Source organism: Caballeronia eucalypticola (assembly GCF_047608185.1).
GTDB lineage: Bacteria > Pseudomonadota > Gammaproteobacteria > Burkholderiales > Burkholderiaceae > Caballeronia.
Window position 1 is genome coordinate 1 of the sequence record NZ_JBLKRU010000055.1, and the last position, 48,932, is coordinate 48,932.

The 48,932-nt window shown below is 58.8% G+C and carries 42 protein-coding genes and 2 pseudogenes; 23 read left to right on the forward strand and 21 right to left on the reverse strand.

All coding sequences use genetic code 11. The features are described from left to right. Positions 1-494, forward strand: a 494-nt coding sequence (locus ACMX25_RS35325) for a Crp/Fnr family transcriptional regulator (RefSeq protein ID WP_414950491.1), incomplete at its 5' end; no start/stop codon positions are given. Between the two features lie 1,321 nt (positions 495-1,815). On the opposite strand, the gene ACMX25_RS35330 is transcribed toward ACMX25_RS35325, so the two are convergent. Next, positions 1,816-2,007 carry a hypothetical protein gene (locus ACMX25_RS35330; RefSeq protein WP_414954564.1) on the reverse strand — a complete coding sequence of 64 codons (192 nt, stop codon included), beginning with the start codon at positions 2,005-2,007 and terminating at the stop codon, positions 1,816-1,818. Between ACMX25_RS35330 and ACMX25_RS35335 the strand changes: the two are divergent. Beyond that, positions 1,969-3,098 (forward strand): annotated as a pseudogene (locus ACMX25_RS35335) (porin). The gene ACMX25_RS35330 and the pseudogene ACMX25_RS35335 sit on opposite strands and share 39 nt — an antisense overlap. Positions 3,099-3,271: 173 nt before the next feature. On the opposite strand, the gene ACMX25_RS35340 reads toward ACMX25_RS35335, so the two are convergent. Beyond that, positions 3,272-4,183, reverse strand: coding sequence for a CHAD domain-containing protein (locus ACMX25_RS35340; RefSeq protein ID WP_414954562.1), 912 nt, complete (start codon positions 4,181-4,183; stop codon positions 3,272-3,274). 251 nt (positions 4,184-4,434) lie between these two features. Between ACMX25_RS35340 and ACMX25_RS35345 the strand changes: the two genes are divergently transcribed. Further along, positions 4,435-4,803 carry an NUDIX hydrolase gene (locus tag ACMX25_RS35345; protein ID WP_414954563.1) on the forward strand — a complete coding sequence of 123 codons (369 nt, stop codon included), beginning with the start codon at positions 4,435-4,437 and terminating at the stop codon, positions 4,801-4,803. Between the two features lie 210 nt (positions 4,804-5,013). Here ACMX25_RS35345 and ACMX25_RS35350 read toward each other — a convergent pair. Next, positions 5,014-5,602: pseudogene (locus ACMX25_RS35350) on the reverse strand (flavin reductase family protein); the annotation flags it as partial. A gap of 402 nt (positions 5,603-6,004) precedes the next feature. On the opposite strand from ACMX25_RS35350, the gene ACMX25_RS35355 reads away from it, so the two are divergent. Next, positions 6,005-6,748: a bestrophin-like domain gene (locus ACMX25_RS35355; protein ID WP_414954525.1), complete on the forward strand. Its 744-nt coding sequence runs from the start codon at positions 6,005-6,007 to the stop codon at positions 6,746-6,748. Between the two features lie 62 nt (positions 6,749-6,810). Here the strand turns inward: ACMX25_RS35355 and ACMX25_RS35360 are convergent, their stop codons facing one another. From ACMX25_RS35360 to ACMX25_RS35370, 3 genes are read right to left on the reverse strand one after another with little or no spacing between them, the layout of a single operon-like run. Next, positions 6,811-8,058, reverse strand: coding sequence for an arsenic transporter (locus ACMX25_RS35360; protein WP_414954526.1), 1,248 nt, complete (start codon positions 8,056-8,058; stop codon positions 6,811-6,813). A gap of 33 nt (positions 8,059-8,091) precedes the next feature. Beyond that, positions 8,092-9,375, reverse strand: coding sequence for an MFS transporter (locus ACMX25_RS35365; RefSeq protein WP_414954527.1), 1,284 nt, complete (start codon positions 9,373-9,375; stop codon positions 8,092-8,094). Next, positions 9,372-9,947 (reverse strand): metallophosphoesterase family protein, encoded by a 576-nt coding sequence (locus tag ACMX25_RS35370; protein ID WP_414954528.1) that lies wholly within the window; start codon positions 9,945-9,947, stop codon positions 9,372-9,374. The genes ACMX25_RS35365 and ACMX25_RS35370 overlap by 4 nt, the downstream gene beginning before the upstream one ends. A gap of 316 nt (positions 9,948-10,263) precedes the next feature. On the opposite strand from ACMX25_RS35370, the gene ACMX25_RS35375 reads away from it, so the two are divergent. The 4 genes from ACMX25_RS35375 (at position 10,264) to ACMX25_RS35390 (ending at position 14,536) form a co-directional block, all read left to right on the forward strand. Beyond that, positions 10,264-11,757 carry a sensor histidine kinase gene (locus ACMX25_RS35375; protein ID WP_414954529.1) on the forward strand — a complete coding sequence of 498 codons (1,494 nt, stop codon included), beginning with the start codon at positions 10,264-10,266 and terminating at the stop codon, positions 11,755-11,757. Continuing rightward, positions 11,742-13,106 carry a sigma-54-dependent transcriptional regulator gene (locus tag ACMX25_RS35380; RefSeq protein ID WP_414954530.1) on the forward strand — a complete coding sequence of 455 codons (1,365 nt, stop codon included), beginning with the start codon at positions 11,742-11,744 and terminating at the stop codon, positions 13,104-13,106. The genes ACMX25_RS35375 and ACMX25_RS35380 overlap by 16 nt, the downstream gene beginning before the upstream one ends. Positions 13,107-13,251: 145 nt before the next feature. Then, positions 13,252-13,977, forward strand: coding sequence for a hypothetical protein (locus ACMX25_RS35385; protein WP_414954531.1), 726 nt, complete (start codon positions 13,252-13,254; stop codon positions 13,975-13,977). A 22-nt stretch (positions 13,978-13,999) separates the two neighbouring features. After that, positions 14,000-14,536, forward strand: a complete 537-nt coding sequence (locus tag ACMX25_RS35390; protein ID WP_414954532.1) for a hypothetical protein — start codon at positions 14,000-14,002, stop codon at positions 14,534-14,536. A 127-nt stretch (positions 14,537-14,663) separates the two neighbouring features. Here ACMX25_RS35390 and ACMX25_RS35395 read toward each other — a convergent pair whose 3' ends face one another. The 5 genes from ACMX25_RS35395 to ACMX25_RS35415 all read right to left on the reverse strand — a co-directional run bounded on the left by ACMX25_RS35395 (position 14,664) and on the right by ACMX25_RS35415 (position 19,341). After that, positions 14,664-15,455: a COG4705 family protein gene (locus tag ACMX25_RS35395; RefSeq protein ID WP_414954533.1), complete on the reverse strand. Its 792-nt coding sequence runs from the start codon at positions 15,453-15,455 to the stop codon at positions 14,664-14,666. A gap of 322 nt (positions 15,456-15,777) precedes the next feature. Next, a complete protein-coding gene (locus tag ACMX25_RS35400) occupies positions 15,778-17,184 on the reverse strand; it encodes an ATP-binding protein (protein ID WP_414954534.1) in 1,407 nt (468 codons plus the stop codon). Beyond that, complete coding sequence (locus tag ACMX25_RS35405) at positions 17,160-17,822, reverse strand: response regulator (RefSeq protein ID WP_414954535.1); 663 nt, start codon at positions 17,820-17,822, stop codon at positions 17,160-17,162. The genes ACMX25_RS35400 and ACMX25_RS35405 overlap by 25 nt, the downstream gene beginning before the upstream one ends. Next, a complete protein-coding gene (locus ACMX25_RS35410; RefSeq protein ID WP_414954536.1) occupies positions 17,819-18,358 on the reverse strand; it encodes a hypothetical protein in 540 nt (179 codons plus the stop codon). The genes ACMX25_RS35405 and ACMX25_RS35410 overlap by 4 nt, the downstream gene beginning before the upstream one ends. A 416-nt stretch (positions 18,359-18,774) precedes the next feature. After that, positions 18,775-19,341 (reverse strand): cytochrome b, encoded by a 567-nt coding sequence (locus ACMX25_RS35415; RefSeq protein WP_414954537.1) that lies wholly within the window; start codon positions 19,339-19,341, stop codon positions 18,775-18,777. 322 nt (positions 19,342-19,663) lie between these two features. Here ACMX25_RS35415 and hpnI (ACMX25_RS35420) point away from each other — a divergent pair, with 322 nt between their 5' ends. After that, positions 19,664-20,959 (forward strand): bacteriohopanetetrol glucosamine biosynthesis glycosyltransferase HpnI, encoded by a 1,296-nt coding sequence (gene hpnI, locus ACMX25_RS35420; protein WP_414954538.1) that lies wholly within the window; start codon positions 19,664-19,666, stop codon positions 20,957-20,959. Between the two features lies 1 nt (position 20,960). Continuing rightward, positions 20,961-21,827, forward strand: a complete 867-nt coding sequence (hpnK, locus tag ACMX25_RS35425; protein WP_414954539.1) for a hopanoid biosynthesis-associated protein HpnK — start codon at positions 20,961-20,963, stop codon at positions 21,825-21,827. Between the two features lie 12 nt (positions 21,828-21,839). On the opposite strand, the gene ACMX25_RS35430 is transcribed toward hpnK, so the two are convergent. From ACMX25_RS35430 to hpnJ, 3 genes are read right to left on the reverse strand one after another with little or no spacing between them, the layout of a single operon-like run. Continuing rightward, the gene (locus tag ACMX25_RS35430) at positions 21,840-22,850 is read right to left on the reverse strand and encodes a lysylphosphatidylglycerol synthase domain-containing protein (protein WP_414954540.1); all 1,011 of its coding nucleotides are present in this window, start codon (positions 22,848-22,850) and stop codon (positions 21,840-21,842) included. A 36-nt stretch (positions 22,851-22,886) separates the two neighbouring features. Next, positions 22,887-24,122, reverse strand: a complete 1,236-nt coding sequence (gene hpnI, locus ACMX25_RS35435) for a bacteriohopanetetrol glucosamine biosynthesis glycosyltransferase HpnI (protein WP_414954541.1) — start codon at positions 24,120-24,122, stop codon at positions 22,887-22,889. Between the two features lie 43 nt (positions 24,123-24,165). Continuing rightward, positions 24,166-25,587, reverse strand: a complete 1,422-nt coding sequence (gene hpnJ, locus ACMX25_RS35440) for a hopanoid biosynthesis associated radical SAM protein HpnJ (RefSeq protein ID WP_414954542.1) — start codon at positions 25,585-25,587, stop codon at positions 24,166-24,168. Positions 25,588-26,332: 745 nt separating this feature from the next. Between hpnJ and ACMX25_RS35445 the strand changes: the two genes are divergently transcribed. From ACMX25_RS35445 to ACMX25_RS35485, 9 genes are all read left to right on the forward strand, one after another. Further along, positions 26,333-27,748: a hypothetical protein gene (locus ACMX25_RS35445; protein WP_414954543.1), complete on the forward strand. Its 1,416-nt coding sequence runs from the start codon at positions 26,333-26,335 to the stop codon at positions 27,746-27,748. Between the two features lie 247 nt (positions 27,749-27,995). Continuing rightward, positions 27,996-30,326 (forward strand): bifunctional salicylyl-CoA 5-hydroxylase/oxidoreductase, encoded by a 2,331-nt coding sequence (locus tag ACMX25_RS35450; protein WP_414954544.1) that lies wholly within the window; start codon positions 27,996-27,998, stop codon positions 30,324-30,326. Between the two features lie 8 nt (positions 30,327-30,334). Further along, the gene (locus tag ACMX25_RS35455) at positions 30,335-31,117 is read left to right on the forward strand and encodes an SDR family NAD(P)-dependent oxidoreductase (protein WP_414954545.1); all 783 of its coding nucleotides are present in this window, start codon (positions 30,335-30,337) and stop codon (positions 31,115-31,117) included. Continuing rightward, positions 31,114-31,653, forward strand: a complete 540-nt coding sequence (locus ACMX25_RS35460; RefSeq protein WP_414954546.1) for a MarR family winged helix-turn-helix transcriptional regulator — start codon at positions 31,114-31,116, stop codon at positions 31,651-31,653. The genes ACMX25_RS35455 and ACMX25_RS35460 overlap by 4 nt, the downstream gene beginning before the upstream one ends. A gap of 34 nt (positions 31,654-31,687) precedes the next feature. Then, entirely contained in the window at positions 31,688-32,551 is an 864-nt protein-coding gene (locus ACMX25_RS35465) for an enoyl-CoA hydratase family protein (protein WP_414954547.1), read from the forward strand. 1 nt (position 32,552) lies between these two features. Then, a complete protein-coding gene (locus ACMX25_RS35470) occupies positions 32,553-33,758 on the forward strand; it encodes an acyl-CoA dehydrogenase family protein (protein ID WP_414954548.1) in 1,206 nt (401 codons plus the stop codon). Beyond that, positions 33,758-34,234 (forward strand): acyl-CoA thioesterase, encoded by a 477-nt coding sequence (locus ACMX25_RS35475; RefSeq protein ID WP_414954549.1) that lies wholly within the window; start codon positions 33,758-33,760, stop codon positions 34,232-34,234. The genes ACMX25_RS35470 and ACMX25_RS35475 overlap by 1 nt, the downstream gene beginning before the upstream one ends. Then, on the forward strand, positions 34,231-34,626 hold the full coding sequence (locus ACMX25_RS35480; protein WP_414954550.1) for a RidA family protein: 396 nt from the start codon (positions 34,231-34,233) through the stop codon (positions 34,624-34,626). Before ACMX25_RS35475 ends, ACMX25_RS35480 begins: the two co-directional genes overlap by 4 nt. 60 nt (positions 34,627-34,686) lie before the next feature. Continuing rightward, positions 34,687-36,345, forward strand: a complete 1,659-nt coding sequence (locus tag ACMX25_RS35485; RefSeq protein WP_414954551.1) for an AMP-binding protein — start codon at positions 34,687-34,689, stop codon at positions 36,343-36,345. A 29-nt stretch (positions 36,346-36,374) separates the two neighbouring features. On the opposite strand, the gene ACMX25_RS35490 is transcribed toward ACMX25_RS35485, so the two are convergent. Further along, positions 36,375-37,025: an RES family NAD+ phosphorylase gene (locus ACMX25_RS35490; protein ID WP_414954552.1), complete on the reverse strand. Its 651-nt coding sequence runs from the start codon at positions 37,023-37,025 to the stop codon at positions 36,375-36,377. Beyond that, the gene (locus ACMX25_RS35495; protein WP_414954553.1) at positions 37,018-37,770 is read right to left on the reverse strand and encodes a hypothetical protein; all 753 of its coding nucleotides are present in this window, start codon (positions 37,768-37,770) and stop codon (positions 37,018-37,020) included. The genes ACMX25_RS35490 and ACMX25_RS35495 overlap by 8 nt, the downstream gene beginning before the upstream one ends. Before the next feature lie 562 nt (positions 37,771-38,332). Between ACMX25_RS35495 and ACMX25_RS35500 the strand changes: the two genes are divergently transcribed. Further along, positions 38,333-40,267, forward strand: coding sequence for an SMP-30/gluconolactonase/LRE family protein (locus tag ACMX25_RS35500; protein WP_414954554.1), 1,935 nt, complete (start codon positions 38,333-38,335; stop codon positions 40,265-40,267). A 41-nt stretch (positions 40,268-40,308) separates the two neighbouring features. On the opposite strand, the gene ACMX25_RS35505 is transcribed toward ACMX25_RS35500, so the two are convergent. Next, complete coding sequence (locus ACMX25_RS35505) at positions 40,309-41,442, reverse strand: MBL fold metallo-hydrolase (RefSeq protein WP_414954555.1); 1,134 nt, start codon at positions 41,440-41,442, stop codon at positions 40,309-40,311. Positions 41,443-41,535: 93 nt separating this feature from the next. On the opposite strand from ACMX25_RS35505, the gene ACMX25_RS35510 reads away from it, so the two are divergent. Next, positions 41,536-42,162, forward strand: coding sequence for a TetR/AcrR family transcriptional regulator (locus ACMX25_RS35510; protein WP_414954556.1), 627 nt, complete (start codon positions 41,536-41,538; stop codon positions 42,160-42,162). A gap of 165 nt (positions 42,163-42,327) precedes the next feature. Then, positions 42,328-42,546: a hypothetical protein gene (locus tag ACMX25_RS35515; protein WP_075583274.1), complete on the forward strand. Its 219-nt coding sequence runs from the start codon at positions 42,328-42,330 to the stop codon at positions 42,544-42,546. Positions 42,547-42,651: 105 nt separating this feature from the next. Here ACMX25_RS35515 and pstS read toward each other — a convergent pair whose 3' ends face one another. From pstS to ACMX25_RS35530, 3 genes are all read right to left on the reverse strand, one after another. Beyond that, the gene (pstS, locus tag ACMX25_RS35520) at positions 42,652-43,743 is read right to left on the reverse strand and encodes a phosphate ABC transporter substrate-binding protein PstS (RefSeq protein ID WP_414954557.1); all 1,092 of its coding nucleotides are present in this window, start codon (positions 43,741-43,743) and stop codon (positions 42,652-42,654) included. 84 nt (positions 43,744-43,827) lie between these two features. Continuing rightward, the gene (locus tag ACMX25_RS35525; RefSeq protein ID WP_414954558.1) at positions 43,828-45,315 is read right to left on the reverse strand and encodes an MFS transporter; all 1,488 of its coding nucleotides are present in this window, start codon (positions 45,313-45,315) and stop codon (positions 43,828-43,830) included. 477 nt (positions 45,316-45,792) lie between these two features. Continuing rightward, a complete protein-coding gene (locus tag ACMX25_RS35530; RefSeq protein WP_414954559.1) occupies positions 45,793-46,773 on the reverse strand; it encodes a Dyp-type peroxidase in 981 nt (326 codons plus the stop codon). 309 nt (positions 46,774-47,082) lie between these two features. Between ACMX25_RS35530 and ACMX25_RS35535 the strand changes: the two genes are divergently transcribed. Then, the gene (locus ACMX25_RS35535; RefSeq protein ID WP_414954560.1) at positions 47,083-47,943 is read left to right on the forward strand and encodes a helix-turn-helix transcriptional regulator; all 861 of its coding nucleotides are present in this window, start codon (positions 47,083-47,085) and stop codon (positions 47,941-47,943) included. Between the two features lie 102 nt (positions 47,944-48,045). On the opposite strand, the gene ACMX25_RS35540 is transcribed toward ACMX25_RS35535, so the two are convergent. After that, the gene (locus tag ACMX25_RS35540; RefSeq protein ID WP_414954561.1) at positions 48,046-48,372 is read right to left on the reverse strand and encodes a hypothetical protein; all 327 of its coding nucleotides are present in this window, start codon (positions 48,370-48,372) and stop codon (positions 48,046-48,048) included. Positions 48,373-48,932 lie beyond the last annotated feature (560 nt).

Consider the following 48,932-nt stretch of genomic DNA (forward strand, 5'->3'; position numbering starts at 1 on the left):
CCGGCGTTCCTATCCTGACCGGCGGCGACACCATGCCGACGCGCGTTCAGGTTCAATGCCCGGGCTTTGCGTATCGCATGAGCGCCTCCGCTTTGCGCGAGCAGTTCAATCGCTCGGATTTCCTGCGTCGCCTGATGATGCTGTACATGCAAGCGCTGCTGACGCAAATTGCGCAGACCGCTGCGTGCAACCGTCACCATTCGCTGAGCAAGCAGTTGTGCCGCTGGTTGCTGATTGAGATTGACCGTACGCCGTCCAACGAATTCCAGGTGACGCAACAGATGATCGCCGACATGTTGGGCGTGCGTCGCGAAGGGGTCACGGAAGCGGCAGGAAAGCTGCATGACGCGGGCCTGATCCATCACAGCCGTGGTTGTATCAAGGTGCTCGATCGCGCCGGCCTGGAAGCGCGTGCTTGCGAATGCTATGGCATCGTCAAGCGCGAGTTCGACCGGATGCTGCCGCGCGTGCGCCAGGCTGAAGAAGTCTGCTAAGCGTGGTCTTGCTGATGGGTTCAGCTCGCACAGACTTTAGGGCAAGCAGGAAGGGCGGGAGGAATTCGTCCTCTCATGCCAAAGAAGGATTGCCGCGTTTCGATCGGCCGCGCCAGTGTAGTCATCGCGTTAAGTGGGACAACGGTCGACGCAACGCGGTTTCTTGAGATCATCGATCGACGGGCACGCATCATCTGCATCGTCGGAAGCTAATTCTTACTTTCATCGAGTTCGCAAGCACCCGCGGCTTCAAACCGCGGTGAGCCGGTGCAATTGCCCTTCTCGGGGCGGATCTGCACCCGGCGGCTATGTCTGGTCCCTGTACGAAAAGTCGGCGGCCTGACTTTCAGAATGTCACGGCGTTGACAATTTGCGCCTGTAGCATCCGCGCGAAAATCAATGTACCTCATCAGCGACGTTCGCCTCGCTAGCGGCCAGTGCACTCCAACGGTCCCACATGCTGAAGTTCTTAGCCGCTCAACTGTCAGCTCACTCAAGAATGCTCAAAATCATCCGTTATATCAACGACGTGACGGCCTAATAGGCGGATGAAGTGAAGCAACCCGATGTTGCAGCAGGAGAGACGTCCAAGCAGTATTTCGATAGCCCCGCACCGCCAAACTCAAGGGTTCAGTGTCCCGCTGGACCTAGGTGCTGACCGTCCTTGCTGTCGTTTTCATACTTTCTGCCATCGGGCTGAACACCGCGCTGGCGATGCGCCAGACGCGAGAGCAGAACGAGGCGCTTGCCTCTGTGCAAGCATCGAGTAAGCTCAAACGCAATCTCGACGCACTCCAGCAATTACTGCTCGAAGAGCATGCGGAGCTCTATACGCGCGTTGGAACGCGCGCGTTTATACGCGGGCTCCTTACGTCTTTCCCTCGGACCAGATGACCGCGCGGGCCCGGGCAGCGAGGGAGGGGTGCAAGTCCCGGTCCAGTTGCACCGGTCACCTGGACGAACTGGACCGGATGGTCCATACCCTTTCGGAGCAAAGTGAGGCGGTCGCGACGCGGGTATCGCGTCATTTCGGCAGCATCAAGCTAAGCGATCCCGCGCTGGCAGAACTCGACGCGTTTTTTTATAGCGTCGTCGCGAAGGTTGTCGAAATACGCGTGGATGCCGATGATGCTGTCGACGCAACCGTAAGTCGCGCAACATTTGATACCAAGCGAACCTCGAGCGTGCTCTTAGGTTCGGCTCTGTCTGCGTCGCTGATTCTTGTCGCACTTCTCCTGCGACATTCGCGAAGTGCTCAGCGGCTCAGGCTTGCATGGCGCGTAGCTTTTAAAATAAGTCGCGCCCGGCAAGGACGACGCGATCAATGACGAGTGAATGAAAAATTGCTGCGGAGTGCAAAAAAAATAAAGTTCGGCTTAAGCGTTTCGGCAGGGTAGAAATCTTTAAAAAATAAGACTTTCACCCCTCCAACAAACTCCTTGAGCGCGCCATGAAAAGAACCCTGTAAGTATCTTTGGCTTCCCTCGGATTTGCCGCTGCTTCGGTAGCGCATGCACAAAGTTCCGTGACGCTATACGGCATCATCGACGCTGGTCTCATGTACACGAACAACGTATCGAAGAGCGGATCGGGCGGCTCGTTGTTCCAGGCTACAAGCGGAAATATCAACGGGAGCCGCTTTGGTTTTCGCGGCGCAGAGGATCTCGGTGCCGGCCTGAAGGCTATCTTCGTGCTCGAAAACGGTTTCAACATTCAGTCCGGCAAGCTCGGCCAGGACGGCCGCGAGTTCGGCGCCAAGCCTATGTTGGCCTGGCAAGCAGTCAGTATGGCGCGATCACGCTAGGTCGTCAGTATGACTCACTGGTTGATTTCGTTGCGCCATTGTCGGGCACAGCGGGTACGTTCGGCGATACAGGGTTCGCGCACCCGTTTGACAACGATAACCTGAACCATTCGGTGCGCATGAGCAACGCAATCAAGTATATGAGCACCGACTACGCGGGGTTCAAGTTCGGCACTCTTTACGCATTCTCCAATTCGACCAACTTCTCCCAGAATCGCGCGTACAGCTTCGGAGCAAGCTACGGCTTCGGTCCATTGAATGTCGCCGCGGGTTATTTGCAGACGAATGGCTCGAACAGCACGGCGAACACGGGTGGCGCGATCGACACGGCCGAGTCAACGGCGAACGGTACCGGCGGTTTTCAAGTTGGCTCCAGTCGAACTCGCGTGTTCGGCGGTGCCATGGACTATGCGTTCGGTCCGGCACTGGTCGGCTTCGTTTATACGCACAGCCAATATGTGGGCACTAACGCGTTCGGTTTGGCGAATGGGACGATGCGTTTCGATAATTTCGAATTGAACGGAAAATACGCGTTGACGCCGGCGCTGAGTGTCGGGGTCGCGGATACCTATACCGACGGGCACCTGTCCGGCACCACCACGTTTGGTGATGACCCGAAGTTCAATCAGATCAACGCCCAGGTTGTGTATTCGTTCTCGAAACGCACGGACGTGTATGCGGAGGCGATGTACCAACACGCGATCGGAAACCACTTTGTGGCGTTCATCAATACATCAGGTGGCGCTTCGTCGACAGCGAATCAAGTCGTTGGTACGGTCGGAATTCGCACCCGGTTCTAAGTTGATCGATGTGAGTGATTGCCGACTGCCGCTAGAATCGTGGATTCGCCAGAACATGGAACAGTCCGGCGGAAAGAGCCATTATGACGTTTTTGTTACAGCGATCGCGCGGGTCGGCGTGGAGAAAAAATTGGCGGGTCGAACTGCGCCGTGAGCAGTGAGTCCCGGCAGACTTAACTTGCGATGGCTCGAACACGCCGCGATGCTGCGCGCATTCTCCGGCACTTCTGCTTTTCAAGCCATTGCAGTGACTCTTGCACGACTTCGGGTGGAACGTCCTCGAATGACGCACCCCGGATCAAGGTCTCACTGGCGGCAATGTCGTTGAACTGCCCGAGTTTGTTCTGCACCGACGTCAACTCTTTAATGCTGCGGTCGTGTCCGTTCTTGATGACAGGTTCAAAAAACTCAAGCAGATATCTCAGCTTCTTCCCTGCCTTGCGGACATTGTGGAGGTCTTCTTCTTCGGCGGTTTCGTGACGCGTTGCATGCTTGCAGCGCTTCTTTAATGCGCGCTGCGCACGACGAACGCGATTCTCGGCGAACTCCCGAATGGGAAGGTCGTTGCAGCGAGACTCGAGGGTTGCTTGCGCGCGAAGCAGGACGTCATTCAAGAACGCCTCGACGTGGTCGCTTTTTATCATCGTCTGACTATGCGCGACTGCCTGTGCGCGCTTTTCCCTCGCGGCCGCCACTAGCAGTCCCATTGATGCGCGTGACGCTTGTGCAGCATTCAAAAGATCGCCGGCGACGTCCCAGTCGCGCGTTCCACCGGCTACCGCAGCGAGGCGCTTGAACTCTTCAGTGGCATGTGCGGTTGTTTCTTCGCCGAGGTATGGGGAATAAGCCCAGTACAAGGCACGCAGCTTTCTGAACGCGACGCGAAGCTGATGGAATCCTTCGGCATCGCAATTTATAGTCAGCTCTCGCGCCCGCCGCACAGCATCGGCGACAACGGGAGTCGCCAGTGATGAGAAAGTGCTTGCGATTGAACCTGTTCTTGATAACTCTGAATCAGCTGACCGCCGATCTTCCTTCAAGAGATTGATTGGCCGTGGTAAGGGCCAGTCAGCATCCATGTCCACCATTGAAGCCTCGCGTCGCGCAAAAAACTATTTTGCCCGACATTAGCACAATGATGTTTTTGAATTCACTTTTCGTGACGATTTGATGAAACGACTCTTAAAATTGTGGCGTGGAGACCGCTGTCACTAGAGACGCCGACGAGCATCTGCGATTCTGTATTAGCATGCTCATTTATATCAAGCATTGCCCGACAGGCTGGCGCGCCGAGCGCGCCTCGAAGACACCAAGAAGAGATAAGTGGGAGTTCAGTTTGAAGACACGCGCCACCGTTATTTGTCGCCGAGGTAAGCGAATCCTCCTGGTTGCACGTCGTCAGTCGAAGTGGGCTTTGCCCGGCGGGATCCTGAAGCGCGGAGAACAACTCCCGGACGCCGCCCTTCGGGAACTCAAGGAAGAGACGCGGCTTTCCGGGAAGTCAGCCAGATATCTCTTCGACGTTCGTGGCAAGCAAAAGCACCATCACGTGTTCTCTTGCGAAATCTCGAACCGGGCCAAGGCTCGCCCGAGCAATGAGATCTCCAAATGCCGTTGGGTGCACGTTGAAGACATCTCCCGCCTCTTAACGAGTGAGCCGACGATCGACATCGTGAAACTCATGGGTCAACGGCGTAAAAGATAGCTGCGCGGGGTTGGGGCGGGGTTGGCGCCGGGTTGGCGCAAGCAAGTATGAGGCGCTGATTTACTGAGTGCCCGTCAGCCTGAGGCCGGTGTCACGTTGGTCAATCGTAAGCTTGCGAACCACCGGGTTGAAATTGATTTTTCGACCCGTGAAAGTCAAGTCCTGCCGGATTGGGCCGAGCCGAACATGGCCGGCCCTGGCCGCAGAATGCTATGCGCACTGATCCGTCAGTTCCTGTTCCCACGCCCGGTCAATGTCCGGGCTTCGGTACGCCCTCTCCGGTATCTCTGCAAGTCGGGACGCATGCACTTGTCCGCTGAGCCCGTAGAACTTCTGGAAGTTCATGATCAATGGCGACCACTTGTCCGGATCGATACGATCGGCGTGACCTTCCATGAGCAAATCAGGATGGACGTGGACGCGCTGGATCCGCACTTCGATCAAGCCGATGAAGCCGCGCAGTTCGTCACTGTCTTCGCCAATGCCGTGAACTGCCGCAACGACAGCTTCGAGTTGAATTGGACATTCGAGTGCGCGCGGTGCCTTGACAGTATCGGACCCCACCCGCGCTCACCTCGTTGATCGACGGCAGGTTTAGCACACATTCACCGGTGCGAAGCAGATTGCGGGTGGTCTGCGATGCGGACGCAATGCCAAGCACGCCTCGCCAGCCCAGCCAGAACGCCGATGACATCGGTGCGAGGTTGTGCGTGCCGTCTTCGTTGACGGTGCTGATCAGAACAACGGGTGTGCCGAAATACAGTATGTTGGGTTCGGCTACAACGTGAGGCGCATTCATGAGTTTTTGCTCCGTGGGTAAGTGTTCCCATGGTGCGGCCGGTGCGCGCTTCATACCCTCTGATTCTTGCTTCGTTACTCTGCATCGCAACGATGTCTGCGAGCGGAGAACGCGTTGTTAAACGCGCGCCGGGCGGCGTGGATCGACCCCCTGCAGTTTGGTGCACGCTCATCCACGGAAGCTACGTATGCGAAATCGCGCGCTTACAACCATCCAATGCTGAGGGCTAGGGTTATTCGGTCATCACAGCGCAACGTGGTCGGGCGCACAGACTACCGATAGAGCTTCGTGGTCTGGTTGAGGGGATTTGGACTTCCCGACTATCAGGAATATTCAGTTCGGACTGCGCACGGCGCAACCACAATGATGAGTACATGGCTACATGAGCTGCCGTTATGGTTGATGGCACTTGTCACTTTCGGTGCGATATTTCTCGCGGGCGCGGCCGTCCATTTCTTCACCGGATGGCTTGCTGCCGGTCCACATGGGCGATCAATCAAGGCAATCTCGCCCGGTCTGCTTTCTCCACTCGGTATCATATTTGGCTTATTTATCGCCTTCACGGCCTCGCAGGTCTGGAGCGATACAGCGCGCGCCAATGTCGCGGTCGCCACTGAAGCCAGCGCGCTGCGATCGGTTATTGTGATGTCTGCCGTTTTGCCGAAGGACGCCCAGACCGAACTGCGAAGGATGGTCCGAGATTACATCCAGTACACGGCGACGACTGAATGGCCGCTCATGGCGAAGGGAGCCGTCACGCTTAGCGTGAGTCCTCCCACGCTGAACGACGCACTGAAGTTCACGCTATCCCTGCCAGTCGTTACGCCTGGACAGCAGACGGCGCAGCGCGAGGTCGCGGCGTCCCTGGAGCATGCTCTTGAAGTGCGTCGCGAACGCATCCTGATCAGTCGCAGCGAAGTGAACGGTGTCAAATGGTTGTGCCTGGCGTCTCTGGCGGCGTGCCTGCTGTTCGCCATCGCGTTCGTTCATTGCGACAACCGTCTGACATCTGCCGTGGCAATGGGCCTGTTTTCGGTGGCACTCGCCACCACCTTTTTGCTCATCCTCTCCCACGATCGGCCCTTTACAGGAGATGTCGCGCTGACGCCGGAACCGCTGTTGCAGGTGATGCCTGAGGACCGATGACCGTAGCCGGCAATAACGATCGGGTATATCCATAAGCGGTTCATGAGCATCTCCTTGACGCGCTAGATCAGAACCCGGGCACCAATTGCCAGTATCAGCGCGGGAAACATCACGACCGCACCGACTCTCAAGAACTTCATGAAACTGACGTCTTCGCCTTCGCGGCGTATCGCGTTCAGCCAAAGAATCGTCGCCAGCGATCCCGTGATCGACAAATTCGGTCCCAGATCCACGCCGATCAGCAACGCATCGATGACCCGCTCAGGACTGTGAGCCAGAGCGACAGTGGTACTTGCGATCAGGCCGGCAGGCAGGTTGTTCATGAAGTTACTGGCCACGGCGATTACAGCGCCCGCTGAAGCGGCGCTCGCCACTTCATCGCGGTGGGTTGCCGCCTGCACATAGTGCGCAAGGTGCGCGATCACTCCCGTTTGCTGAAGCATCTCGACCATCACGAACAGGCCAGCGACGAGAGGCAATATGCTCCACGAGATATCTTTCACCAGGGGCATCGGCGATGAACGTTCCTTGATGAGGACAATCGCCGCAGTCAACGCGCCGAGAATGGCGGTCGGAAGCCCAAGTTGGATATCGAACGCGGATACGATCAGCAGGACAGCTGCAGTCACACCAATGCCGCCCAGCGCGACCCGCCCGCTTGCGGACAATGCAACGCCCTTAAGGTCAGACTCACACGTCCCCTGCAGATCGCGTCGCTGCGACCAGCGCAGCATGATGTAGGTCGCGACGATCGACAGCACCGACGGCACGATAAAGCGCGCCATCCACGGGCCAAGCGCGGGGGTATGGTTGCCGTAGAGAACAAGATTCGCGGGGTTCGATATCGGGAGAACGAAGCTTGCCGCATTCGCGATGAATGCACAGACAAAGAGTAACGGCAACGGCTTCGAGCCTGCCTTCTTCGCTGCGGCAAAGACGGCCGGCGTGAGCACGACAGCGGCGGCATCGTTGGAGAGAAAGGTGGTAACCACTACGCCAACCAGATACACGAGCAGGAACAGGCGCTTGGGTGAGCCCTTGGCGTGGTTTACCGCAAGCACGGCGACCCAGTCGAAGAGGCCTTCGCGGCGGCCTACTTCCGACAGCACCATCATGCCGAACAGGAAGAGATAGACGTCGATCCCTTTGGCTACCGCCTGCAAGGCCTGTGTGACAGGCAGCAGTCCCAGCACAACGAGCAATAGCGCACCCGTCACCGCCCACACAGCTTCGGGCCATTTGAACGGACGCGTGATGACACCTGCAGTCGCCAACGCGGCAATTCCCCACGACATAAAAATAGGATTCACAAAAGCGACGTCTCAAAGAAGTAAAAGGGTTTGTTACGTTGTCGTCGATAAGGGGCCTACGCCGTGCTCGTGCGTTTGCGCGGCCTCACCTTCGGGGTCCCGGCATGCATGCCGGAGGCCTTTTCCAAATCCAAGCCAGAGCACAATTGATCCTGTCGATACCGCTCCAAGCACGAGAAATGCCGCCGGATATCCGAACCGGTGCGCGACCACACCGCCCATTGCCGGGCTCAGCGCCGCGCCTACAGACTGAACCGTCATGACAACGCCCTGGCCCACGTTCACCCGGCCCGTCCGGTCAAGCAGCTTCACCACGAGCGCGGGGACCGCCACACTCTGCAAACCGGCACCAATGCCATCGAGCGCTTGAACCGGCCACACGCCCCACGCATGCATCACGCTCGCTGCGGCCACTCCGCGCACCGGTAACGCGAAAAAGGTGATCAGAATCACCCACCAGTGACCGCGCCACTGGATCAGGCGACTTGCAAACAGGGAGACGATGACCATGACGAACTGCGCGATGACGATCGTCGCCGCGGTGAACGCGTTCGGGTCACCTTGCTTGGCCGCGACGATCGCAAGCCCGTACAACGGCAGCATGGCTGCGTTACCCAGGTGAAACATAGCCAGGGCCGCAGCAAGTACCAACAACGGCCTCGACTGGAGCAAGACGCGAAGGCCGCTGACTTCGCCCCCATCCCTGTCTTCCTCGTTCTTCGATTGGCCGGGTGAACCACTCTTTTCCAGGCCGCGCGCGTGATCATGATCGATAGCGTTCGCCGGAATCAGCAGTACGGCGATCACCGACAACACCCCGAATGCAGCGCTTAACGCGAAGATTGCCCCGAACCCGTAGCGCCAGCCGAGCCAGCCTGACAGTGCCGCGGCAGCCGTATTACCGGCATGATTCGCGACCTGGTTGCAGCCGAACTGCTTGTCAAAGCCTCGCTTGCTTACGATGCCGAGCGTGATCCCGGCGAGGGCAGGGCCGAGTGCCGCGCCCGTAATGGCGGTTGCCACTTGCGAGGCCGCGACCATCCAGAATCCATGCGATACCCAAAGCAGCAGCGACGCCAGCACCGTCATGATCCCTGCAACGATGATCACCCCGCGTTTGTGCCGGGTGGCATCGACCAGAGCACCGGCGGGCGAGGTCGCGAGCATCCCCGCGATTCCACCAATCGTCATCACCGTGCCTATCAGGTCGGTGCCCCATCCTCGCGCTTGGAGGAAGACGCCGAGAAATGGCCCGATCCCGGCCTGTACATCGGCCATGAAGAAATTCAGCGCTTCGAGCGGTCGAGTGGGTTTCACCACGCACGACCATTCTTGTTCGGCCCAAGCTGTGAGCCGAGCAGCCTGTGTTCACGCCATTCGCCGATCGTGTGCGCATCGGTGCCCGGTGGGGCATCCAGCAGTGAACGGTTCGACGCGTCCTGCCTCGTCAGCACCTGCAGCGCGTCGGACGCCGCCGCGCCATCACTTCCGGCAGCGGTTACGGTCAGCATGTAGTCGTCGACATTGACCGGGACCGGCAAGACGGCTTGCCACACGGCACGTTCACCCATGACCGGCTGCATGACCACGCGGTGCCCGTCAATCGATGCAATATGAAATGCCTGAAACGCCGTTAGCGTTCCCGGCTCGAAGTCGTGATCGCCGGGTATGGCGTGGGCCGGCAGGCGCAGGTCGCTTAATGCGGCGCGAATGCGCGCGTATTGTTCGGGCGTCCCATTGTTGGCGTTGTCGCCCGGAAGGTAGGCGAAATCGACGGCGTGGGCGACCTTCTCATTGACGACGCTCACCAGATGCTTGAGATGTGCAGCGCTCTCGTAATCATCGTCGTTCGTAACGTGCAGATCACCGAAATGAACCCAACTCAGCATGATTTCGCGACTCGCTCTTGAACCGAAAGGATCGGCGACGCGACGCTTTTCGCAAGGTGCATGCCATGCGCCGGAGCCTTGCCGGGCAGCTTCAGCGCGGTTGCCGGCGGTGCCGGATTGCCCGGTTGCTGGACACCCGTCGTCCAATGAATGGACACTCGGCCGGACAGTGCGTCGGGTGGGTCATCGGGTTCGCAGCCGAATCGGTGTCCTCAGACAACGTTTGCATGACGAAACAATATCGGGCCGTCACGGCAGGAGGTCTCAGGCGAGAATATTGCTATCCGTATCTTCTTGTCTTTTTAGCGATCGCGCCATGCGCACACCATCCCGGCATCTCTCGTTCGCCAGTCAGCTCGCCGTATTCTGGGCGCTGGTCGCCTTTATGTGTGCGGTGCTGATCAGCCTCGTCTGGTTCATAGCCGAGGCCAATGTGACCCGTCAGCTCGCCATCGCGCGCCAATCGAGCCTGACCGCTTGCGAAGCCGTGGCTTCGCGCTATGACCTGTCGACCGATTCGTCGCAGCCTGCATTGGCGCCCAACACGGAATTGATGCACGCGATCCTCGATGTTGTATTCGCGCAGATCAATGGCGTGGAGGGCGGCTTCTGGCGCGCGGACAAGACCAGTCCGTCATCTCGCGGCAGTTTCGAAGCTTACGCATTCCCGACATACCAGGGCAGCGGCATCAAGCGCGATATCCCCGAAGCCGAGACGCCGCTGATCCTGCGGACCTTGCGCGATGCCACCGCGGCCAAAAGCCCCACGGCTACTTCAGTCGCCGGACAGGCAGACGCAGTGGTGGTGGCCGCGTGTCCGGTCGCTCACCACGACGACCTGTTCGCCTGGACACTCACGCGCACGCATCCGCCGCTTGGCGCCGATGGCAGGACCCTCGTCGCCGTCCTCGTCGCGATGCTGACGCTGATCGTGGCGATTGCGGTCTGGCTGGGTTTCCTGCTGCGGCGCTGGCGTGCCAATCTCGCGCGTATCGAAGCAAGTCTGGTTGCACGCGACGACCGCTTTGTCCCGATGATTTCCACCGGGGAACCCGATCTCGACAAGATCGTCGCCGCCTTCAACGCCTACGGTGAACGCACGACGGCGTTGCAGGCGAAGGCTGGCACATTGAACGAACGGCTCGTCGCGGCTGAACGTTTTTCCGCGCTTGGCCGGCTCGCAGCGCAGGTTGCGCACGAGATCCGCAATCCGATCGGCGCAATGCGGTTGAAGGCAGAGAATGCGCTGGCGGGCGATATCAATAGAAAAGACCGTGCGCTCAAATCTATACTCGAACAGATCCAGCGCGTGGAAACGCAGCTTGGCGCGTTGCTCGCGCTGACGCAGCCGGTGCGGGTGCATATTGAATCGGTGCCATTGGCAGCGTGGTTGCAAGGGCAGGCAGAGTTGCACCGCGACGCGGCGCAGCGTGCGAACATTACGTTGAACCTGGAGCAGGAACTCTCCGGTCGAACCAGCTTCCCGATTGACGCCGATCAACTCGCACGTGCGGTCGACAATCTTCTGATCAACGCGCTGCGCCACGCACCGTCGAACGGACACGTCACCCTTCGCGCGGTCGTTGCGCCGAACACGCTGCGCCTGGAAGTTTTAGATGATGGTCCCGGCGTACCGCCTGAAGAACGAGAACGTGTATTTCAGCCGTTCGTCACGGGACACGCCGCCGGGTCGGGCCTTGGCCTGGCCGTCGTGCGCGAGATCGCGGCGGCTCACGGCGGCCGCGCCTTTTATGAAACGCGTCGTCAGGGCGCGTGTTTTGTCATCGAGATTCCATGTCAACCATCCTGATCGTCGACGATGACGACGCCTTCCGCGAAAGCCTCGCCGAGACCATCGCCGATCTCGGGCATTCAATCGTACAGGCCACAAGCGGCAAGGCCGCGCTCGCGCATCTGAAGCGCGATGAACCCGTCGATTGCCTGTTCCTGGATCTTCGCCTGCCCGACATGAACGGCATCGAGGTGCTCGAACAAGTGCGCACGATGACTAGCCGGCAAAACCTCGCGGTCGTCGTGCTCACCGGTTTTGCAACCAGCGACAACACCATCCACGCGATGCGGCTTGGCGCGTTCGATCATCTCACCAAGCCGGTCGGACGCAGTACGATCGCCGATTTGCTGCATAAGATCAGCGCGTCGGAGCGAACGGTGTCGACTGTTGCACCGCCCACGGACCATGTCGATGACCGCGTTCCCCGCCTGCTTGGGAATAGCGAAGCGTTGCGCGATGTGCAGAAGCAGATCGGACGGGCGGCGACAAGCGATTCGACGGTGCTCATCACCGGCGAAACCGGCACCGGCAAGGAGGTCGCGGCGCGGGTGCTGCACGATGCATCGAAGCGAAAAGACCGGCCTTTCGTTGCGATCAACTGCGCAGCTATTCCCGAAGATCTTCTGGAGAGCGAACTCTTCGGCCACGTGAAGGGCGCGTTCACGGGGGCGATATCGGACCGGCCCGGCCGCTTTATACAAGCAAACGGGGGCACTCTTTTTCTCGATGAAATCGGCGACTTGCCGCTCAGCATGCAGGCCAAATTGCTGCGCGCCATCCAGGAGCGCGTGGTGACACCCGTGGGCAGCGACAAACCCCTGCCCATCGATGTCAGGATCGTCGCCGCCACGCATCGCGATCTCGCACAGGAAGTCGTGCAGCGTACGTTTCGCGGAGACCTGTTTTACCGGCTGAACGTGATTCCCGTGATGTTGCCGCCACTGCGTGAGCGGCCGGCCGACATCATCCCGCTCGCATCTCATTTTTTGGCGATCACGGCGGCCGGCGGCGGCCCGTTGAAGAGCCTCAGCGCGAGTGCCGAAGCGCGGCTGTTGAGTCACGCGTGGCCTGGAAACGTGAGGGAACTGCGCAATGCGATGGAGCGCGTGGCGGCGCTGGCGCGGAGCGCGCAAGTCACTGATGACGATCTCGCGTTCCTGGTGAACGCTACGCCTGCGCTGTTGGCGTCGGATATGTCGGCGGGTTTGCTTGACCTGCCATTGCCTGAGGCGATCGAGCGGCTCGAGCGCGCTTCGATCGAGCGGGCGTTGACTCAAACGGCGGGTAATCGCGCGGAAGCGGCGCGCAAGCTGGGAATCAGCCGGCAGTCACTGTACACAAAGCTGGCGGCTTATAAGCTGGGCTGAGCGTCCAGTGATTGGACAGCCTGCGTCCAACGTATCGACAGTCTGCGTCAATGATTTCACTCGGAGCCTTGCGGGGTAAGCCACTCAGGCATGGCACGCGACTTGCGAAATCTGGCTACGACCATTCGACTCGATGGAGCCAACCATGAAAGGCCTTAACCTGAACCTCGCCACGACCATTTGCGCGGCGCTAATATTGACAGCGGCATCCGCAGCGTACGCTCAGATTGCGCAACCGCTTCACGCTGCGGGTCCGCAGGCAGGCGTGACAACGTCTCTTGTGTCTCCTCCGCCTCCGCCTCCGCTCGCAGCCAATCCGAATCTCGTGCAGGCCAACATCGCCGGGGTGGTCAAGCGTTATCTGATCAATCCCGACGGCGATGTCGACGGCATGATGCTCGCAGATAACACGCTTGTTATGGTCCCGCCGCATCTCGGTTCGCAAGTCGTCGCGTCAACGGCACCTGGCGAGCGGGTTCGCATTGTCGGCGAGACGACGCCCGGTGGCACCGTGCGAGCGCAACAGATCATCAACGATCGGACCGGCAAGTCTATTGCAGACCAGCCGCCGCCTCCGCGTTCGCCAGGGGAACGGCGCGGCACCGGACTCGTGAAGCTTGAAGCAAGCGGCAGCATCCTGCGCGTGACGACGGCGCCGCGCGGCGAGCCCGATGGCGTGTTGCTCGCCGACGGTACCGTTGTCAAACTGACGCCGCCGGTGGCGTCCCAATTCACCAGCCTTCTTCAACCCGGAACAGTCATCGCAGCGCAGGGCTATGGCACGCGCAATCGCTACGGCGAGTCGCTTCAAGCCACTGCCTTTGGCACCCCCGGAAACCTGACACCGCTCTACGACCCCCAACCTCAATAACCGATATCGAAGGAGCAAAAACATGCATTGGATCGATCCCGCTTGCCTGCCCGAAACACACGGCAAAGTCACCCGCTTCCTGATGAATCCGCACGGCGAACTGGACGGCGCGATTCTCGATGGCACGCTTCAAGTTCACTTTCCGCCGCATTTGTCGAAGCAAGTAGCGAAACACATTGCGCTCGGCGATCGGCTCCGCGTTCGTGGAGTGAAGCCTCGCGGAGCCGATGTGATTGCTGCCGTCAGCCTCAAGTCGCAGCAAGGGGTGGAGATCATTGACGAGGGGCCAGGGCATCATGAGCATCGGGTGAAACCGGAAGGCAAGTCGATGGATGTTCAAGGCGAAGTCGTACGATCGTTGTACGGTCCCAAGGGCGAATTGCGCGGTGCGTTGCTGGACGACGGTACATCGGTGCGCATGCCGCCGCACGCTGCCGCCGAACTGGCGAATTATCTTGCGCCGGGCACACATGTTCAGGCTTGGGGACGTGGCGTAAAGAACAAGTTCGGCAGTGTCATTGATGTGCACGACATTGCAGAGCTCGTTGACACCGATTGATGGGTTCGCTGGACACAGTCGTTTGATTTGTGCGCGTTGCCCACGCGCAATCGGCTAGCTTTGAAATGGTTCGCTCGTTCGTCCGGCGGGGAGGGTATCGCAAGGAACCGCGCGACACTCGCGACTCCTATCGGGGATTCGTCAAACGCGACGCCGGGCGCTGCTGAATCAGCACGATGCATAGCACGATAAAGCCAAGCAATATCAGCGACACGTACGAGCGACTGACATTGAGGCCGCCTTGTGCGAGGGGTTTGTCGAGCAGGTCGCCGAGCGTCGCGCCGAGCGGGCGGGTCAGGATGAAGGCGGCCCAGAAAAGCAGCGTGCGAGAGAGATTTGTCCAGAAGTACAGCACCATGACGACCACCAGTCCCCCGCCAAAGATCAGTGCTCCGTACTCGTAGCCGAGCCCGAGGCCGCCGAGATCCTTATCGGCGGCCCAGTCACCCAGCGCGGTTCCCAGCGTCTGCGAAAACAGGATGGTGATCCAGTAAAACCATTCGGCGCGAGGTGTCGACACACTCTCGACCGCGACAGACCCTTCCGTTTTGTACCAGACGGCTAGGCTTCCGAACAACAACGCCAGCACGATGGCCGAGCCGCCCGTGTATCCCATACCGATTGATCGATCGAAAAAATCGGCAAGTGTGGTCCCGAGGGTTGTGGTCGCGATGATCGTTGCCCAATACAGGAACGGACGGAACCGGTCGTTTTTGATTTGTGCGGAAACGAGTCCGATAAAAATCACTGCGAAAATTGCGGTGCCGGTCAGGTAGCCCAATTTGAGTGACATTGTCACCCAGTCGCCGCCTGTTTCTCCGAGTGTGGTCGCCGCGATCTTGATGATCCAGAAGCCCACCGTTACCTGGGGAACTTTGATGACCGCATGGTCGAGTAACGAATAGGCATCGCTTTTCATCTTGGGTCCTTGTGGCGGGCACGCCGGAAAATGGCCCCCAAGTATCACTGGCCGTTGCTTAAGAAAGCCTTATATGGGTGGCCGCCGGGGGCGAGTAATTGAAATTTGCAAACGGGGTAAACTCTCGATGTCATAAGGAATGCGTAGTATTGATCTTCTATATTGAAAGCCGAAAACGCGGCGATATGCATCGGGCCACGTCACAGTGCTGCCGAGAACGTCAGCTTGCATGCGGTGTCCGGCCGGTTTGTGCCGCGAATCAGCAAGCGCTAGTTACAAGCATTGGCGAGTATCGGCAGCGGGTGCACGGCCGTCGCCGGCTTCACGCAACAGGCTCGAACTTCATCGGGCGTTTGTGATCGGACTCGGCTGGCGCAGCAGGTTGGTCCATCTCTGGAAACGTCAGTGTGACGCGAAGTCCGCCGCGACCATCGCGCCAAGTCGCATCGCCTAGCGTAATGGACGCGCCGATACGGGTTGCAATTGTGTGGACAATCGACAGCCCGAGCCCAGAGCCGCTTTGGCCCGTCCCGAGCACGCGATAAAACCGGTCAAACACCCGGTCTCGCTCATCCGCAGGAATACCCGGTCCAGTGTCCTCGACTACGATCGACGTGCGGTTATCTGCGGTCTGTATCGACAGATCGACGCGGCCACCGGACGGCGTGTAGCGGATGGCGTTATCAACCAGGTTCTTCAGCATCGTGCCCAGATCTGCTTCGCTTGCGGGAACCCAGACGTCCGCCTCACCGCTGACTCCGATGTCGATCTCTCGCGCCTGCGCGATGGGAATCAGGTCTTCAAGCACCAGCCGAAAGGCTTGCGCGACCGGAGTCTGACATGCTTGAACACCGTTTGCTTCCTGCACATGCGCCAGCGTCAGCAACTGCTCAACCAACGCACGCGTGCGCATCAGGCCGGTGCGCAAACCCGTAAAGCGCTCGCGCGCCTGGCTCGACATCTCCGACAAATCAAGCCGCTCCGCCTGCAACAACAGCACGGTGAGCGGCGAGCGCAGTTCATGCGCGGCATCGGCTACGAACCGGCGTTGCAGTGCAACGGACTCAGCGACCCGCCCAAGCAAGCGGTTATTGGCGACGAGGAACGGAATGATCTCAGCAGGAAGCTTCGCATCCCCGGTCACGTCTATCTCGGACAGATCGTGATCCGGGCGCGCGTCGAGCTCAGAGGCGAGTCGCCTGAGGGGCTTGAACATGTGCCCGACCAGCAGAAACACCACGCCGATGAAAACGGGTGCCAGTACGACAAAGGGGATGAGCGTAGCGACAGCGCTGTTGCGGGCGATTTCGTTTCTGTCGGAAGTTTGCTGGCGAACGACCACGCGAACACCCGGCGCCAAGGTACGAACTACGATGCGCCATTCGTGGCCATTCAGGGTCAAGGTCTGGATGCCGTCGGGAAGCGCAGGCGGCAGGTCCGCCAACCCTTGGACGCTGCGATTGGACAGCCTCTGTACCACGACTTTCGCTTCTGCTTCGAAGTCTGGCACATAGTGCATGGAGCCTTCCTCCATGAGCTGAACATTGTTCGCCGTGACGAGCGCGGCCACTTCCTTGAGTTGCAGGTCCTGGATTTCGTTGGCTTCGTGGAACGCGGCCTTGAACGAGAACACACCGGCCGCGACGGCACTTAAAAGAACGGCGATTGCGAGCCATATGGACAGTCGCAACTGGAGCGATTGCCCTAACCGCCTTTTGACACCATCCATCCCACACCTCTGACGTTTTTGATCGTATCGCTGCCCAGCTTGCGACGCAGCGAGTGAATCAGGAATTCGACCGCGTTGCTTTCGACCTCCTCATTCCAGCCGTAGATGCGGTCCTCCAGTTCCGTACGCGACAGAATCGCGCCTGGACGGATCAGCAATGCGTGCAGCAACGCGAACTCGCGGGCGGAGAGCCGCACTGAAGTCTCGGGAGAGCGCGCTTCGTGCGTTGCGGGATCCAGCGATATGATGCCATTGGTCAGCACCGGTGCAGCGACGCCCGCGCGGCGACGCACAATAGCCCGCAAGCGCGCGAGCAGTTCGGACATTTCAAATGGCTTGAGGACGTAATCGTCGGCACCGCTGTCCAGGCCACGAATGCGGTCCGCGACCGCGTCACGGGCCGTAATGATCAATACGGGGATGGTGTTGTCGCTGACTCGGATGGCACTCAGCACGTCCATGCCATCAACCCGTGGCAAACCAAGGTCGAGCAAAACCGCTTCGTATGAACCAACGTTGACCGCGTTGAGCGCTTGCGAACCGTCGCGAACCCAGTCGACGGCGCACGCCGCATCCTTCAGGGCGTCTCTGACCACCTCGCCAATCATCAAGTCGTCTTCTACGAGCAGTACTTTCATCGGGGGTTCCAGCGCGCGCATATTGCGCCGATGGCGGACATGCCGACATGCCGCGTTTTCAGTGCACGGTCGCTTGCTACATGAAGCTCGCGCAGATCCCGGGTGAGGCGGTCCGACAAGCCATGCAGTGCTTGCGGCGTGGACTTAGCCAGATTTGCTGCGCTCAGGTTATCAAAGAAATCGCGCGTGCTGGCTCGCGCGCCTGACACCGCATTGACGAAAGCGGTCGCGCTTTTGGGGGCGGTGCCAATTGCTTCGTTTGCCGCTGTTTCCACGCGTTTGAGCACATGCTCGATGTACGAGCGGTTATAAGTCGTGGCAAAGTGAGTGCGTTCGGGTACGGGCCCGCACAACGCACATATCGCTTGCTGGGCAAGTGCATTTGCGGCATCAAACGCATCCGTGGTCGCCTGGATGCGCTCGGCCAGCAGCGCCCCGATTGCCTTGTGTGCGCGTATGGCTTCCTGGGCCGGGATCGCAATGCCGAGCAAAATCCCGGCGACCGTTCCCATACCGTCCAACCAACCGTTAGACATGACACCGTATCCTCGGACTCATGGAAGAACCCACGTTTCCGACACGGCATGGTGAGGCATGTCGGAAAGGGAAGTTGCGGGTTGGCCGGTCGCTGCCGGAACGGTTGTATGTGTGGTTCATTTGTTGGTCTCCTCAGTTTGGAGCCAACCCGCACCCCATGATAGATTCGGAAGGCGCAACGATAATTAGCAAGGGCTTACATAGTGTGTGAAATCGGCGTTTTTCGCGGATTTTATTCTTGCAAATTGTTTCAGCTGCTTCAGGACATCGATATGCCAAACAATCCTCCTACTCCAAACGTGAACCCTGCGGCAACCGTGCCGATCAAGACCTGCCTTAGCGTTGAATACACGGAACTGCTTCGACCGCGACCAACTGCGAATAAAACCGCTTCTCATGACTACTCCGCCAGCATTTACTTACGCACTGTCCGGCTAGCGGGAAGCATGCGTCGAAGGGTTGCATCGCGGAGAACGAAATGATGGAACAGCGCTGCAGTCGCATGCAATCCAATGAGCGCGAGCAGCACCCATGCGAAGACTTGATGCCAGTCACCGAGGGAGTGTCCGAAAGGCGATCCTTGCGATGACAACGGAGGCAAGGGCACCATTCCGCCCAAGAAGGTTCGCCAGCCTCTGGACGACGCATTAGCCCATCCCATCAACGGCAGCGCGATCAGCAGGAAATAAAGCAGCCAGTGCGTAAGGCGTGCAACACCCGCAAGGAAGCGGGGAATGCCTGGCAACTCGGGCGGCGCAGGATGCGTGATGCGCCAGATGACCCGCACGGCAACCAACAGCAGGATCAACATTCCCGCCGATAAATGCCACGCGATCAACTCTATGGGTTGCGTGTCGCGATGCACATCGGGCATGGTCCACGCGATCACATATTGCCCTGCGAGAAGCAACACGGTTGCCCAGTGGAAGAGGCGCGCGGGTCCGCTATAGGTTGATGGCGTGTTTAATTGGATCGGCCGCATCTTGCTTTGCCTCTATGGGTGTGGAGCCAGCAACCTGAACCCGAAGACTTAGGAAAGGCTTAGCGGCCCATGACGAATTTTGCAATCTGCACGCGCGGGCATCGCAATGTCATTTCACGCATCAGCGCTTCGCGATCGGATAGCTATGTAAGGCCACGCTAATTGTGTCCATTAAATCTGTATCTATGATCTGACGCAGCCGACTCACATCCTATGCTCAAAAGTCGTCTCACGGCTTGAACAAAACGCTGCGCGCACGCGTGTTCGTTTCCACAATTACGTTTGGCTTGCACCGCACTCAATATTTTTTACGGGGATTGCGATGACCTGGACGCCGCTGCTCGCGACGGAATGGATCCTGATTGCGCTGTGCTGTTTTTCGACTTGTTACATCACGCTGGTAGCGCTGGTTCGCCACGGCTCTCCGCCCCGGTACGCCAATGGCGTACGCGACGTCACGCCGCGACCAGTCAGCGTACTGAAACCTTTATGCGGGTTCGAGCCTCGTCTTTACGCGAACCTCGCAACCTTCTGCGACCAAACGCATCCCTGCTTTCAACTGATCTTCGGCGTCTCGTCCAATCTCGATCCAGCTGTCGCAGTGGTCGCGCGCTTGCACGCCGCTTATCCCCATGTAGACATCACTCTGGTAGTGGACCCGTCGCTCCACGGAACGAATCACAAGGTCAGCAACCTGATCAATATGGAGCAAAGTGCGCGCAATGAGGTGATCGTCGTGGCCGACAGTGACATTGCAGTCAAGCCGGACTACCTCGTGAACGTCATTGCACCGCTTGAACAAAAGGACGTCGGCATTGTGACGTGCCTGTATCGCGCCCGGAGGGTGGGAAATTTCTGGAGCCGCCTGGGCGCGCTCTTCATTGATGAGTGGTTCGCGCCTTCCGTGTATCTCGCGCACGCAACGGGATCGCAGCGCTTCGGTTTCGGTGCGACGCTCGCGATGCGGCGCGAGACGCTCGATAGCATCGGCGGCTTGACAGTAGTGAAAAATTGCATCGCCGACGACTACTCCATCGCGCACGAAGTCAGGAAACTGGGGCTAGGTACGTATCTATCGGAAGTTGTCGTTTCCACTGATGTAACCGAACGTGACTTTCGCTCGCTGTGGCAACGCGAGAAGCGGTGGTTGCGCACTATCCGCCTGGTTCATCCACTTGGCTTCGCATTTATCCTGATTTCGTTCGCGTCGCCGTGGCTCCTGGCGAGCTTTATCCTTGGCCTCGGTTACGACGAGAGCACGGGAACCCGCGCGGCATCAGTCGCAGATATGCTGCTAGATCTAAGTACGTCATTCGGCGTGAGCGCGCGCATCTTGCTGCACTGGCGTCGCGCACGCGACTGGCGCGTGTTCCTGCGCGATTTGCCGCTCATTCCCCTGCGGGATTTGCTCCTGTGGGCAGAGTGGGCCGTCGCGGCGTTCGGATCGCATGTGGTCTGGCGCGGCAGCCGGATTCGTATCGACGATGATCTTGAGGGCAAGACCCAGCCGGACGGTCCGGAAGCCTTCGATAGAACCTGGCATCCTGACGCAAGGTCATGCATGAAAACGCTGCGGCCGGATGCGCCCATTACTGGCGATGGCAACTTGCCCCACTAACATGAGTCGCATACGTGGATTGATCATCAACGCAGATGACTTCGGCGTGCATCCGCGCGTGAACGAAGCGGTCGAACGCGCCCATTGTGAAGGCTTGCTGACGTCGGCGAGCCTGATGGTCGGTGCTCGCGCAGCGGCGGATGCCATCGAGCGGGCGCAGCGGCTGCCCAGCCTGCGCGTAGGTTTGCATCTCGTGCTGGCGGATGGCTTCGCAACGCTGAATGCGTCCCGGATACCAGACCTCGTGAATCATGCGGGCCGCTTCGGCGACGCCATGGTGCGCGATGGCATCCGGTTCTTCTTTCTGCCACGTGTGCGTTCTCAGCTTGAGCAAGAGATTCGAGCCCAATTCGAAGCGTTCGCCGCAACGAGTCTGCCGCTTGATCACGTGAACACGCACAAGCACTTTCATCTTCATCCGACGATACTTTCGCTGATACTTAAAGTCGGGAGCGAGTTCGGCATGCGCGCCATGCGACTGCCGCTTGAATCGGGCGCACCAAGCGGTCTCAGGCCATGGACCACGCTGGTGAAAGCGAGGCTCGATCATCACGGCATAGTGCATAACGATCACGTCATCGGCATGACGCAAAGCGGCCGGATGGACGAAGCAGCGTGGATAAGCGCGCTGGAACATTTGCCCAATGGTGTCACCGAGATCTATTCACATCCGGCGATCGCCGGCAAGGGCGCGGAGCCTGTTACGCAATCCATGACCGGTTATCGTCCCGCCGATGAACTCGCTGCGCTGCTCTCACGGCGCGTAGCTGCGGCGATGCATGCCACGGGCGCAGTGCGTGGCGGATTCGCCGATATTTTTCCCGACGCGTTTCGATGCCCGCGACACATTGAAAGGCGAACTGATTAGTAACGCTTGCCCTCAAGGGCTGATGCTTGCGTCGCGGGAACGCAGAATGCCTCGGGACATTCCTGTCGATTCCGCGACTTGCCATGCGGCCAGACCCGGTAAAAAGACGATCAGGTCGCGGATGCGGCGCGAGCCGGCGAGGGCGAGACTCGTCGCCGGGTCAAGACCCAACGCGCCTCCGATAAGCACAAACCCGCCCTCCTGAACGCCAAGCGCGCCGGGCACAAAAAACGCGGCGCTGCTCACCGCCTGGATCAGCAGTTCCAGCACGATCGCTTTCTGGAAAGCGACCGTTACACCGAGAAAATACAGCGCGAGCCATAGCTCAAAAGCAGTCAGCACACACTGAGAAGGTTGCCAGAAGAAGACATATCGGAGAATGACACCGCGACGGCGCCAGATGAGTTTGATCGATTGATCGATGCGGCCCGACTGTCCCACGAGTGCTGCAAGCTGACCACCGCATAGGCTGTTTATCAGCCGGGCCATGCGCTCGAAAGGGCTGGCGTGCTGGACCAACGCGAACAGAATGAGAAAGGGTGCGAGGACGGCCGCACCAAGCCCAAGTTCGGCTGCAAGGCGCAGCAAGCTTGAGCTCGACTGTGCGACCAGATAGCCGATGCCACCCAATGTAAACACGAGCTGGCTGATGACCGTCAACTGCATATCGACAATAATGCTCGCCGCCGCTGTCGAGGGCCGCAAGCCGCTGCGTGTCATCAATCGGAACGACACCACCTCGCCGCCAATACGTGCTACGGGCAGCATGCTGTTGACGGACTCGCGGATCCATACAAGGTGCAGCATCCTGCCAAGCGAGGGCCGGTGGGCGCCGCGAACCAGCGTTTGCCAGTCGCGCGAATTCGCGATCATGGGCAGCACATGCGCGATCGCAACGAAGCTCAATCCCCAACCTGCCGTGCGCATGAGCGCAATTACAGCACCCGGGTTTTCATGGGCGACCAGCCACCCGGCTGTCATCAATCCGGATAGCGCCGCAGCGGCTCCTATATAGCGCTTCAAGTTGGCTCCATCGACATCATGATTTTCGCCGCTCTTTCATTTTTCGATGACCGGAATGAGCAAGCCATCTCGTCCCACCGTAAAGTTGAACCCACGCCAGACCACGTGTGATGAAAAGAAGCTCAACAAATAGACCGCGAACAACACGAGATCCCAGATCGGCAACAGCGCGACGCCTGCGGACGGATGCTTTAGCGCTCTATTCATCTGCACTTTCAGTGCGAATCGCGCGACGATCGCCGCGCCCACCGTGGTCCACGCCCAGACCTCACCGCCCGATACCACTACGCTCAGCAATGCAAACGCTAACGGATGCGTGAGTACGGAGCCAAGATGACCGGCAGGGTCGACGGTGCGAATCGTCCGGCTCCATCGCAGCTCGTGTGCTATGAATTCCGCTGCGCTTTTTTCCACGCACGCATGTGTCACCGCGAATGCGGGTACAACGACTTTTTCGCCCGCCAGTCGCACGGCTTCGCCAATGGCATGGTCTTCTGCCAAGTGATGCACGAACTGAGAGAATCCACCGATTTTTTCCAATGTCGTGCGGCGCATGGCGAGCGTCTGGCCGAAACAAGGACGCGCCATGCCTAACGCAAGACCGAGGACGACGCTGGGCAAAAACTGATAGTTGCTGGCATTCGCGGAAAGACCGCCCCAGAACCCTGAGTCCGGTTGCCCACGATACAAACATGTCACGAGGCCAACCCCGGGCTGATGCAACTCACCGATCACGCGCCGCAGGTAGTCGGGCTCAACTGCGACATCACTGTCCGCGAAAACGAGAATATCGTGACGCGCCTCGGGCAGCATGTTGAGGATATTGCTCATCTTCCGGTTCGGCCCATACAAGCGTGCGTCCGAAACCACGGTGATATCGGCATTGGGGAAAAGTGTGCGCACGCGGCGAACCACGTCGAGAGCGATATCGCGTGAGTCGTGCACGCCGAACAGAAACTGAATGGGACCGGAGTAATCCTGCTGACAGAACGAGATCAGGTTCTGCATCAACGCGAGTTCGGCGCCATGCAACGGCTTCACTATGGTCACCGCCGGGAACGCCGTTGTTTCAACGACAGGGCGCGCGAAGAAGCGCCGCACAAGCAACGTTGCTACTACGGTGTAGCTGATACCGAACGTTACGCATGAGGTGGTGATCCAGATCGCGGGACTTTGTACCCAATGCGCGAAGTCACCCGGCAAAAGAAACGCGAGCAATGCCGTGGACGAGAGAAGCGTGACCACGCAGGCGATCCAGATTTGATATTTCATCGCGCCAGCAATGGTCTTGCGCTGCTTTGATCCCCGCGCCTGCTCATGCTTTATGCGCTCTCAGGAAGCTGAAGAACTCGACACCTTCGCGCAAGCGCCGATGCATCATTTCCCAACTCACCAGCATTTCCCGCACGATTTCCCAGATCTTCGCGGGCCTGAAGTAGAAGCGCTTATAGAACTCTTCCACGCTGTGATAGATCTCTTCGCTCGACAGGTGAGGATAGCTAATTGCTGCAAGCTGAACGCCCGTGGAACTGACAAGGTTGATCACCTTGTTTTCCTTCATCCACCCGTTTTCTATCGCTTGCTTGTATAGCGTGGTCCCGGGATAGGGTGCGGCGAGCGACACTTGAATGGTGTGCGGATTAATCTCCTTCGCATATTCGATGGTCTTTTCAATCGTTTCGTGCGTTTCACCCGGCAGTCCCAGGATGAACGTGCCGTGGATCTTGATGTTGAGCTTGCGGCAATCCTCGCTGAATCGGCGTGCGATATCGGTTCGAAGGCCTTTTTTGATGTTCAGGAGAATCTGGTCGTCGCCGGACTCATAGCCGACCAACAGCAGTCGCAAACCATTCTCCTTCATGACCTTGAGCGTTGCATACGGGACGTTCGCTTTGGCGTTGCAGGACCAGGTCACACCCAGCTCGCCCATGCCGCGGGCAATCTCCTCGGCTCTCGGCTTGAAGTCGGTGAAGGTATCGTCGTCGAACATGATCTCCTTGACCTCGGGCATGTTGTCCCTGATCCACTTCACTTCCGCGAGCACATTGTCGACCGAGCGTGTGCGGTAGCGATGACCGCCAACGGTCTGCGGCCAGAGGCAGAACGTGCACTTCGATCGGCATCCACGTCCGGTGTAGATCGATACATACGGATGCTTGAGGTAGCCACTGAAATAGTTTTCGATCTTCAGATCGCGCTTGTAGACCGGCGCGACGAAAGGCAGCTCATCCATGTTTTCGAGGATGGGCCGCGCGTCGTTGTGCATGATCCCGCCATCGGGCAGGCGGTAGCTGAGGCCAGGAATGGATTCGAACGGCAAGCCTTGCGCGATATCCCGGCAGGTGAAGTCGAACTCTTCCCGGCACACAAAGTCGATCGCGTTGCTGGCGCCGAGCGAACCGTGCGGATCGACGGCGACCTTTGCACCGACCATTCCCACAAGAATCGCAGGCGTGCGTTGTTTCAGATGTTCGGCGAACAGGGCGTCGGTCGGGAACGAGGGTGTGCTCGTATGAATGACGACGAGCTCGTATTGTTCCGCGATGTCGAGCGTCGCCTCCACGGACAGGCCGTCCGCAGGAGCATCCAGTACGCGGCTATCTTCGATCAAGGCGGCAGGCTGGGCGAGCCAGGTGGGATACCAGAATGAACGGATTTCGCGCTTTGTCTGATAACGCGAACCTGCTCCGCCATCAAAGCCGTCGAATGAAGGTGCTTGAAGGAAAAGCGTTTTCATAAGTGCTCCGGGAGTTTGCCGGCGCAAGGCTGGCTCGTATCGCCCACGACCTGTCGCACGGGCGAGAATGCTTAGCATGGCTTGATGTTTGACGTGCGATCTTTGGGACTTTCTTGGGCGAGCTGGTTTCCCATGACACGACTGTTTGCAAGCGTAGTTGCATGCCGGAGGTCAGCATACTTGAACTATCTCGCCGATAACTTAGGGGCGTATTACGGTCCGCATCCAAACCGAAAGCCAAACGTCCGGCTGTTGTCACGTTGGCGTGAAAGCAAGGAATTCGGGATCAGCTTTTCCCGTGTGTATGTCAGATAGCTCATCATCAAAACTTGAGTTTGCCGACTGCCTTAAGCCCAAAAGCCGGTCGCATGTCGAGCCGAACCCACGGGTGTCGACGACAACATTAGTATCTTGGGTAGCCGCCGTGTCACGTCATTCGCCGAAGCACAAGGAATTGAAAACCCCGGTCGGGCACATCTGGCAAAGGCGCCGGAATGCGCTGGAGGCCAACGCTTCCCGGACCGGCGCATAGCGGCCATGACCGGCCGTTCGACGTCCGAGGCAAAATCGTCGACAATCGCCCAAGTGCAGTTGTCGCATCGCCGCGCCACTAGGTATGCATGAGGTTGACGTTTCCCCGGCGGCGCGAAACAAGCCCAACCGACACTGCAATCGAACTGAAAGCGCATAGCAGGCTGAGCCACGAGAGAAACCGTCATGACCGATCCCTTTAGAGGGGCTAGAAATGCAGCCGCTCCCCCCTTATGAGCAGCAGAAACTGGATGAGTTCTCGTTGCTGTACGCAACCGGCGTCGATGCCTACAAGCACACGAACTTCAGTTTTATTGCGATTGATGGGGCGGACGGTCTTGAGCTTGCTCAAGGCCACATCTATCATCGAGTTGGAAATCAATCGCTGCCGGAACTCGCTGTCAAAACACCATCCATATGCGGTTGTTCGTTACCCTTATCCAAACTCGGCATCGACTATCTGAGCTTGATCACGGCATTAAGAGGTGATGGCGTTGAGACGCCCATTGGTTGCCTACGATTTGGGCGCTACGCGCAACCTCACAGCAGTTTCTCGACCTATCTTGAGAAGTTTCCGCCGAATTTCTATACACCCGTCATCCATACATTGCGGCTGTCGATATCGACTGGCTCACACGTTTTCCAGAATCGTCTAACAGAATTCCAGAGCGATCTTCGCTCAGGAGCGATGCCATACGACTCAATCGTTGAGTTGGCGGGCGAATTGCATTTGTACCCTTTGAGGTGGGACGTTTGCTCTCTTGATGTCACGGCTGAAGGAGTCGTCGCCGTAGATCTGGGTCCGCGCGCGCGCATACAGAATGGTGTTGCCCATTTGGCTATTCGTGTTGCTAAAGACGTCGATCGTACGCAAGCAAGGCTCGGTTATCGAGTGCAAGCCCCAGTTGCGAAAGCGACAGAGCGAGGATCGTTCAATTCTAGCGATTTGACATGGTCAGATGACGGGGAGTATGTGGTCGTAGGCTCCGTCGATATCGAAGTGCCAAACGGATCAGTCATCCAGGGATTTGCGTCGTATAAAGGTCGTTGGATGCACCAGGGCTGGATTACCGACCCCGACAATACGGCGAATGTTCGTCGTTCGATGCATGAGGTATTCGATCCCGAGCTCGAGGGAACAAAGAAATCTTTATTTGATGCAAAATCACACAAGCAAGATGCTCGTGTGCTTGAAGCGGGTGTCGGCAACCTGATGTTCATGTACGGCTTCGCCGTCGATCCGCTCTCGAGCCATTTCACAACCGATGCTGCCGACCTACTTGCCGTCAGTCCAAATGGCAACATTGCGGTTATCGAATGCACAACAGGAGCGATCAATAACAATGGAAAGTTATCCAAGTTACTTGCCCGAGCGGCGGCTTTACTAGAAAAGCTAAAGCAGACAGGCAACCCCCATCTGAAAGTTCTGCCAGTCGTCGTTACAACAATGAAGCGCGAGGCTCTGACGGACGAAGAAATTGCATCTAGCAAGGGAATTTATGTTGTTACCTGCGAAGACCTTGAACGTTTAGCTAACGAAACCATCATTCCCAGAAACGCCGACCAGGCATTCGAGTCGCTGTGGTCCTTAGTTCACCCGCCTCAAGAACAGCTATTTCCCCGGCAATGACCGCTGCGCTTGAGTCCTGCGAACCCCCTTGAGGAGAACAGGGGCTTCGGGCGTGACCCCCCCAATGAAAATTGTAGCAACGGCCAACGTCCGTTTCGGGAAATTGAGAGAGACCGCTTCGCGTCGACTTCTGCTAGCCGCACCCAACCAGTTTCATCTGCCGCCCGCCCGCCAAATTTCACAAATTTACTTGACACCTAAACTATCGAGGCCTAAATTAAGCTGACCCTTCAGCCTGGAGCGCACAATGCGCATCGTTTGTATTGGTGGCGGCCCCGCGGGTCTGTACTTTGGCTTGCTGATGAAGAAGCAAAATCCCGCTCACGATGTGACGGTAGTGGAGCGAAATCGCCCCTACGACACCTTCGGCTGGGGCGTAGTGTTCTCCGACCAAACGCTCGGCAATCTGCAACGTGCGGACGAGGCGAGTGCGGCAGCCATTCTCGATGCATTCAATCACTGGGATGACATCGACATCCATATCAACGGCCGCACGCAGCGTTCCTCCGGACACGGTTTCTGCGGTATCGGCCGCAAGCGCCTGTTGAACATTCTTCAGGAGCGTGCCGAGGCGCTTGGCGTGAAGCTGGTGTTCGAAACGCAAGTGACTAGCGACGAAGCCTACGACGCCGACCTCATCATTGCGTGCGATGGCGCCAATAGCGTCGTACGCACCAAGTACGCGGCCACCTACAAACCCGACGTCGACTTGCGTGATTGCCGCTTCGTCTGGCTCGGTACTGACAAGCTCTTCGATGCCTTTACGTTCGCGTTCGAGAAGACCGAGTTCGGCTGGTTCCAGGCGCATGCGTATCGTTTCGACGACCACATGTCTACGTTTATCGTGGAAGCGCCCGAGCGGGTCTGGCGTGCAGCCGGCCTGGATGAAATGAGCAAGGAGGACGGCATCGCATTCTGCGAACGGCTCTTCGCCAGGTATCTCGATGGCCACGCGCTCAAGTCCAACGCGCAACATTTGCGCGGCTCATCACAATGGATCAGGTTTCCGCGCATCGTGAATGAAACGTGGGTGCATAACCGCACGAATGGCGATGGCAGCGTGACGCCCGTGGTCCTGATGGGCGATGCCGCGCACACGGCGCACTTCTCGATCGGCTCCGGCACCAAGCTCGCGCTTGAAGATGCAATCGAGCTGACGAACAGCATCGCGGCGCATCCGGGCGATCTTCCCGCCGCGCTCGAGCACTATACGGACGTACGCAGCGTCGGTGTCCTGCGCATCCAGAACGCCGCGCGCAATTCCACCGAATGGTTCGAAAACGTGGACCGTTATGCATCTTTCGAACCGGAGCAATTCGCTTATTCGTTGCTCACGCGCTCGCAGCGCATCTCTCATGAAAACCTGCGTTCACGCGATGCCGCGTATCTCGCCGAGTTTGAAAACTGGATCGCGCAGCGTTCGGGACTCGATATAGACAGCAGCAAGCGTTCCGTCCCGCCAATGTTTACACCCTTCACCGTGCGCGGCGTGACGTTGAAAAACCGCGTGGTGGTGTCTCCCATGGCCCAGTACTCGGCTGTCGATGGCATTGCGGGTGACTACCATTTGATGCATCTCGGCGCACGCGCCATGGGCGGTGCGGCACTGGTGATGACCGAGATGACCTGCGTCTCGCCGGAAGGCCGAATTACGCCGGGATGCCCTGGTTTGTACAACGACGCGCAACGTGACGCGTGGCGGCGTATTGTCGATTTCGTGCATCGTGAGAGCGATGCAAAGATCGGCATTCAGTTGGGTCATGCCGGCGCGAAGGCATCCACGCGCGTCAGTTGGGAAGGAATAGACAAGCCACTCGATGAGGGCAACTGGCCTGTCGTATCGGCATCCCGGCAACAGTATTTGAAAGGCATCAGCCAATGGTCGCGCGCTGCATCCACGGATGATCTGCAAGAGATCAAGGCGCAGTTCGTGCGCTCAACCGAGCTTGCGGTGAGCGCCGGTTTCGACTGGCTTGAACTGCACTGCGCTCACGGTTATCTGCTGTCCGGTTTTCTCTCTCCGCTTACCAATCAACGAGACGATGAATACGGTGGTTCGGCCGCAAACCGTCTGCGTTTTCCAATCGAAGTGTTCAACGCGATCCGTGCAGCGTGGCCCAAGGACAAGCCCATTTCGGTGCGTATCTCGGCGCACGATTGGGTGGAGGGCGGCATCACGCCGGACGACGCCGTGCTGATCGCACGAGCATTCAAGGAGGCAGGCGCGGACATGATCGATGTATCGTCGGGACAGGTGAGCAAGGCAGAGAAGCCGGTCTATGGCCGCATGTTCCAGACGCCTTTCTCGGATCGTGTGCGTAACGAAGCAGGCATTGCCACCATCGCGGTCGGGGCGATCTCGGAAGCGGACCACGTGAACAGCATCATCGCAGCGGGCCGCGCCGACCTTTGCGCGGTGGCGCGTCCGCATCTTGCCAATCCTTCGTGGACGCTCGATCAGGCCGCGAAGATTGGTTACGTCGATATCACCTGGCCCAAGCAATATTTCGCCGCAAAGTCGCAACTCGAGCGCGGTTATGAACGCGAGCGCGCGCAGCATGCGGAGGGCGAAGCATGAACCCGGGCATGAACACGAATACGAAACCACTCACAGGCGAGCACGCGGTGGTCACAGGCGGTGGCAGCGGTATTGGCGCTGCCGTAGCGCATGTGCTGGTGAGCGCGGGCGCGCAGGTCACGCTGATGGGCCGGGATGCGACCCGGCTCGCCTATCAGGCTGAAGTCCTGAGCGAAGCAGGAACCGTGCATGTGCAGAGCGTCGATGTCACGTCCGCCGATTCCGTCGCTGCTGCGTTTGCTGCTGCGCGCGAACATGGGTTTATCGACATCCTCGTCAATAACGCCGGACAAGCCGAAGCGGCGCCGTTCACAAAGACCGATCTGGCGCTGTGGAAACGCATGCTCGATGTGAATCTGACCGGCGTGTTTCTCTGCACGCAAGAAGTTCTACCGGCAATGCTTGAGCGTCGCAGCGGGCGCATTGTCAACGTAGCGAGTACGGCGGGTCAGGTCGGTTATGCGTACGTTGCCGCCTATTGTGCGGCCAAGCATGGCGTGATCGGGATGACGCGTTCGCTGGCGCTGGAAGTTGCCACGCGTGGTGTGACCGTCAACGCCGTGTGTCCCGGTTATACGGAAACAGGTCTGCTCGAACAGTCGATAGAAAAGATCGTTGCGCAGACCGGACGTAGCGAGAACGAGGCACGCGAAGCACTGCTGCGATCGAATCCGCAACGTCGCTTCGTGACGCCGGATGAAGTCGCCAGCTCCGCGTTATGGCTGTGCTTGCCGGAGTCACGATCGATTACCGGTCAGACCATTTCCATTTCAGGTGGAGAAGTAATGTGAACAAGCCCGCTGCCCGCACGGTTAAAACTGCCGCGCCCGAAAAGGCCAAGGCCGCCGGCAACGTCGTCGACCTTGAGATGAGCACCGGTGTCGACAGTCACATGGGACTGCGCTTATGGCTGCGCATGCTGACCACCACCAATCTTGTGCAGGCCGAACTGCGCCGCCGCCTGCGCGCCGAATTCGACACCACGCTGCCGCGCTTCGACATGATGGCGCAACTCGAGCGCCATCCTGAAGGCCTGAAGATGAACGAGCTGTCGCGACGTCTCATGGTCACCGGTGGCAACGTGACAGGTCTCACGGATCAGTTGGAAAAGGAAGGATTTGTCGTGCGCGATACCGATCCGAATGACCGCCGTTCGTTTGCCGTGCGCCTCACCGCGCGTGGCCGCGAGTCGTTCGATCGCATGGCGCGCGCACATGAACAATGGGTCGTCGAATTGTTCGGCGGCTTGCCGCTGGCGGACAAGGCACGCATGCATCAGAAGCTCGGCAAGCTCAAGCAGCACTTGCGCGAGCGCACGGATTCCTGAAGCCTGGCGACCCACACAAATACGGAGACGTTCGATGAACGGACAGTTGATGAACGACGGAACCACCGCGCTTTTTGCCGGTAACCGCACCACACTTGGCGACTATCGCGCGAAGCACTTTGGCTGGGCCGTAGAGCAAGGCGTTGGCACGATCACGCTTGATCGGCCCGAGCGCAAGAATCCGCTGACGTTCGAATCGTATGCGGAATTGCGCGACCTGTTCCGCCAGCTTGCTTACGCCACCGATGTTAAGAGCATCGTGATCCATGGTGCCGGAGGCAACTTCTGCTCAGGTGGCGACGTGCACGACATCATCGCACCGCTCGTCGATCTACCCATGCCCGAGCTGCTCATGTTCACGCGCATGACGGGCGACCTTGTCAAGGCGATGCGCCATTGCCCGCAACCGATTATTGCAGCCGTTGATGGCATCTGCGCGGGCGCGGGCGCGATCCTCGCGATGGCTTCGGACATGCGCCTGGGCACTGCGCGAAGCAAGCTCGCGTTCCTGTTCACTCGTGTGGGGCTGGCGGGTTGCGACATGGGCGCATGCGCGATCCTGCCGCGCATCATTGGTCAGGGAAGGGCGGCCGAACTGCTTTTCACCGGACGTTCCGCGAGTGGCGACGAAGGTTTAGCGTGGGGCTTTTATAACCGTCTATGCGAACCCCACGACGTTCTGCGCGAAGCGCAATCGCTCGCGTTCGATCTTGCATCGGGACCCACCTTCGCGCATGGCATCACGAAGAAGATGCTGCACCAGGAGTGGAGCATGAGCATTGACGACGCTATCGAATCCGAAGCGCAGGCTCAGGCAATCTGCATGGCGACGAATGATTTCGGGCGCGCGTATCGCGCATTCGCTGCGAAGACGCGGCCCGTGTTCGAGGGAGACTGAGTTGGCCAATCCTCAAACATCATCTCCCGCTTTCCACGATGCCCTCGCTTGGCCGTTCTTCGAAGAACGGCATCGTGAACTCGGCGCGCGTGTTGACGCGTGGGCATCGGAACATCTCGGTGATACGCATGCCAATCATTCGAACGTCGATGCAATCTGCCGTCGTCTTGTACGTGAACTCGGCGCGGCTGGCTGGTTGCGTTATGGCATTGGCGGCACGGCTTACGGCGGACACGGCGACACCATCGACGCGCGCGCCGTTTGCCTGCTGCGCGAAACGCTTGCACGCCACAGTGGTCTAGCGGACTTCGCGCTTGCGATGCAAGGACTTGGATCGGGCGCCATTTCGCTTGCCGGCAACGAAGCGCAAAAGCAGCGCTATTTACCGCGGGTGGCAAGCGGCGAGGCTATTGCGGCGTTTGCGTTGACGGAACCGGACGCCGGCTCTGACGTCGCGGCGCTCGCGCTCAGCGCGCGCGAGGACGGTGATTCTTATGTGCTCGACGGCGAGAAGACGTGGATCTCAAACGGTGGCATCGCGGACTTTTACGTGGTGTTTGCGCGTACCGGCGAGGCGGCGGGCTCACGTGGTATCAGTGCGTTTATCGTCGATGCCGATACCCCAGGACTGCGCATCGCCGAGCGCCTCGATGTGATCGCGCCGCATCCCTTAGCGCGCCTTTCGTTCGAAAACGCGCGTGTGCCGCGTACCGCTTTACTGGGAAATCGCGGCGAGGGTTTCAAGCTTGCAATGCGCACGCTCGACATCTTTCGGACGTCCGTTGCGGCGGCGTCGCTTGGCTTCGCGCGGCGAGCCATGAGCGAAGGGATCGAACGTGCCGCGTCGCGCAAGATGTTCGGGCAGACGCTCGGCGATTTTCAATTGACGCAGGCGAAGCTGGCGCACATGGCGCTCACTATTGACAGCTCCGCGTTGCTTGTTTATCGGGCCGCGTGGATGCGCGATTCCGGTAAATCGGTCACGCGTGAAGCTGCATTAGCGAAGTGGCATGCGAGCGAGGGCGCTCAGCAGGTTATCGATGCGGCCGTGCAATTGTGGGGCGGCAGCGGCGTGCAAAGCGGTGCGGTGGTCGAGCAACTGTATCGGGAGATCCGCGCGCTGCGCATCTATGAAGGCGCGACCGAAGTGCAGCAATTAATTGTCGGCCGCGATCTGCTCAAGGCGCATGCCGCGAGGAACGCGTGATGGAAACATCGACCCATTTCGAGCGGCCGGTGCGCATTCGTTTTTCGCATTGCGACCCCGCCGGCATCGTATTTTTCCCGCAGTACCTCGTAATGACCAATGCGCTTGTCGAGGACTGGTTCAACGAAGCACTCCACATCGACTACGCGGCGATGATTAGTAAGCGCCGCGTCGGCCTGCCGATCGTGAAGCTCGATTGCACGTTTTCAAGGCCAAGTCAGATGGGCGACACGCTCGTGCTGTCGCTGACGCTTGATCGGATTGGTGCTCGTTCTGTCGGCATTGTGATTGACGCACAGTCGCATGGCGAAACGCGCTTTCTTGCGCGTCAGGTGCTGGTGACAACGTCGCTTGAATCCGGGGTGTCGATCGATATTCCCGACGACATCCGTGCCGCGTTGACACGCTTCAACCCTTCGTCGCTTGCCGAAGTAAAAGACGAAGCTAAAGACGAACTCAAGGAAACGCGGTCATGAAAAAAGCATTGCTCCCAGCCGGCTGGGTCAAGCCGCGCGGATACGCAAATGGTGTTGCCGCGCGCGGCACGCAGGTCTTCATAGCAGGACAGATTGGCTGGGACGCACAAGGCCAGTTCCAGAGCAGGGACTTCGCAGCACAAGCGCGCCAGGCGCTGGCCAACATAGTCGCGGTGCTCGACTCGGCAGGCGGGCGTCCGGAACATCTTGTGCGTTTAACCTGGTACGTGATCGACAAGCGTGAATACGTCGCTGCGCTGAGGGACGTGGGCAGTGCGTTTCGGGAACTGATCGGCAATTACGACATTGCGATGAGCGCCGTGCAAGTGGTCGCGCTCATTGAAGACGAAGCGAAGGTGGAGATCGAAGCCACCGCCGTTATTCCGGATTGACTAACGCCGCTTGTCTTGTCGTTTAGCTAGTCGCTTACTTCGTTGTACTCGGAGCTCATCATGGAATCATCGGCTCACGTCGATACGTTTTCCCGCGACAACCTGCCGCCGTCCAGCGAGTGGCCGGAGTTTCTGCTCGACAACCCCGACGTCTCTTATCCGGCGCGCCTGAATTGCGCGGTCGAATTGCTCGACCGGATCATCGATGACCATCCGGAGCGCGAGCAGGGCGCGCGACCCGCGATATGGTCCGACGTCGACGGCGCTCCGTACGCGACCACGTATGGCGAATTGCGCACGCGCGTGAACCGGACCGCGCACGTGCTGACTGGAGCGATGGGACTGGTGCCGGGTAACCGAATCTTGCTGCGCGGACCGAACACGCTGCACATGGCGATCGCCTGGCTTGCGTCGTTGAAGGCGGGGCTCGTGGTGGTGCCCACCATGCCGCTTTTGCGTGCCAAGGAACTGAAGCAGATCATCGATAAAGCGCAGGTTTCGGCGGCGCTATGCGACGCGCGCCTGGTCGATGAGCTCAAGCAATGCAGTGATCCATCGAGCGCATACTTTTGCGAAAGCCTGCTGCAAACAAGGCTCTTTCACGACGATGGCCTCGATTCCGTCGATACTATCGCCGCGCTTCAACCTGCCGAATACACGGCGGTCGATACCGCTGCGGACGACGTCTGCCTGATCGCGTTCACCAGCGGCACAACAGGAATGCCGAAGGGCTGCATGCATTTTCATCGCGACGTGATGGCGATGTGCGACCTGTTTCCGCGCCATATCCTCAAGCCCACTGCCGACGACATATTCTGCGGCACGCCGCCGCTCGCGTTCACCTTTGGGCTGGGCGGCTTGTTGTGCTTTCCGTTACGCGCAGGCGCATCGACGGTATTGATCGAGAAGTTGGCGCCGGAGACGCTGTTGCAAGTGGTCGAGCGTTTTCGCGCAACCATCATGTTCACGGCGCCGACGTTTTATCGGCAAATGGCGGGACTTGTTTCGCGTTTTGATTTATCGACGCTCAGAAAAAGCGTCTCGGCGGGCGAGGCGTTGCCCGACGCCACACGCAAGCTTTGGCGGCAAGCCACGGGTTTGCAAATGATCGACGGCATTGGCAGCACTGAAATGATCCACATCTTTGTCTCGACCGCCGAAGCGCAGGCGCGCGACCGGGCGATCGGGCGCGCGGTGCCGGGCTACGTGGTGCAGGCCGTGGATGACAATATGCAGCCCGTTCCCGTTGGCGAGGTCGGCATGCTCGCGGTCAAAGGTCCGACCGGTTGCCATTATCTGAGTGATCCGCGGCAGGGTAGATTTGTCCGCGATGGATGGAATCTTCCGGGCGATTCAGTGTGTATCGATGCCGATGGTTACGTTTATTATCAGTCCCGGGCCGACGACATGATCATCTCGGCGGGCTATAACATTTCGGGGCCCGAAGTAGAAAGCGCGCTGCTGTTAAATGAAGCGGTGGCGGAGTGCGGCGTGGTTAGCGTGGCCGACGACGAGCGCGGACAAATTGCCAAGGCATTTGTTGTTCTTCGCGCAGGATTTGTAGCGAGTGACGCGCTGGTGGTCCAGTTGCAGACCTTCGTAAAGGAACAGATCGCACCGTATAAGTATCCGCGCGCGATCGAGTTTATTGACGCATTGCCTCGCACCGAGACGGGCAAGCTGAAGCGGTTTGCATTGCGGGCACTGGCGGCGTCCTGATGTGAGCGGGTGAGCGAACGCCGGGCACTCTACGCGGCCGGCGACACCGAAGCGTCCATCTCCACGAGCAGCTCGATGATCAAATCCTCGTGGTCTCTGATGTGCGACGAGCTATCCAGGTCTGCAATGGGCTCGCTCATCCGGTCACCAAACAACATGACCGCCTTCGACTGGTTATCCTGCTTCGATACCCAGACAAGACCTTGCGCGTCCGGATATTGCGCCCAGAACCACGCCGCCCATTCACGCGTGCGGGGGTAGTCCAGCTTGTCGTCATCGAACAGATCCGAATGCTTCAGACCGGCCGCCCGCAAACCGGTCGAGGTGAGGTTGACCAAACGGAGCTCCTGCACTTCGATCGAGCTCATGTGAAGGTTCGAGACGAGATCACGCTCAATATCGTGTATGTATCCTGACGCCGGAACCGGCACGTCGTGCAGGACGGTCTCCATGATGGCGCCGCGCTTTGTGCTAGCTGCGTAGATGGTAGGAATGACGTCACCTGAGTCCGGTCTTCTTAGCGGACTGAAGCGGGCATTTCCGCGCCCCGAGTCATTAAAGGCGGCGGCTGTGTATTTTCCTGTACGCGGGTCGAGATCATGGACGCGATACCAGATACCGGATGGCACACGGAGCAGTGGAAACGGCTTTTGCGGCGGAGGCTTCAGTCGGCTAACCATGCACCGGTCCCACAACCTGATCCCGGGCCGCTTCCACCACGGCTTTCGGGTCAGTCCCGAGAACCTCGCGAGGCCGCTTGCCACGCAGCATGCTGCTGGTCGACTCGAACCACGACGCGATCCTGAACGGGCGGTAGCCCTGGAAAATCTTCAACACCTCGGCCACTTCGGAAACCGGATTTCCGAATTCATCGAAGATGTACTTTGGGTACAGAGTCACGCCCTTGTGCTCGATGAAGAACACCTTGCCTTCCTTCTTCCAGCGACTGGCGACCGCATGCTGGTTCGTCGCGTCAGGATTCTGCCGCTGTCCGACTTCCTGCGCCGTGAGCCACTCGGTACCGGATAGCACGGCCTCAATGGCCTTGCGCTCGAGATCCGCTCTTGCCGGTGACAGACGGCGTACAGGCGTTGCATCGAAAAGGTCTTGCAGCGCGCTTCGCTCTTGCTCGTTGATGATCATACGGACGCGTTGAGCCAGCATGAACTCGGTCCACGAATCCCCCGCGTGCTCTGGTAATAAACCGATCCTGGGTCCGCCGGGCCGAGGTTCGCCGATCTGCTCAAGGATGATCCGCGCCGCGGCGCGCGTAGCGTCCAGCTTCAGGACAATGAGCTCCAGTTCGTGCAGATCGTTTTCAGGCAGCTCGCGCTGCGCGAAGGCAGATTGACGCGCTGTCGGCGTTTCGCGGTTTTTTTTGCCCGCCGTTGAAGGCTGACGATGCGCACCCTGGGCTCTTGCCATGATTCCTCCGCCGTTGTGGAGAATTGTGAGTAGGTAAATATACATCACAATTCTCACAACAGCAATCTGGCGGGACACGACGCTGCCGCTGCGCCGGGGATCTGCGATGTGTTTGACCTGCCGCCTGCTGAAGTGTTTTTAAGTAATCAATTGAATCGGTCAATTCTCTATGACTGGCATAAATCGGCGTTTGCCGTTCCGTCAATCACGTCGAATTAATTCACGCTTATGACGTCGAATCAGGATTGGGAATTTATTTTTGATTTTTTATCGATGCATTTTAGAATATTTCATCATACGATTAGGTATGGCGATATTTTTGCGGTATGCGCAAAGTAACTACCGGAGGGTTTCGGGATTCGAGCCTTATAGCGTAAGGATTACTTGGCATATGCCTTCTAGCACTACATTGACCGTGCCGATTCTCTTAATTCCATAAGTGCCCCGTTTAATTTTTACGTTTAACCCAATCAAGCGCCGACCCACGGGTCGCGGGGCTTAGGGGTGTTATCGCCTGCGCATTCTGCATCTGGATTAGGCGAACATTACGAGACCAATTTTCATGTTAAAAAAGCGCATTCGTGCGGTATTTGCCGCCGCTGTATTGATCGCGGCAATTGTGCCGGAGTGTCAGGCGCAATACACCACTGACTGGGTTGCGAACACATACGGAACGAATTCCACTTATGTCGGTAATGGCGCCCGCTCCATATGGGTTGCGCCCGAGGGGACTATTTATACCGCTTCCCTCTGGGACGAAAACGAAGGCGGCGTTGCTATCTACGGCAATCGCCAGAACATGGGGTCCATCGGAATTCATAACGAATTCCAGGGCAGCGCCATTACGGGTAACGCAACTTCGATTTTTGCCGCCTTGCAATATGACAGGACCAACGGCAGCGGCTGGGTAGGGCGATATAACCGAACCAGTAAAACACGCGAGCTTTCCATCCCCGTCAGTGCGACAACGACCCAGACGCGGGGTGATGTCGTGACCGGACTCGCGACATCGGGCTCCCTTCTTTATGCGAGCGACTTCCCTGGAAATCGCGTCCGCGTCTTTACCACCGACGGTGTCTGGCAAAGCGATATCAACGTGGCAGCGCCCGGAGCGCTCGCCGTGGACAGCGCCGGCAACGTCTGGGTCGCGCAGCAGAACGCCGGCACGATCGTCGAGTTCAGCGCGGCCGGCGCAGCGTTGAACACGATCCAGATGCCCGCCACGTCCCGCCCGAGCGCGTTGTATTTCGATCCAACGGCTGGACAGCTTCTGGTCGGCGACGAAGGGCCCGACATGAACATCAAGATCTATCAGACCGCGGCGAGCACGGGTCAGCCAACGCAGGTCGGCACGTTCGGCATTCAGGGCGGGTATCTGGACACGACTACGGGCATCAAGGGCCAGGTCGGGGACAAGCGCTTCACCCGCGTTGCCGGCATTGGCAAGGACGCCACCGGCAATCTGTATGTCCTCAACAACCCGTGGGGTGGAACGTGGGATCTTGGCCGCAACGGCACTACCGACATCCACGCCTACGACAGTTCAGGCACCTTGCAGTGGACGCTTCAGGCGTTAAACTTTGAAGGCAACGGCGCACCCGACCCCGCGACAGACGGCGCCAATTTCTACGGCGGCTTCAATATCTACACGGGCGGCGCGGGCGGAACGTTCGTGGCGAACACGGTCGATCCGATCGACTATCCGTCCGATCCACGCATCGATATGAGCGACACCCAGCGCGGCGAGCACTTCGCGCAAATTGCCACGGTCGGCGCAAACCGGATCATGGTGGCGGCCGGCCAGAATCCGGGAATTTTTTACTTCTTCCACTTCAACGCGGCCAATGGCTACATCGCCATCCCCGATGGATCTTTACCCGGCACGGCGTTCAATGCCACTGCATTGATCACGGGAGGATTTTGTCTCGACAGCAACGGAAACATCTGGGCCGGCCCGGACCGCACGAACCGCATTTACTACTATCCGTTGACCGGTTTTGACGCCGACGGCAAACCGAGCTGGGGAGCGGGCGTTGCATATGCCACGCCGAGGTCCATCTGGCCGATGACGCGGATCATCTACCTCCCGGAGAGCGACACCATGATCCTGGCGCAAGGCATAGTCGGAAGTACAGACTGGACCTCGATAGGAACACGGGTCGAGGTGTATCACGGCTGGCTTGCAGGTAACCAGCGCGCACCGAATCCGGTGATCAACCTGACCAGCCCCAATCCGAAATCGATCACGGCCGCCGGCAACTATCTGTTCGTCGGGTATGTAGGAACCGTGCCTAACATTGACGCCTTCAATCTCTCCACGGGTAACCTGGACACGACCTTCACCAATAGCAACCCCGCTGCCGTGGATGTAGGCAATAACGTCGATTCAATGTATGGCCTGAGGTCATATCTGCGGTCGACCGGCGAGTACGTGGTCACGAAGGACAACTACAACCAGTCCAATCTCATTGTTTATCGATGGACGCCGGGGTCGTAGCTGTATTTGACGGCGAGCTTCGTTGAATGATCAGTGAATGCTTAGCCCTGCGAATTTACTTCGCTTGCATTCCGGCATGAGAACCATCGCCGCGTTGTCCTCGGCTCTTGCGCGACGTCCGCTGTCTCGCGCCACCACCGCTGACCGCGGTGCGGCGCGGCCAGGTCAAGCCGCTCTCCCATGCGCGGCGTCGTGAGCAGAATGCCACTTGCGGCGGCGAGCCCCGTCACGCGCTCGAACGGATCCTGCCAGCGATGCATCGCGAGATCGAACGTGCCGTTGTGGATCGGCATCAGCCAGTCGCCGCGCAGATCGAGATGGGCCTGCACGGTTTGGTCAGGCTGCATGTGCACGTACGGCCATTGGGCGTCGTAGGCACCCGTCTCGATCATCGTTACGTTGAATGGACCCAGCCGTTCGCCGATCGTCCTGAAGCCGTCGAAGTAGCCTGTATCGCCGCTGAAGAACACGCGCAGATCGGCGTCGACGATAACCCACGATGCCCACAAGGTGCTGTTGCCATCGAAGAGGCTGCGGCCCGAGAAATGCTGCGAAGGCGTTGCCGTGAAAGTGATGCCGTCGATCTCAACGCCTTGCCACCAGTCGAACTGACGAACCTTCGACGCGTCGATGCCCCATTCGATGAGCCGATCGCCCACGCCGAGCGGCGTCAAAAAGATGCCCGTGGTGTTCGCGAGCGCAAGGACCGTCTCGCGGTCCAGATGGTCGTAATGGTCGTGGGACAGAATCACGCCACGCAGCGGCGGCAGGTCAGCGAGCGCAATGGGCGGGGCATGAAAGCGTTTTGGACCAAACCGTTTGAACGGCGACGCACGTTCGGCGAAGACCGGATCGGTCAGCCAGAATTGACCCCGCAGCTTGAGCAACATGGTTGAATGCCCGAGGCGAAACAAGCTGCGATCCGGCGCCGCGTCAAGCTGTTCGCGCGTCAGCGCATCGACAGGCAGAGGGCTTGATGGCACAGTACCGGCGGGTTTCTTGAACAACAGATTCCATGCAATGCCCAGGGTCTTTCCGATTCCTTCCACGGGACGAGGGCTGACATTACGGAAGCGCTCGCCATTGTGCTGCGTTGACGAGTCAAATGATTCGCGGCCGCGTTGCGCCGCTGTTAGCCCCAAGGCACGGCGGATAGAACCGGTGAACGATGTCATGTAATGGCGTCCCAATTTCGAAAGTAGGGAAAGTAGACTGCACAGTGTAGTTTATCGTAGAAAAAAGTAAACTACCTGGTGTAAAATTTATCGATGAATACGACTGCCGACTCCACCACCAACCTGCCACGTCTCACCGATCGCAAGCGCGCCGCTGTGATCGCTGCGGCTATTGAAGAATTTCTCGCCGCGGGTTTCGACGCCACCAGCATGGACCGCGTTGCAGCCCGCGCGGGCGTATCGAAGCGCACGGTCTACAACCATTTTCCAAGCAAGGAAGCGCTGTTCGCAGTCATCCTGCGGCAGTTGTGGGACTCGAGTGATACGGGCGAGGCGCCTGCTTATTCCAACTCGCAGCCGTTGCGCGCGCAGTTGCTGCAATTGCTGCTTAAAAAGCTGAGTCTTTTAAATAACGAGGCTTTCTTGTCGCTCGCGCGCGTCGCAATAGCGGCGGGCATTCATTCGCCGGAGCGTGCGCGCGACATGGTGGCGCGCATGGGTGAGCGCGAAGAAGACCTGACCGTATGGATTCGCGCAGCGACTGCCGATGGCCGGCTCAAGACATCGGACCCCGTGTTCGCTTCGCTGCAATTGCAGGCTCTCGTCAAGGCGTTTGCTTTCTGGCCGCAAGTGACAATGGGGCAGTCTCCGTTAAGCAAGCGTGAACAAAAGCAAGTAGCGGAATCCGCCGCTGACATGTTTCTTGCGCGCTATGCATGAGGTGCGCGATGAGCTTAGCGCTTGGTAAACGAGCCTCGTAAACTCCGGTTACGGCGCCTCAACAATTCCCCCATGGAGTTCACGCAAGTGACACCGCATTTAACTATCGTGGTGATGCTCATTCCTATTGTGGATTGAGCCCCGTTGCAAATACCGGAGACTTCCATGAGCGATCAACACGAAGTTCATCACCATCATCACGAAGCAGCCAAGCACCTCGATTCGGCCGCGAAGCATCATCGCGAAGCAGCCAAGCACGCCGAAGCAGGCGACCACGAGAGTGCAAGCCACCATGCTCACCTGGCGCATGGTCACGGGTTGCATGCGGGCGAGCACGCTGAACACGCAGCCAAGAAGGCAGCGCATTTGCACAGCGGCCACTGATTGATTTGGTTTGGATCAGATGTTTCGGACAACGCACGAGGTTCGAGTGCGTTGTCCGGATGCAGTCACTTGTCTACGATTAGTGATTGATGCTTGCATGCGCTGCTACTTGATTGATTGAACCTGTGCCTGACTCAACTCCCACGTGTGCGGTGGCAGCGGAATGAAGTGCACCGTATCGAGGTAGGCCTCATTGGTCTCGGACGGCACGATCGACCAGAGCAAGAACCTGCGCAGCGCGGCCGCAGTGGTGGCGTCAGGTTGCTTCGTCGAAACAACCGCGTACTCGTAATTGACGAGCGGATACGAGCCCGATGCCGGCGCGAACACCAGGCTCAAGCGTTCATCAGCCGGCGTGCGCGGACCCAGTGAAGCGGCGCCTGCCGTGATCGCGTCTTTGCTTGGCGTAACAAATTCGCCCGCTCCATTCTTGAGCGCGGTGGTGCCGAGATGCGCAGCGGTCAGCTTGTCAGTAAAACTAACGCCGACATAACCAATCGAATAAGGCGTTGTCTGCAGCGCCTGCAGCATGCCCGCGTTGCCCGTTGCAGTCGCACTACCCGGCACGCTCGGCCACGAGATCGACGTGCCATATCCCTGGTTGTTTTCCCAATTCGGCGTCGAGAATGACAGGAACTGGGTGAACACGAAGGTATCTCCGGAGCCCTCGGCGCGATGGATCGGCACGATCGGGTTATGCGGCAACGCTACGCCTGGATTGAGTGCGGCGATCGGCGGCGCATCCCAGTTGCGAATCTCGCCCGTGTAGATGCCGGCGAGCACCGGCCCGTCCATCTTGAGGTGCGTCGTGTTGAGACCGGGCACGTTGTAGTTGACCGTCTGCGCGGCAATGGCCAGCGGGACGTTGATGATCTGCGGGTGTTGCCGCATGTCGGCGTCGGTCATATAGGCGTCCGAAGCACCTATCTGGACCTTCCCAGCGAGCACTTGCTGGATGCCGGCCTCGGAGCCTGTCTCGCCCACCGTAATATGAACGCCGGGATGAGTCTTCGTGTACTCGGCCACCCATGTGATGAAGAGCGGATACATCAAGGTCGAGCCGGTTTCGCTCAATGTGAGGTCCTGTGCATTGGCCAATGCGCTCGTCATCAAGCCGAACGCAGCCATGCACAGCGGCAGGGCTGCGAACCGGTGCGGGCGCATCCGCCGTGCCGTGTTTTTATGTTGCTTAGTCATGCACGTCTCCGTCGCGATACGGGGAAACCATCTCTTGTGTGGGGAACATCGTGGCGGTCTGTGAGCGCGTGCCTGTTGTTAGATCTATCGTCCAATGTCGTCAAGGCTCACGCCGTTTGTCTCGATGCGGAAGATCCACGTCACCACGGCGCCGAGAATCGATGTGCCCACGAGAATGTAGAGAAGCGGACCGGTGCCAATGCCCGTGAGCAGAATGGGAAACAGGAACGCAGTCGCGACCGCGCCGATCTTGCCGACAGCCGCCGCGAACCCGGCTCCGGTGCCGCGTATGGCCGTTGGAAACACTTCGCCTGCGAGCAGATAGGTTTGTGCATTCGGGCCCAGGTTGGTCATGAAATTGAAGAGCATGAAGCCGGCGAAAATCACCACCGTCTTCGTCGATCCTTCAAATCCATCGGATAACGAAGCAATCAGGAGGCCTGCCGCGCAACCGATAAAACCAATCACTTGCAGCCAGATCCGTCCGACCTTGTCCGCGAGGATGACCGCGAAGATGATGCCGACAATCAGCAGCAGGGTAATGAGGGCTGAGCCCTTGGCCGCAAGTATGTCGTTCAGTATCAGGTCGCTGATGCTTCGGACATGGTCAGGTTTGCTGCCGAACGCTGCTGCGAGAATGGTCGGCGTGAAGATGCCGATGCCGTACGTGCCGAGATCCTGCAGGAACCACGGTACCGAGGCCAGGATGGTGGCGCGCAGGTTACGCCGCGCGAACAGCGCGGCAAAGCTCTTGTTGCCGCCGTGGCCTGTGGCGGCCATTTCCAGTTCGCGCGACAGCGCAATACTTGTCGGGTACTGCGGGCTGCGCACTAGCAATCGCTGCGCAGCGGCTTCCGCGCGGTCGACCGCGCCGCGAATATGCAGCCAGCTCGGGCTTTCCGTGATGTAGAAGCGGCCGATGGTTACCGCTAGCGCCGGGATGATCGCGGTGCCGTACATCCAGCGCCATGAATCGAGTGTCGGGATGGTCGAGAGCACCAGGAAGCCCACGGCCGTGCCGCCGAGCGCGCCCAACGCCTGGAAGCCGAACGCTGCCAGCACGAGCTTGCCCCGACTGCTGCTAGGGATGCTTTCGGAGATGATCATGTGCGCGGTCGGGTAATCACAACCGAGCGCCACGCCAAGTCCAAAAAGGCAGATCACGAGCGATGTGAAGTTGGTGCAAAGAACGAGCAGCACTAGGAACGCCACGAAGATGATCATCTCCACGATGAACATCCGTTTACGCCCGAAGTAGTCGGACATGCCCCCCAGTCCCACCGCTCCGACCAGGATGCCCATCAGGCTCGCGGCGCTGATGAAACCGTTCTGCGCCGCACTGATGCCGAACTCGCGCGAGATCAGCGGGAGTGCGACCCCCGTCATGAAAACGACGAACCCTTCGAAGAACTTTCCCGCTGCGGCCAGCGCCCAGATGCGCCATTGCATCGCGGTCATGGGCACCGATGGGAGGCGTGTCCCGTCGGGCCACATCGGATGTTCATCGATGTACTGCTGGACCGACTTCACACCGTTGCTCTGTAACCTGTCGGAATCTGCCACATCATGCATGTCTCGCTCCTGGTGCGATTGCGGCTATTGTTTTCGATGGCGATAAGACGCTGGAGAGTAGTTACTCGCGGGCGTAGTCGCTTAACTGAGGCTTAGTTGAGGCTTAGCACATGCACCATGTCGCCTTCGATGGTCGAAGCGAATCCTTCGCAGAGAATGTGCGATGCCAGATGGCCATCGTGACGGGGGCAGGTGTCGTGCAGATGACAAGAGCGGACCGGCAGCGGACCTATAGTTGACGGGGTTTGTAAGCTTGCTGCAGAGAAGAAGAAAGGCTGATGCGTTCGCATGCGGCTTTCATGGCGCTTGCTTACTTAAGTATTCCTGATTTCTTTCAATAAGCTTCTGATGCGGGAGTTTTGTCTAGGTAATCTGCTTGTATGGATTGCCCCGCAAGGGATCATTCTTGCGGGGCAAAATGCAGTGTCGACACACTCTGCAGGCGACGCACGCAACAAGCCGTTGCGTGGTCAGCGATCACCCAGCCGAGGGTGATTCTTCCTTCGAAGCCTGCGGATCGCGATCCGCGAGGTCTTCAAGCATGGACGCGGATGGAACAAAGAACAGGCCGCCCGTGACCGCGCGGCTGTAATCGAGAAGCCGGTCGTAATTGCCCGGAGGGCGTCCAACAAACATGTTCTCGAGCATCTGCTCGATGGGTTCAGGCGCACTCGCATAACCAATAAAGTACGTCCCGAACTCACCCGCGCCTGGACGGCCGAATGCCATGTTGTGACGCAGGATCTTCACTTCCTTGCCGTCCTTCTCGATGGTCGTTAGCGAGCTATGCGAAGACGAGGGTTTGACTCCATCGGCGAGCTCGACATCGGACAATTTCCTGCGGCCGATAATACGTTCCTGCGCCTCGACTGGCAGTGATTCCCAAGCCACCATGTCGTGCAGATACTTCTGCACCATCACATAGCTGCCACCCGCAAATGCCGGATCCTGATCGCTGATGAGGGCGAACTCGACTGCCTCGCGGCCGCTCGGGTTTTCCGTGCCATCGACAAAACCCACCATGTCGCGCAGGTCGAAATAGCGAAAGCCATGGACTTCATCGACGACCGAGACCGCGTCGCGCAGGCGCTCCATCAACAGGGAAGCGAGCTCAAAGCAGAGATCCATATGGTCCGCGCGGATGTGCAGCAGGATATCGCCCGGCGTCCCGATAGCGCTGCGCATGCCCTCGCCAAACTCGCGGAAGGCGTGAAGATTCGCAGGACGTGGCGCACCGAAAAGCGTGTCCCAGCCGTCTGAGCCAAAACCGCAGACGCACGAGAGGTTGGCCGTAGGCGCGCGAGTACCGACCGCACGAACCAGAGCGGCGACGTCAGCGCATAACGCGCGTACCGTGCTCGCGCTGTCGGGACCGGCTTTAAACGTGGCGACCAGGAAGATCGCGCTGCGGGAGATGGAATCGCAAACGGCTTGGGGCTCTGGAATGTCGGTGGGCATCGGATGAATATTCTCGATTTGTCAGGGAGTCCGGCAAGAGCGAGCGGGGGTGCTTTGCTAATGCCAAGACTCCGTTGCGGAATGTTTTGACAAGGTTAGTCAATTCTCGGGATCGACGCGAGTGGGAAGGCGGATTTTCTGCTTAGCGTTCAGCGTCTCGGGTCAGGCGCCGCGCTTTTGTAAGGCTCTGGAAATAGCAGAATCCGCGCTGGTCGGTAGCTGCATTCCTTCGTCGAACCTCGTTGTACGAGATAAAATCATCCTGTTAAAGTGACTACATTATTCAGGTATACGTCTAACAGGTTGCACATGCCCCACGAGAACGAGAGCTCACGCGCGAACGACAATCGGCTCGGCAGCTATCTGAAGAACCGGCGGACGAAGCTCGATCCCGCGACCTTCGGTTTCTCCGGTAGCCGGCGGCGGACGGCGGGATTGCGCCGGGAAGAGGTGGCGCAGCGCGCGAATATCAGTGCAGCCTGGTACACGTGGCTTGAGCAGGGGCGCGGCGGTAATCCGTCGGCGGAGGTGCTGGACCGTATCGCGAGCGCGCTGATGCTGACTGAAGTCGAGCGCGAACACGTGTTCCTGCTCGGCCTTGGTCATCCGCCTGAGGTCCGCTATCGCGGCGGTGACGCGATCACGCCACGGTTGCAGCGCCTGCTCGAGGCGCTGCCCTATAGCCCGGCGATCGTCAGGACGGCGACGTGGGACGTGGTTGCCTGGAACCGGGCGGCGGCGGCCGTGCTCACCGACTACGGCAGCCTGCCACCCAAGCAACGCAACATTCTGCGCATGATCTTCTGCGATCCGCGCGTGCGTGCTGCGCAGTTCGATTGGGAAAGCGTAGCCCGCTTCGTGGTGAGCGCCTTCCGAATCGATGCCACCCGCGCAGCCGCTGACGCTGAAGTGGCGCCGCTTATCGATGAACTGTGCCGGTCCAGTCCCGAGTTCGCCGCCATGTGGCAGGACAACGAGGTGCAGACTCACGGCGAAGGGGTCAAGCACTTGCGCCACCCGGTGCTCGGGCCGATCTCGCTGGAATACTCGTCCTTCGCGGTCGATGGGCGGCCGGATCTTCAAATGATTGTCTACAACCCGGCGACACCGGTCGATCAGGAACGGCTCAGGTCCTTGATCGAAATAGCGCCCGTGATGGCAGCGGAATGAATTCCTGGCGTTCGATATTGCTTTCGCGCGATTGTCAGAAGACCTGGTTGCGGTAGTCCTTGACAGCAATGAGGGCGATTTCGTAATCGAGGCTGCATGCCTCTATCGCCTGGGCCCTTTCATGATTTCCGACTCCATTGCGGCATGCCATTCCTCGCTCGCCTCGATGGAATCCATCTCTTCCTCAACGGATCCCATAGCGCGCTCGGCGGCCGCTTTTGTCTCGTCTGCCGAGGTGTCTAACTCGTCGAATTCGTCGTTCTCGTCGCCCGGGGGTTGCAACATGTCCTTAAGCATTGCACTTAGCTCCAACGTGTCCCAAGGCAAGCCACGCTGCGTCTGCAATTTAATGTAATGCCTCACTTCCGCGTTCTGCTCAGGAGTGAGGGGCAAGCCCCGAAAAGTGGTGTCAGGGTCAAGGTCTGTCATGGTTTCCTCCGACGGGCGGCTTGGTCTGCAGTGTAGCGCGACATGCAGAGGGTCCAACAATTCAAACGTTGCTGGCACGGCGGCGACACTCGACGGGATTGATTACATCGTCGACACCCACCCATTAGCGGACCAAGTGTCAAGTGAACAAACAACACCCTCGGCTGCCTAAGCGGCCGATATCGATTCCACTGACCGAATGCAGTAGCCGATCGCACCCGTTTCTTCAATTCATGGCTGCGACGGATCGCGCCAGACACCCATCAGGCTCAAGCGATCGGCGTACATCAATTGCCTCTCGCCCTGGTGGCTTCGCCACCCCAGAAGAACATTGGTGCCGCAACGCGTCCATCAGGTTTGCACAATACTTGTGGTTGCCAAACCTCCGGCACCAATCCAGAACTGGCTCGCGTTGCGGGCGATCCGCTTTGCTGCGCTTCGGGGGACGGCGGCACGGCATCCCATTCAATTGGGTGGCTTCTAGCCAGTCGACGATTAGGGCTTGCCGGTCGCCGTCGTAACTCTTATGCGAAGCAGCGGGTCACATCAAATGGCTTTCG

Bases quoted from the DNA above. Each gene is read 5' to 3' on its own strand.
- ACMX25_RS35330 (WP_414954564.1), bottom strand. From the start codon at position 2,007: ATGCGCTACCGAAGCAGCGGCAAATCCGAGGGAAGCCAAAGATACTTA.
- ACMX25_RS35355 (WP_414954525.1), top strand. From the start codon at position 6,005: ATGGCACTTGTCACTTTCGGTGCGATATTTCTCGCGGGCGCGGCCGTC.
- ACMX25_RS35370 (WP_414954528.1), bottom strand. From the start codon at position 9,947: ATGCTGAGTTGGGTTCATTTCGGTGATCTGCACGTTACGAACGACGAT.
- ACMX25_RS35375 (WP_414954529.1), top strand. From the start codon at position 10,264: ATGCGCACACCATCCCGGCATCTCTCGTTCGCCAGTCAGCTCGCCGTA.
- ACMX25_RS35380 (WP_414954530.1), top strand. From the start codon at position 11,742: ATGTCAACCATCCTGATCGTCGACGATGACGACGCCTTCCGCGAAAGC.
- ACMX25_RS35385 (WP_414954531.1), top strand. From the start codon at position 13,252: ATGAAAGGCCTTAACCTGAACCTCGCCACGACCATTTGCGCGGCGCTA.
- ACMX25_RS35390 (WP_414954532.1), top strand. From the start codon at position 14,000: ATGCATTGGATCGATCCCGCTTGCCTGCCCGAAACACACGGCAAAGTC.
- ACMX25_RS35395 (WP_414954533.1), bottom strand. From the start codon at position 15,455: ATGAAAAGCGATGCCTATTCGTTACTCGACCATGCGGTCATCAAAGTT.
- ACMX25_RS35400 (WP_414954534.1), bottom strand. From the start codon at position 17,184: ATGGATGGTGTCAAAAGGCGGTTAGGGCAATCGCTCCAGTTGCGACTG.
- ACMX25_RS35405 (WP_414954535.1), bottom strand. From the start codon at position 17,822: ATGAAAGTACTGCTCGTAGAAGACGACTTGATGATTGGCGAGGTGGTC.
- ACMX25_RS35410 (WP_414954536.1), bottom strand. From the start codon at position 18,358: ATGTCTAACGGTTGGTTGGACGGTATGGGAACGGTCGCCGGGATTTTG.
- ACMX25_RS35415 (WP_414954537.1), bottom strand. From the start codon at position 19,341: ATGCGGCCGATCCAATTAAACACGCCATCAACCTATAGCGGACCCGCG.
- hpnI (WP_414954538.1), top strand. From the start codon at position 19,664: ATGACCTGGACGCCGCTGCTCGCGACGGAATGGATCCTGATTGCGCTG.
- hpnK (WP_414954539.1), top strand. From the start codon at position 20,961: ATGAGTCGCATACGTGGATTGATCATCAACGCAGATGACTTCGGCGTG.
- hpnI (WP_414954541.1), bottom strand. From the start codon at position 24,122: ATGAAATATCAAATCTGGATCGCCTGCGTGGTCACGCTTCTCTCGTCC.
- hpnJ (WP_414954542.1), bottom strand. From the start codon at position 25,587: ATGAAAACGCTTTTCCTTCAAGCACCTTCATTCGACGGCTTTGATGGC.
- ACMX25_RS35445 (WP_414954543.1), top strand. From the start codon at position 26,333: ATGCAGCCGCTCCCCCCTTATGAGCAGCAGAAACTGGATGAGTTCTCG.
- ACMX25_RS35450 (WP_414954544.1), top strand. From the start codon at position 27,996: ATGCGCATCGTTTGTATTGGTGGCGGCCCCGCGGGTCTGTACTTTGGC.
- ACMX25_RS35455 (WP_414954545.1), top strand. From the start codon at position 30,335: ATGAACACGAATACGAAACCACTCACAGGCGAGCACGCGGTGGTCACA.
- ACMX25_RS35465 (WP_414954547.1), top strand. From the start codon at position 31,688: ATGAACGGACAGTTGATGAACGACGGAACCACCGCGCTTTTTGCCGGT.
- ACMX25_RS35475 (WP_414954549.1), top strand. From the start codon at position 33,758: ATGGAAACATCGACCCATTTCGAGCGGCCGGTGCGCATTCGTTTTTCG.
- ACMX25_RS35480 (WP_414954550.1), top strand. From the start codon at position 34,231: ATGAAAAAAGCATTGCTCCCAGCCGGCTGGGTCAAGCCGCGCGGATAC.
- ACMX25_RS35485 (WP_414954551.1), top strand. From the start codon at position 34,687: ATGGAATCATCGGCTCACGTCGATACGTTTTCCCGCGACAACCTGCCG.
- ACMX25_RS35490 (WP_414954552.1), bottom strand. From the start codon at position 37,025: ATGGTTAGCCGACTGAAGCCTCCGCCGCAAAAGCCGTTTCCACTGCTC.
- ACMX25_RS35495 (WP_414954553.1), bottom strand. From the start codon at position 37,770: ATGGCAAGAGCCCAGGGTGCGCATCGTCAGCCTTCAACGGCGGGCAAA.
- ACMX25_RS35500 (WP_414954554.1), top strand. From the start codon at position 38,333: ATGTTAAAAAAGCGCATTCGTGCGGTATTTGCCGCCGCTGTATTGATC.
- ACMX25_RS35505 (WP_414954555.1), bottom strand. From the start codon at position 41,442: ATGACATCGTTCACCGGTTCTATCCGCCGTGCCTTGGGGCTAACAGCG.
- ACMX25_RS35510 (WP_414954556.1), top strand. From the start codon at position 41,536: ATGAATACGACTGCCGACTCCACCACCAACCTGCCACGTCTCACCGAT.
- ACMX25_RS35515 (WP_075583274.1), top strand. From the start codon at position 42,328: ATGAGCGATCAACACGAAGTTCATCACCATCATCACGAAGCAGCCAAG.
- pstS (WP_414954557.1), bottom strand. From the start codon at position 43,743: ATGACTAAGCAACATAAAAACACGGCACGGCGGATGCGCCCGCACCGG.
- ACMX25_RS35525 (WP_414954558.1), bottom strand. From the start codon at position 45,315: ATGCATGATGTGGCAGATTCCGACAGGTTACAGAGCAACGGTGTGAAG.
- ACMX25_RS35530 (WP_414954559.1), bottom strand. From the start codon at position 46,773: ATGCCCACCGACATTCCAGAGCCCCAAGCCGTTTGCGATTCCATCTCC.
- ACMX25_RS35535 (WP_414954560.1), top strand. From the start codon at position 47,083: ATGCCCCACGAGAACGAGAGCTCACGCGCGAACGACAATCGGCTCGGC.
- ACMX25_RS35540 (WP_414954561.1), bottom strand. From the start codon at position 48,372: ATGACAGACCTTGACCCTGACACCACTTTTCGGGGCTTGCCCCTCACT.